Raw genomic sequence first — 55543 nt, 5'->3', positions numbered from 1 at the left:
GATCACGATATGCGCGACGTTCTGCCGCGCCGCCGCATCGAGCAGGGCGGCGAACACATCCGCGTTCGTCGTCGTCTCGACGGTGCCGCCAAGCTGGATCGCGAGATCGAGCGCCGGTTGCACGGCCATGCCGGTCGCCGCCCGCTCGGCATGGAAGGCGAAGAACGGCGCGCGCAGCGCCTCGGCCAGCCGGGAGGCGTGCCGCACCACCTGCTCCGCCGCCTCGCCGGCCTCGACCACCGCCATCACCCGCTCCGCCGCAGGCCAGGGACCTGCGATCGCCTGCGCGCGCATATAGGCGGCGATGTCGCGATCGACATGCTGCGCCACCCGCCGCAGCGCCATCTCGCGCAGCGCGGCGAGATTCCCCGGCCGGAAGAAGCCGCCCAGCGCCCGCCGCGCGACATCCGGCCGGTAGACCAGCCCCTGCTTCAGCCGCGTCCGCAATTCCTCCGGCGGCAGGTCGATCAGCTCGATGTCGTCGGCAAGGCCGAGCACCGTGTCGGGCAGCGTTTCCGCCACCCGGATACCGGTAATCCGCGCCACCTGGTCGTTCAGGCTTTCGAGATGCTGGACGTTCAGCGTGGTCCAGACATTGATCCCCGCCTCCAGCAGCGCCGCGACGTCCTGCCAGCGCTTGGCATGGCGCAGGCCCGGCGCGTTGGCATGCGCAAGCTCGTCGACCAGCAGCAGCGCCGGCCGCCGCTTCAGCGCGGCATCGAGATCGAATTCCTCCAGCAGCCGGCCGCGATAGGGCACGATCCGCCGCGGCAGCACCGGCAGGTCGGCGAGCTGTTCCGCCGTTTCGGCGCGCCCGTGCGTCTCGACCAGGCCGACGACGACATCCGTTCCCGTCTCGAAGCGCCGCCGCGCCGCGGCCAGCATTTCCCACGTCTTGCCGACCCCTGGGGCCGCGCCGAGGAAAATCTTGAGCTGCCCGCGCCCGTCACTGTTCGCGCGGGCGAGCAGCGCGTCCGGGTCGGGCCGGTTCTCTGGCGATGCGGATCCCATGCGGGATGATCACGCCATCTCCGGCAGGCGCGCAAGCCCCGGCGCCGGTCCCCGCCGCCTGACGCCTTCCGGCGCCCCGCCAGGGTGAGGTTCAACCTGAGTATCGATACTCACAAAAATGCTCAAACGTCCTGTTTCCACGCGCCGCGGGTAAATATACGCAGCTCGGTTAAAGCGGATGGCGCGATTCTCTCCAAGCCGCAACAATGATGTTCCAGAGCCTGGATAATAGCCGCCGGACACGTGATTTGCTGATCACCATTTTTCCGCGATTGTGCCGAGGGCGGAATCGGAACAACACACCGGCCTCGACCACGCGGGTGACCTGGTTGCGCCCGGAGCCGTTCGAGCTGAAATACTCGACCCATCCGCCCGGCGAGCAGGGCTTTTGCCGAATGTGTAATCGGTGAAGAGCCCCGCGCCGGACGAGGCGGCGATCAGCCGGTTGAGGTTGCGCCGGCGGGACGCTGCTGCGGAATGGTGGCGAATCATGATGCCTCCTTCAGGCTCTTGCTTCGCGGCTGCCTTGCAAGCTTTACCAAGGAACAAAATTCAGCCCTTGATCGACAACCAGAACGATACGATTTGGTCTCGATTTATCACTCCCATGGATTGGGAAGCTCGGCGCCGTATAATTTGAAAGAAAAAAATGATAACAGTATTAAAGAAACAAGACTTATTATGATTGTCAGGATGGACACCGTCGAACAAATAAATATTTCAACAAAAATCGGCTTATATTTTGTCAAAAATAAAATTGAATATTCGATAAACATAATGGAAATAAATGGCTGAGCGATCCTGAAAAGATAATCAGAAAAAAATTTTGTGTTGATATTCCTTTTCAACGAAAGCAATCTCATCAAAATCGACGATGAAACAACAATCCATGGCAAAATGCTTGACTCAAGTAAATTTTTTTCTCCTACGCCAATTTTCCCATTCATCAAATAAAATATGACTATCGAAAATACCATCAACCACATGATGGCCCAGACCGTGAAAAGCCGCATCGTTATACGTGGCACAACTTCCAGCGAATGAACGTGCGGCATCTGATGTCTTTTCTTGCCCACGGCGGCTTTCCGTTTATCCGGCATCGCAGCATGAAATCCGTCATTTCTGGCTGTTTCTGGCCAAAGCGAGGTTCAGCCGCAGCACGTCGACATGCGCGGTGCCGATCACGCCGAACGCCGGCCGCACCGCGAGGCGGCGCGCCAGGCGCTCGACCGTCGCCGCCGGCATTCCCCGCGCCCGCGCCACCGCGGGCGCCTGCCGCAGCGCGTTCGCCAGCGAAATGTCCGGATCGAGCCCCGACCCCGACGAGGTCGCCGCATCATCCGGCACCGGCCCCGGACCATAGGCCTTGCGATAGGCGGCGATCCGCGCGGTCACATGGGCGACGAGCGCCTTGCTGGTCGGCCCGAGATTGGACGCGCCGGATTCCGAGGCGTCATAGGGCGTGGGTATGGTCTGGCCTTTCGCATTCGTCCCCGTCAGCGCCGAGGGACGGGAATGGAACCATTGCGCCCCCCGGAAATCCTGCCCGATCAGCGCCGAGCCTACCGCCTGTCCATGAACCCGGATCAGGCTGCCATTCGCCTCGAAGGGAAAGACGAGCTGCGCCAGCCCGGTCACGGCCAGCGGTGCTGCCAGTCCGAGCAGCAGGGTGAAGAGGACGACAAGGGAAAACGCGGGGCGGAGTTCGCGCAACATGACGGTCTCGCTCGATCAGCTGAAGATGTGGAAACTGTTCAGGATCAGGTCGATCACCTTGATCCCGACGAACGGCGTGACGATGCCGCCAAGCCCGTAGATCAGCAGGTTGCGCCGCAGCAGCGCCGCCGCCCCCATCGGCCGGAAGGCAACGCCGCGCAACGCCAGCGGCACCAGTACGACGATGACCAGCGCATTGAAGATCACCGCCGAGAGAATGGCGCTTTCCGGCGAGGCCAGGGCCATGATGTTGAGGGCGCCGAGCTGCGGGTAGCTCGCTGCGAAGATCGCCGGCAGGATCGCGAAGTATTTCGCGATATCGTTGGCGATCGAGAACGTCGTCAGCGCGCCACGGGTGATCAGCAGTTGCTTGCCGATCTGCACGATCTCGATCAGCTTGGTCGGATCGCTGTCGAGATCGACCATGTTGCCCGCCTCGCGCGCCGCCTGCGTGCCGGTCTGCATCGCGACACCGACATCAGCCTGCGCCAGCGCCGGCGCGTCGTTGGTGCCGTCGCCGCACATCGCGACCAGCCGTCCCTCGGCCTGCGCCTTGCGGATATAGCCGAGCTTGTCCTCCGGCGTCGCCTGCGCGATCACGTCGTCCACACCGGCCTCGGCGGCGATCACGCTCGCTGTCACCCTGTTATCTCCGGTGACCATGACGGTGCGGATGCCGATCCGCCGCAGCGCCTCGAACCGCTCCCGGATCCCCGGCTTGACGATGTCCTTCAGCTCGATGACGCCGAGCAGCGCGCCCTCCGCCATCAGGCCGAGCGGCGTGCCGCCGGCGCGCGCGATGCGGTCCACCGCCGCGCCGAAGGCGTCCGGCGCGGCGCCGCCCACGAGGTCGAGGATCGAGTCCACGGCCCCCTTGCGCCAGTGCCGCTCGCCTGCATCGATGCCCGAAAGCCTTGTGTTCGCGCTGAACTTCACGATTTCCGCCCCGTCCGGCAGCACCGGATCGACGCCGAATTCCTCCCGCGCCAGCCGCACGATCGACCGCCCCTCCGGCGTCTCGTCGCCGAGCGAGGCGCAGGCGGCGGCCTCGGCCATGCGCCGCACATCCACACCCGGCACCGGATGGAACGCAGAGGCCATGCGGTTGCCGAAGGTGATGGTCCCGGTCTTGTCGAGCAGCAGCGTGTCGACATCGCCGGCCGCCTCGACGGCGCGGCCCGAGGTCGCGATCACGTTGAAGCGCACCAGCCGGTCCATCCCGGCGATGCCGATCGCCGAGAGCAGACCGCCGATCGTGGTCGGGATCAGGCAGACGAACAGCGCCGCGAGTTCGGCGATGCCGAGCCGCGTGTGCGAATAGGCTGCGAAGCCGGGCAGCGTGACGACCACGATCACGAACACGATGGTCAGGCCGGCGAGCAGGATGTCGAGCGCGATCTCGTTGGGCGTCTTCCGCCGCGCCGCCCCCTCGACCAGGGTGATCATCCGGTCGAGAAAGCTCGAGCCCGGCTCGGACGTGACGCGGACGACCAGCCAGTCCGACACGAGCTCGGTGCCGCCCGTCACCGCCGAGCGGTCGCCGCCCGCCTCGCGGATGACGGGAGCGGACTCGCCGGTCACCGCACTTTCGTTGACGCTCGCGATACCCTCGACGATTTCCCCATCGGCGGGAACCAGGTCCCCGGCCTCGACGAGCACGAGATCCTCCCGCCGCAACTGCGGCGCCGGCACCAGGGTGAACGCGGCGCGATCCGCCGGATCATCCAGCCGCTTCGCCATCGTGTCGCTGCGCGCCCGCCGCAGGCTCTCGGCCCGCACCCGTCCGCGCCCTTCCGCGACGGCCTCGGCGAAGGTCGCGAACAGCACCGTGATCCACAGCCAGATCGCGATGACGATCGAGAAAGCCCAGGCTTGGCCTGAAACCATTTCACGAATGCCGACGAACGTCGTCAGCAGGGCGATGATCTCGGTCACGAAGATCACCGGATTGCGGATCAGCGTCCGCGGGTTCATCTTGGCGAAGGCATCGCGTATCGCGCGGATCAGGATATCGCGATCGAACAGCCCGATCGTCTCGGCTTTGCGGGACATGTCAGCGCTCCTCAGAAGGTCTTGCCGGCGAGCAGCAGGTAATGTTCGACGATCGGGCCGAGCAGGTCGGCCGGCATGAACTGCAACCCGACCAGGATGACGATGACGCCGATCAGCAGGCCGATGAACAGAGGCCCATCGGTCGGAAACGTGCCCTCCGAATGCGGCAGCCTCGGCTTGGCGCCGAGCGATCCGGCGATCGCGAGCACCGGGATCATCACCGCGAACCGGCCGAACAGCATGGCGAGGCCCAGCCCGTAATCGAGCAGCATCGTGTTGGCCGAAAGGCCCGCAAAGGCGCTGCCGTTATTTTCGGTGGCCGAAGTCCAGCCATAGAGCATTTCGGAGAGACCGTGCGGCCCCGCATTGGCAAGCGATGCCAGCCCCGATTTGGTCAGCAGCGAGAAACCCGCTCCGGCCAGGATGAACAGGGTCTGCACCAGAATTGCCAGCATCGCGAGCTTCATCTCCCGCGCCTCGATCTTCTTGCCGAGATATTCCGGCGTCCGGCCGACCATCAGCCCCGCGACGAACACCGCGAGCAGCGCGAAGAGAACGATGCCGTAAAGCCCCGAGCCGACGCCGCCGGGAGCGATCTCGCCCAGTTGCATCATGAACAGGGCCGTCAGTCCGCCGAGCGGGAGATAGCTGTCGGTGAACGAATTGACCGCGCCGGTCGAGGTCCCGGTCGCCGCGATGTTGAACGTGGTCGACTGCGCCACGCCGAAGCGCACCTCCTTGCCCACCATGTTGCCGGGATGCGCCGCGAGGCCGGCATGGACGAGGATCGGATTGTTCGCCGCCTCCGCCGCATAGGCGCCCACCATGCCGCACGCGAGGATCACCGCCATCACGGCGAACAGCGCCCGCCCGTCGCGCCGCCGCCCCGCCACATGGCCGAAGGCGATCGGCAGCGCGAAGCCGATGACCAGGATGAGCCAGATTTCCAGAAGGTTCGTCCAGGCCGTCGGATTTTCGAACGGATGCGCCGAGTTGGCGTTGAAGAACCCGCCGCCGTTGGTGCCCAGTTCCTTGATCGCCTCCTGCAACGCCACCGGCCCGCGGGCGATGGTCTGCATCCCGCCCGCGAGGGCATGCACATGGGCATAGGGAGCAAGCGTCATCGGCACGCCGGAGCCGATCAGGAACAGTGCGGCGACTACGGCGATCGGCAGCAGGAGATACAGGGTGATCCGGACGAGATCGACGTAGAAATTGCCGAGCGTGCGAATGCCGCCGCCCGCGAAGGCGCGCATGAGCGCCGCCGCCGCGGCAAGCCCGGCTGCCGCGGAGAGAAAATTATGCACCGCGAGGCCGAACATCTGCGCGCCATAGGAAATCTGGCTCTCGGGCGCGTAGGCCTGCCAGTTGGTATTGGTGGTGAAGGAGACTGCCGTGTTGAAGGCTAGCTTCGGACTCATGCCCCTGATGTGTTCGGGGTTGAAGGGCAGGAAATACTGGAGCCGGAGAATCGCGTAGAGCAGCAGGAAGTGGATCAGGCTGAGCAACAGCAGGCCCACCGCATAGGCGCCCCAGGCCATCTGGCGCTGGGGATCGATGCCGCAAAGGCGATAGATCGGCGCTTCGATCGCCGCGAGGAATCGCAGCTCGCCGCGATAAAGTCGGGCGAGATAGGCGCCCAGCGGAAAGGCCGCGCCGAAGACGAGGGCGAGCGCGAGGGCGATGAACCCTATTCCGTGCAAGGTCATGGGGGTTTCCGTTCGGAGACGCTATTGTTCGGGGGGATGCCGGTGAAGAACCTGGCGTGCCACCTGCCACATCCACAGGATGACGAGGACGATGGCGAGGGCACTGCCGATGCAGATCAGGGCATCGGCGATCAGGCCGGAGATGTTTGCCGCCACATGCATGGCGTTCAGAAATCCTCGGGCCGCAGGAGGGCCCAGACGAGATAGACGAGGATCAGCAGGGCGGCGATGCCGGAGAGAATGAGGTCGATCATCGATCCGGCTTTCGTCAGATCTTCTCGCAGGCGTTCACGTAGAGCAGGAAGAGGCCGAAGATCGCGAAGGCAAGAACGAGCGTAAGAAGGTCCGCCATGATGGGTCATCCCGAATGCGCCTGACGATCAGGCGACTGACTGTGTTCGGGATAATGGCTGGCAGGATCGTAAAGATTCCAGACCGAATTCCGGCTGGAATGTATAGAAAATGTATAGATCCGGGCCGCGCGGGTGGTTTTGGCCGCCCGCGCGGCGAAGGGTCAGCGGGCGAGGCCCTGTTCGATCAGGGCGATGGTGGGGGCGATGCCGTAAAGCGCGATGAAGCCGCCGAAGCGGGGGCCCTCGGTCTGGCCGAGCAGGACCTGGTAGAGGCAGCCGAACCACTCCCGCAGGCTGGCGAAGGGGTGGCGCTTGCCGACATCGTAGAGCAGGTTCTGCAGGGCCTCGGCATCGGCGTTGTCGGGGATGGATTTCAGACCGTCGGCGAGGTCGAGCAGGGCCGTGCGTTCCAGCTCGGTGGGGCTGCGATACTGTTTCGCGGGCTTGATGAAGTCCTGATAGTACCGCACCGCGAAATCGACCAGGCGGGCGAGGAAGGGGGCCGATTCCGGGGACGCTTCCGGCCGGTAGGCGCGGATGAAGCCCCAGAGCAGGTCGGGGGTTTCGGCGTTGACCACCGAGGCGAGGTTGAGAAGCATGGCGAAGGGGATCGGGCTGCTGGAGGCCGTGGGGATCTCGCCGCCATGGATGAACCAGGCGGGATTGTCCTCCGCCCTGCCCTTGCCCTCGCGGAGATTGTCCTGGTTGGCGAGGTATTCGTCGGTGGCACGGGGAATCACGTCGAAATACAGGCGCTTGGCGCGCTGGGGCGAGGCGAACATGAACTGGCCGAGGCTTTCGGCCGGGGCGTAGGTCAGCCATTCCTCGACCGAGAGGCCGTTGCCCTTCGACTTGCTGATCTTCTGGCCGTGCTCGTCGAGGAAGAGTTCGTAGGTGAAGCTCTCGGGGGGCTCGCCGCCCAGGGCGCGGACGATGGCGCTGGAGAGGCGGACGGAATCGATCAGGTCCTTGCCGGACATTTCGTAGTCCACGCCGAGGGCGAACCAGCGCATCGCCCAGTCGGCCTTCCATTGCAGCTTGGCGCCGCCATCGAGGATCGAGGTTTCGTGGAGGATGCCGGTTTCGGGATCGCGCCAGGTGACGCTCGCCGCATCGACATCGACCTCGTCGATGGCGACCTGCATGACCTGGCCGGTGCGCGGGTGCAGCGGGAGGATGGGCGAGTAGGTGGCCCGGCGCTCGGGGCCGAGGGTGGGGCGGATGATGTCGCGGATGACATCGTGCTTGGCCGCCACGGCGCGGAGGGCGTCGTTGAAGCGGCCGGAGGTGTAGTATTCGGTGGAGGAGGCGAATTCGTATTCGAAGCCGAAGGAGTCGAGGAAGGCTTGCAGGCGGGCGTTGTTGTGGGCGCCGAAGCTCGGGTGGGTGCCGAAGGGGTCGGGCACGCGGGTGAGCGGCTGGCCGATGAACTCGCGGAGCATGTCCTGCCGCGGGACGTTGCCGGGGACTTTGCGCAGGGCGTCCATGTCATCGGAGAAGGCGAGCAGCTTCGAGGGCAGGCCGGTGAGCCTGGTGAAGGCGAGCCTGATCCAGGAGGTGCGGGCGACCTCCATGAAGGTGCCGATATGCGGCAGGCCGGAGGGGCCGTAGCCGGTTTCGAACAGGGCCGTGGATTTCCCCGATTTGTGCAGGCGATGGACGACGCGTTCGGCTTCGCGGAAGGGCCAGCTCGTGGGGGTATCGGCTTCGGACTTTGTCATGAATTGCGTTTAGGGTCGGCGGGCGACCGGGTCAAACGCATGGGTCGGGGGCCGGGCGCGCGGGCGCGCCGGCTTGTCAGGACCGGGGAAAGAAGCGGGTTCGGAGCGGGGGATCGGGCGGGCGGAGCCAGACGGCGCCGCGCGGCGCGCCGGGGCGTTCGGGCGGCGGCGGATGGGGCGTCGGGCCGGGTGCCGGGCCGGGTGCCGGATCGGGCGGCGGGTCGGGCGTTGCGGCCATTTGTGCGGCGCGGGGTGGGCGCGGTTTCGGCGGCAGCGCGAGGGCGGGCGGCGGGGCGATGCCGATGGTGTGGCAGAGCGGGCGGAGGATGCGGCCGGCGGCGGGGGTGGCGGCGATGAAGGCCTGCATGTCCGGCGCATCGAGCAGGGCGCGGAGTTGCGGGGCGAGGGATGCGGTGGCGGGAAAGGCGCGGCGGAGCCAGCCATGGGCGCGCGGGAGACCGTGCGGCTGGCCGGAGCGGCCGGGACGGCCGGGACGGCCGGGACGGCGGCGCACCGGGGCTCGCGGCCTGGTGGCAAGGGCTTCGAGGCGGGCGCAGAGGCGGCGCAGGCGGGTCCAGGCGAGGATGGTGAGGCTGCCGCGCCGGTGGCGCACGCCCTCCGCCGCGACGCAGGCGCAGAGCGCGGCGATGAAGCCGGCGAAGCGGAGCAGGAAGCCGGACGATGCGGGGGCGGCGGCCGTCATTCCCACTAACAAGCATGACCGGCCGGGGGTGGGCAAGGAGGTTGCGCCGGCGGATCAGCCGCCTGCCGGATTTCGGGACGGCTCCCGGCTTTTTCGACACCGTCTCCGGACAAAGTGTCGGAAAACTTTACACATTGCGACGACCGAAACTTTATCCCATTGAAATCATTTATTTTATTTTGTCGGCATGATTTTTGCTCTCGAAACGAACGTTGGCATTGGCGCCGCCAGGCCGCTTCACGAACGAGACCGGGACATTTTGGTCCCACAGGCAAAGGAATAAACGGATGCAACACAAACGGAACGGGTCGGGGATGCTCAGGGCCGCCCTGCTCGGGGCTGTGGCCTGCGGCGCGATCAGCCTCGCGGGCGTGGCCACGGCCCATGCGACGCCGGTCAGCGGGACGTACAACATCACCGTGTGGCAGGGATACAATCCCAACCCCGGTTCGAGCACCGATCCGTCGCAGCTCGCCAATACGAGCAACACGATTTTCAACAATAGCAACGACAAGATCGCGAACCTCACCTATACGGCTACGGCATTCACACATTTTTCTTGCTGTTTGAGTTGGGCTCTGATTCTCGATGATCTCTGCAGTGATGGGGAACGAGATGGCGGTTCGAGGCGGAGCTTTGGGACATTTTGGTGATGCGCGGCGCGCGGCGATCGGCAACACACTGGTTGAGCGGGTAGTGGAAACTGGCTCTCTGGTCATACGCAAACTCGGGGGCACGCGGGCGCGGGAGATTGCGATCCATCGGTTCCTTTCGGCCCCCTCGGTGACGTGTGGCGAGATGGTTGAGACGCTGGCGCATTGCACGGCAGTGGCCTGCAAGGGGCGTCGGATTGTGGCGGTGCAGGACACGACAGAGATCAATTTTGCCGGCCGCGAGGAGCGTCGTCGGGGCCTTGGTCCGGCCGGAGATGGCGTATCGGCGGGGTTTTTCCTGCACCCGGTGATTGCGATCGACAGCGAGACGGAGGCGGTGCTCGGCCTGATCGACGCGAAAATATGGACCCGTTCTGATGGGTTCGATCCGACACCTGCGCGTGAGCGGGCGTTGGAGGACAAGGAGAGTGTGCGATGGTTGGAGGGCGCTTCACACGCCGCTGACCGCCTGACCGATGCCGCCTCGGTCGTGGTTGTGGCCGACCGCGAGGGTGACATCTATGCGGGCTTTGCCAGGCGTCCGGCGTCGATCGAGATGATCGTCCGTGCCGCTCAGGATCGTGTTCTGGATGACGGTAGACGCCTATTTGCCGCCCCCGAGGCGTGGCCTGAACTGGTCCGCAGTGAGGTGCGCGTCGCGCCATCGCGCACCGGCATTGCCGCACGGGTTGCGACCGTGGCGCTGCGTGCTGGAACGGTGACGATCTGCCGTCCGCGCCACGGCGGCGACGTGGGCGGACCAGCGCATCTGACCCTGACCATGGTGGAGGCGCGCGAGGTCGACTGGAATGGCGAAGGCACCCCGCTCTTGTGGCGCCTGCTCACCACGATCGAGACCATCGACGCTGACGGTGCCGCCGAAATCGTACGCCTCTACCGGCTGAGATGGAGGATTGAAGAGGTTTTCCGGTCTTTGAAAAGTGACGGTCTCAGGCTTGAAGAAACCCAGATGCAAGATGCCGGACGGCTGTTCAAGCTGGCCTTGATCGGCCTCGCGGCAGCGACCCGCACCGTACAACTCGTCGATGCCCGCGACGGCAGCGACCGGCCGGCAACCGACGTCATCGATCCCGGATTACTCCCGGCCGCCGATGCCATTGCCCCCACTCTCGAAGGCAAGACACCGCGGCAAAAAAACCCCCATCCACCGCGATCCCTCGCATGGCTCGCCTGGATCATCGCCCGCCTCGGCGGGTGGAATTGCTACTACAAGCCGCCAGGACCAAAGACCATGCGCGCAGGGTGGGCAACCTTCGCTTCCATGGCCACAGGCTTCATCATCGCAGCTCAATCAAATCCGTGAATCCCGTAGCACCTATACGGGCCCTCTCAACCTGTATCAGGGGTCAGGCGCCAATAACGGGTATGGCAATATTCAGAGCTTCCTGCAGTACGGCGGCACCCTGTCCTCCGTCACATACTTCAACGGCGCAACGACTCTCAATACCAAGATGAGCTCGAGCGGGTTTAATCTGACGACCGTGTTTGAAATCCAGGGATATCTCTCCCAGCCGATCTATGCCGGTTCGATCAACAGCGACGACGGGTCGAGCCTTTACACCGACAACCTGACGCATCTGGTTGCCGGCCAGGCGAACCCGCAGACCGCCACCAACCCCTACAGCTACAGCCTGCCGACCGGTGCCTTCCAGATTCTTTATGTGGAGGCCAATGGCGCACCGGCGCAGCTGACCATGGACGCGACGAAGGTTCCGGAGCCCGGCTCGCTCGCGCTGCTGGGGACTGGTCTTCTCGGCCTCGGGCTGATCAGCACGCGTCGGCGCCGCAAGGCCTGACGATCGCGCCACCGAGCGCCTGAGCGCGGCCGGATCGGAGATTACCGATCCGGCCGTTTGCGTTTGGCGTTGCGGCGGGTTTCCGCGCCACCATTTGGTAGGCGGGACGATTACGGTGGGGGCCATGACGCTGGAGGCGGGCATTGTTCCGATTTCCGCGACGGAGCGGATCGGGCCGGGGCTGACGGAGGCGGCGTTCCGGGCGTCGCCGCGCGGGGCGGGTGCGCGGGAGTTTGTTCGCAACGATCCGCACCGGTCGTATCTGCTGAAGCCTGTCTCGTTCGAGGGGCGGGATTGGATTGCGGTCGTGTATTTCACCGATGGGCGTCTGATGCGGGCGTCGCTGTCGCGGATCACGGATCGAACCTGGCTCACGGTCGATCCTGAGTATGAGCAGCAATGGACCGCAGCGCTCAAGGCGGAGATGGAGACAAGGCTGCAACGGCCGCTTCCGGCTACATTTCCGTGGGGAGAGATCGACGTCGAATACGATCAGCGGTCAATTTCAGGGTATCTTATTTTCAGTTATTTTGGGCGGTAAGGCGGTGCGCGTAGAAAGATGAGGCCCGATCAAGAGTGCCAGATGGTCGTGCATAGCGGTGCCAATTCGGAATTCCTTCGACATGCGGTCCGGGGACAGAGGCTGATCAGACAGTTAAAGGATTGAGGCGCGATGACGCGGGCAGCAAGAAGGGTCTTGGCAGACTGTGAGATCGCTCTTGAGATGTTGGAGACCGAGCAGAATCTCGACCGCTGGCGCGTTCATTGGGCGGGCGCGGTCGCACTTGCACGCGCTGTCGGCCACGTGCTTCACAAAGTTGACGGCGCAGACGTTCACCTTAAGCAGAAAATTGAGATCGCTTATAAAAGATGGATTTCTGACGATCCTCAGCACGCCATCTTCAGAGAATTTATTGATGAAGAACGAAATAATATCCTGAAAGAATACCACTTCAACTTGAACACCCTCGACGAAGTCGATATCGTTACAATGCAGTCAGTTCGAGATGCTAACGCAGACGAACCATCTGAGGTTCCTCATGTATTTCCGATAAGTGATAACATCTACCGCCCAATCCTTGATGGCTACAGCGAAGGCGATGATGCACGTGACGTCTACCGCGAGGCTCTTGACTGGTGGAACGCCGAACTCACTGCAATCGAGCAGACAGTTTCGGATAGAGACCCTAGATCTACTGCTGGATCATAATTATGAACGACCCATTTTCTCAAAATTCATATATCTTTCTTAGTTATTTATGAGATCTCATACAATTTTATTTGCCGACCTGAGATGAAACTCCACATCATATTCAAAAAGATATAGATTCGGAACAACAGATGCCGCATAACGTAGCTTCTCGCTGATTGCCTTCGCAACTATTACCCCAAAAACATCACGGTCCTTTCCAATCGTTTGCCTTATCCATCCCATATAACGCGCAACTTGGCCTACTGCATGATCATGGCTATTAGCGCGCTTCAACTCGAATACGAAAAACGAGCCTTTTTCATCAACTGCCAGTATATCAATTGGTCCAACGGCTGTCGGATACTCAATACCTTCACGACCAGTCAGATCGACGTAAAGTCGCAAGTGAACCCCGTTAACTGCGACTTGTGCAAGATTTGCTGCTAGAAAGTCACGTAGTTGGTACTCAAGCGAAAATGCCGCAGAGCCGACATTATCTTGGAAATCTTCATCTGACCCGAGTACTTCGTCGACAATGTCTAATGTTTCCGCCCCCGGTTTAACGAGCCGTATCTCAGTGGGGGTCTGCTGCATGGTCCACCCCATCCGACGCAATCCGGATCGAAGTTGGTGTGATGTGCTCATTGTTGGGTCAAGTCCCGATGGCGTTTCTTCGGGGTTCCGTCGCAACCACTCCTTCAGAGGAAAAAGCTCGACTCCTCCGTCTTCACGCGGAATTACGACAATGTGACGCTGAACCGGCATCTTCCTGTCCCTACACGCACCTGATGTGGCGGACGCGAGCCAGTGCACCACGATCACAAATAATCACCGCCTGCTCGATAGAAAGTCAAGAAATACGGAATATCCCGCACGCACGAGGCTTTGTGCGGATAGCTGAAATGAACCAACCTCCCTGCGACGAATGCAAAGCTAAACTCGCAGGAGGGCACACACCCTGCTCAGTCCGTTCTGAGATCGCCAAGACAGACGACTGCCGCAATAATCTTGCAAGTATCCCCGCCGAAGCGGGGGGATCAAAATCATGAGGCGGATTGGTGGGTGGTGGCGAAGGTGATTTCGGGCCAGCGTTCGGCGGTGAAGCGGAGCGAGAAGGTGTCGCGGGCGAGGAAGACGGGGGAGTCGTCGCGGTCGTGGCCGAGGGTGGACTGGTTGGCTTCGATGAAGTCTTTCAGGCGTTTGGGGTCGGGAGAAGAGATCCAGCGGGCGGTGACGTAGGGGGCGGGTTCGAAGCGGATGGGGATCTTGTATTCGGCGTCGATGCGGGCTTGCAGGACGTCGAGCTGGAGGGCGCCGACGACGCCGACGATCCAGTCAGCCCCCAGCATCGGGCGGAAGACCTGGGCGACGCCTTCCTCGGCGAGGTCTTCGAGGGCGCGGCGGAGCTGTTTGGCTTTCATCGGGTCGGTCAGGACGACGCGGCGGAGGATTTCGGGGGCGAAGCTCGGGATGCCGGTGAAGCGGAGGGTTTCGCCTTCGGTCAGCGTGTCGCCCACGCGCAGCGAGCCGTGGTTGGGGATGCCGATGATGTCGCCGGGGAAGGCTTCCTCGGCGAGGGAGCGGTCCTGGGCGAAGAAGAAGATGGGGGCCTGGATGGCCATCGGCTTGCCGGTGCGGACGTGGAGCAGTTTCATGCCGCGCTGGAACCGGCCCGAGCAGATGCGGGTGAAGGCGATGCGGTCGCGGTGGTTGGGGTCCATGTTGGCCTGGACCTTGAAGACGAAGCCGGTGACGGATTTTTGCTCCGCGCGGACGGGGTGGGGTTCGGCGCGCTGGGTGGTGGGCGGCGGGGCGTGTTCGGCGAGGAGGGAGAGGAGTTCGAGGACGCCGTAATCCTTCAGCGCGGTGCCGAAGACGACGGGGGTGAGGTGACCGGCGAGGAAGGCTTCGCGGTCGAAGGCGGGGTAGGCGCCGGCGAGTTCGACGGCATCGCGCAGGTCGGCCATCTGGTCGTCGGGGATGGTGACGGGTTCGGCGGGTTCGCCATCCGGGGCGACGCGGCCGATGGGGCGGTTGGCGCGGATGTCCCAGCAGCCGCGGAAGAGGCCGCCCATGCCGACGGGCCAGACGAGGGGGCAGACGTCGAGGGCGAGGGTGTTCGCGATTTCGTCGAGGAGGGAAAACGGGTCCTGGCCTTCGCGGTCGATCTTGTTGACGAAGGTGATGATCGGGATGTCGCGCAGGCGGCAGACCTCGAAGAGCTTGAGGGTCTGGGCCTCGATGCCGCGGGCGGCGTCGATGACCATGACCGCGGCGTCGACCGCGGTGAGGGTGCGGTAGGTGTCTTCGGAGAAGTCCTGGTGGCCTGGCGTGTCGAGCAGGTTGAAGACGACGTCGTGCCAGGTGAAGGTCATGACCGAGGAGGTGACGGAGATGCCGCGCTGGCGTTCGATGGCCATCCAGTCCGAGCGGGTGTTGCGGCGCTCGCGGCGGGCCTTGACCATGCCGGCCTCGCGGATGGCGCCGCCGAAGAGGAGGAGCTTCTCGGTGAGGGTGGTCTTGCCGGCGTCGGGGTGGGAGATGATCGCGAAGGTGCGGCGGGGGAAGGCGCCGGTGCTGGCGGGGGAAGCGTCCTGCGCGAGCGTTGTCAATTCGTCACTCATGCCCAGCCTATAGCAACGGCGGGGCTTGATGGGTAGGCAAGGCGGATGAGCGGGACGCGCAAGGCGGTGCTGATCGGGGCGGAGGTGTATCGGGCGGCGATCGCGGCGCCGCCGCATCCGCTGGCGACGATGAGGGCGCCGGTGGCGGAGGATCTGATCCGGGCGATGGGGTGGCTGGCGGCGGGGCAGTATCGGACGGCGCCGGTGGCGGGGCGCGCGGCGCTGGAGCGGTTTCACGATCCGGCCTATCTCGACGCGCTGGAGGCGGCGGAGCGGACGCAGGAGGTGCCGGCGGAGGCGCGGGCGCGGTTCGGCATCGGGGCGGAGGGGAATCCGATGCATCGCGCGGTGTATCGGCGGCCGGCGACCTCGGCGGGGGGCGCGATGCTGGCGGCACGGCTGACGGCGGAGGGCGGGGTCGCGCATGTGCCGGCGGCGGGGAACCATCATGCCTGGCCGGCGCGGGCGAGCGGGTTCTGCTATATCAATGATGCGGTGCTGGCGCTGATGGAGTGGCTCGACCTCGGGCTGGAGCGGCTGGTCTATCTCGATCTCGACGCGCATCACGGCGATGGGGTGGAGGCGGCGTTCGCGCGCGATGGGCGGGTGACGACGATCAGCGTGCATGAGGCGGGGCGGTGGCCGCGGACGGGGGGGACGAGCGACGCGGCGGCGGGGGTGTTCAATTTTGCCGTGCCGGAGGGGTTTTGCGACGCGGAGCTGGCGTTCCTGATGGAGGCGCGGATCGTGCCGGCGATCGCGGCGGCGCGGCCGGAGGGGATCGTGTTCCTGCCGGGGGCGGATGCGCTGGCGGATGATCCGATGAGCCGGCTGGCGCTGTCGAACCGGGGGTTGTGGGCGGCGCTGGAGGCGATCCGCGGGCTAGCGCCGCGGCTGATCGTGCTCGGGGGTGGCGGGTATAACCCGTATGCGCTCGGGCGGGCCTGGGCGGGGTTGTGGGGCGTGCTGAACGGGCACGCGGTGCCGGAGGCGCTGCCGCCGGCGGCCTTGGACGTGCTGGCGGGAATCAGCTATTTCCGCGGGCAGTCGCGGCCGAGGCCGGCGCACTGGCTCACCCGCCTCGACGATCCGCCGCAGGCGGGCCTGGTGCGGGACGAGGTGCGCCGCCTCGCCGCGTGACGCAACAAGGAGCAGGACGATGAGACGCTGGATGGGAATTTGCCTTGCGGCCGGGATTGCTGGCGGATCGGCCGTCGGGGTGGCCGCGGCGGCGATCACCGGGCCGCAGGCGAAGCTGCCGACCGAGACGATCACCATCGTCAACCAGCACGGCAAGCGGTTCACCTTCACGGTGGAGAAGGCGATCACGCCGAAGCAGCAGGAAATCGGGCTGATGTTCCGCAAGAGCGTGGCGGCGGACGAGGGGATGATCTTTCCGTGGAACCCGCCGCAGGTGTCCGAGATGTGGATGAAGAACACGCTGGTGCCGCTGGACATGGTGTTCGTCGGGCCGCACGGGACGATCCGGCATATCGCCAACGAGACGGTGCCGCAGAGCCTGCGGATCATTTCCAGCCATGTGAAGGTGGCGGCGACGATCGAATTGCAGGGCGGGATCACCGCGAAGGACGACATCGATGTCGGCGACAAGGTGATCGGGCCGCAATTCGGCGACGACAAGTGAGGCGCTTGCCTCGCACCTTGGAGGCGCTGTAGTAGCAAGCGTCCGTGCGGGGCGTGGCGCAGCCTGGTAGCGCGCTTGTTTTGGGTACAAGAGGCCCCCGGTTCGAATCCGGGCGCCCCGAGACGGACCGACCGAGAGGAATGCCGCATGAATCGCGCCCGCATCTATCTGCCGCCGAAATCCGCCATGCAGTCCGGCTGGGCGAAGACGAGGGAATGGGTGCTGGAGTTCGAGCCGGCGATGGCGAAGCGGATCGACCCGCTGATGGGCTGGACCGGCAGCGGCGACATGATGGCGAGCCAGGTGCGGCTGAGCTTCGCGACCCGCGAGGAGGCCATCGCCTATGCGGAGAAGCATGGAATCGCCTTCGATCTCGAGATCCCGACCGAGCGGCACCGGCGGCCCAAGGCCTATGCCGACAATTTCCGCGCGGACCGGCGGGCGAACTGGACGCACTGAGGCGGCCCGGTCTGGCATTCGGCGGCGAATTGGGCGATGTTCGCCGCCGCACGGCCCTGTAGCTCAACTGGATAGAGCACCCGCCTTCTAAGCGGGTGGTTGCGTGTTCGAGTCACGCCAGGGTCGCCAGTTCTATCAGCGGGTTACGTGAGGTTTCATCCCCCTGCCCTGCTCCGTCATCGTGCCTTGCGGGGCACAGTTCGCGGGCCGCGAGGCACCCGAATTCGCGCGGATATGCGATTGTTTGCGCCGCCCGTATCCGGGTGCGCGGCGCCGGGAACGGCGCGGCCGCTGCGGCGTTGCGAAAAAAAAGCCCCGGATCTCTCCGGGGCTTACCGTCAGAAATGATCTCCCTGAACGCGGATCTCTGAAACCAAGGCCGTTGAAAGAAAGGGGTCCTGAAATTCGATCGTCTAATTACATATCGATTAATGATTTTTCATGACACATCGGTTAATTAATTACAACCAGTCTCATTAAAATGTGATCATTGTTTATATTTTGATACAGACGGTTACGCATCGCGCCGGCCGATCGCCGGCGCGCAAGGCCGTGACGGCGGCAGCACCCTGTGGCGACGGAGTGCGGGAGCGAACGCGGTTCCGTTCGCGACGGCAGGCAGGGAAGCGCGCCGGCCCGATGCGCACGCACGCGAAGGGCGGCCGTGCAAGGGGCATTCGCGACAAGGGCGACAAAAGACATAAAAATAAGGAAAGTATTAATTACGAGATAAGAGATAGTTATAGAGACAGCCGTTAATTTTTTGTTGATCATTTGTGACTAGTTTTCCGACAAAAATCATAAAAACCATAAACAAAAATGAGGTCGGAGATGACGATAGTCTATCGCGTAAAATGGGTCCTGTTTGGATTTGCCGTTGGCCTGGTGGTGTCCGGATTTATTCTGGCGTTTGCGAAATATACATACGTCAACCGGATTTCCTTTCTTTCCAATTACCGTTTCAATAACAAGAAGAGCCTGATGTATTTCAATCAGGCCATTCATTATGCCGAATTCAACACGGGGCAATTCATACATACGGCCGAAAGTCAGGACAGCCATAATGGCCATCTTTATATTGCAGTAAATTCAAACAATATAAATCATTACAGCATATTGATTTCCAAAATCTCGGCACGGGTATGCCGCTTCATTGTCGACATGTCATACAGTTCAAATATCATAAAAGACGTATATATAAACAGGAAGGAAATCGACCGGTTTCAGTTCCAGCCGATCAGCGGCCGGTTCCTGCTGGTGAACGGCAAGGCGGTCTCCATCGAGCAGAATGCCTATGCGCGACGGGTGTGCGAAAGGGCGGATGGCCGCGTGCAGATCCGCCTGGAGATCATGGATCATGCCCGGGAAGACTGATGCCGCCGGCCGGGCGTGGCGCGGCACGCCGATGACGCGCATCGGGACGACACGACGGACCTTGCCGATGGCCGGGCACGGCAGGATCGGGGCCGGGCCGGCATGAACGTCCGCACCGAGGGAGGCGATCAGGCGATGGCGTCGCCGCGGCACCGTCTCCGCGCCCTGATCGAATGGATCAGCGCGAAAAGCGTCGTGCTCTACGATCGTCCGCTGATGGCGCTGACGGTCGTCCTGCTCGGCGCGATCGCCCTTGTCGATCTCGCCCTGCTGATCAGGGCGGTCTCCGGCGCGTCCGCATCGCATGCCGGGCTCTATCCCGTTGATAAATAAGTTATCCTTTTCCGGTCGGACGATGGTCCGGCGATCACGGAGCGGGCCGGCATGCGGCGCGCCGCGAGGCGCCCGGGCGGGGCGAGGAACGCCCTTGCGGGCGGCGGCGCCATAATATAGACATCATGCATTCCTGATTTGTTCGAATGTTGCTCGCCCATGACGATTTCCTGTGCCGCTCCGGCGCGCCGGCCATGGCTGCTGCTGGCCCTGCTGGCAGCGGGCGTGATCGGCCATGCGCGGCCGGCCGCGGCGGCCGCCTGGTCGGGCTCGGCGGTGCTGGCCGAGGCGGCGGCGATGCCCGCGCGGCCGGACGGGCTGCGCTTCACCCGCGATTCGGCGGATGCGGCCAGCGGCAATGACGGCTTCACCCTGACCTCGCCGTTCGGGGCCCGGCAGCAGGTCAGCTACGGCATCGATGACCGCGCCTACGGCGCCTATGAAGAGACGACGCTGACCGACACCGTCATCGGCGATGGCGGGGAGCGCCTCAGCGTGTCTGGCGGGCTGGCGCGGCGGCGCCAGGGGGACGGGACGGATGCCGGCTACGCCATGACGACCGGCGTTTCCTATCGCTGGCGCGGCGCCACCTGGGGCGGAACGCTGCGGGCGCGGCTGCAACGGTCGGATATCGGGTTCGGGTATGGGCCGGTGTGGCTCGCGCCGGGCGGTGGGCGGCAGCGCGACGTTCTGCTGCGCTGCGCCGGGCGGCGGCACGATGGCGGCGGGACGACGAGCCTCGCCGGCACGGTGATGCTGGGGCGCGGCAGCGCCGGGTTCGACCCCGCCGCGCCGGGGCTCGCCCGCTCCGATTTCGCCTATGGCCGGCTGACGCTGACGCGCAGCACCGCGCTGCCGGCGGGCGCCGTGCTGACCACGGCGTTCTGCGACCAGTTCGGCAGCGGCCTGCTGTTCAATGCCGATCGCGTCAGCCTGGGCGATCTTGCCAGCGCCGATCCGGCCCTCGCGCCGATTTCGCCGGCGAGCCGCGGCGTGCTGGCCGGGCAGCAGGCGGTGTTTCCGCTCGGGGCGGCGGGCGGCCTGCGGATGCTGCGCGGCGGCGTGTTCTGGAATGTCGCGCGCACCGCGCAGCCGGCCGGCGCCGGGATGCCCGGCAGCCGCGCGATGATGACGGCGGCGGGGGTCGAGATGCGCTCGCGGCTGTTCCGCCGGGTGTCGATCGATGCCGATCTCGGCTGGGAACGGCTGAACGCGGGCAACGGGCCGCGCAACCGCCCGTTCGGACGGTTCGCGGTCTCGCTGGTGTTCTGAGCCAGCCCCCTGCCCTGCCCGGCCCGGCCGCCTCGGGTCAGCCGCCTCGGGTCAGCCGCGCGCGGGAGAGGCGAGTGGCGCGCGCATCCGCTTCAGCCAGGCCGGATGCGCGGCGATCCATGCCGCGGCGACCGGCCCGACGGCCTCGCGCTTGACCTGGATGTCGTACATCATGCGGCTTTCCGCCCGGACCGGCAGGCGGAAGCGGTGCAGCAGGCCGCCGATGGCGGGGCATTGCGCGGCGTAGCCGGCGCGCGTCAGGATCAGGCTTCGCGCCGCCCCCTGGTCGTGGCCGAAGGCGGCGCCGCCGCCGCCGAGGTAGCGGATGCGGTATTCGACGTTCATCGCGTCGGGCTGCCAGCCGAGGAACAGGATCGGCTCGTGGTGGCGGATCTTCGCCGCCAGCGCCCGCAGCATGCCGCCGGCGCCAGCCTGCACGAGGTGGAAGCCGCCGAGGCCGTCGGTGTTGCGGCGGATCATCGACAGCAGCTGACGATCGCCGACATTGTCGGGCTCGATGCCGTAGATCGTGTGGTCGAGTTGGCCGGCGAACTTGTGAATGTCCGCGAAGTCCTTCAGGCCGGCGCGGTAGAGATAGGCCGGCACCGCGAGCGTGTGGCGGGCGCCGGAAAGGTCGGTCCCGGCCACGGCGATGCGCTTGCGGGCGACATCGGAATCCCGGATCGCGGTGACCGATGACATCCAGTTATCGGGCCGCCAGTCCTGCAGGTAGACGTCGAGCCGGCCGTCGGCGAGGCGATGGTAGATCGTCTTGAGGCGGGCGGGCTCGATCCTCACCTGGTAGCCGAAGGGTGCCACGACGGCGCCGAAGACGGCGTTCTGCACCTGGTTGTCGAGCCATCCGCCATGGCCGAGGCGGATCGTGCGGCAGGCGGCTGGCGGCTGCGCCCGCGCCGGGGCCGGGGCGATCGCGATGGCGGCGGCGCAAAGGGCGGACAGTCGCAGGGTTCGTGCAAGCATGGTTTCCTCATCATCAAGCGGGGCGCGGCCCGCCGGTTGCTGCTATCGGCCCGCAGGCGGCCTGCCAAGCGGGCGGGGCGCGCGATCACGCAACCGTGCCCGGCGGCGGCGCGAAGGCGGGGGTTGATTCATCTCCGGCAGTTATCAAACCTATTCCCCGATCGCTCTAGGACGATGAATCCGACAGGCCTACATCCTGCACATCGCGGATGAGACGGCCCCGTCGTGAGGCCGGGACATCCGGAAAGTTCAGGAGACTGACAATGAAAAAGACCATCATCGCTTCCGTGGCGGCCGCCGCTCTGCTGGGTGTCTCCGGCATCGCCCATGCCGGCATGGGCATCCCCGACATGCCGGCCCAGCCGATCACCGCGCAGACCCCTCCCGGCGTGATCGGGCAGGCCTACCCGTCCTTCACCGGGCCGTCGCAGCCGGTGGTGAACGTGCCGTTCGCGCACAAGGTGGTCGGCAACAGCGGCAACGAATGATCGGGCGCGGCGCCCGTCACATTTCCGCGCATCACGCGACGTTGCCTTGAGCGGCGTCGCCGTGCTGCGACATCTGGGACATGAGGACGGAAGCCGCGATCTGCCTGATCGTCCTGGGGTTCGGAGCGGGTGCTCGCGCCATGGCGGCGGGGCGCCCGCATTTCGTCTCCGAGATCGGACACTGGATGGTGCTCAGGGACGGCCGGGGACGGCATGAAGTGTGCTACGCGGCGACATATCCGGTCTGGGGCCCCATGAAGGGACGGAGCGGGCGGCGCCTCGTGCTGATCGTGGCGGAGCATCGCGGCCATGCGGCGGAGACCGCCATCGACGGGCTCGCGGCGGCGCCGGCCGACCCGGCGGTGCGAATCGGCCCGCGGCGGGTCCGCTTCCGCACGCGCGGCGCCATCGCCTTCGCGCCGGCGGCAAGGCCGGTCATCCACGATCTGAAGGCGTACAAGCGGGTGTATCTGGGCGTCGATACCGGGCGGCACGGCGTGGCCACAACGGCCTTCAGCCTCGACGGATTCACCAAGGCCCATGCGCTGAGCAGGAAGATCTGCGCGATCGCGTGGACGGGACGGCCGCTGCGCGGCGATGCGGACAGCACTGAGACGGGACAGCACCATGCCTCGACCAACTGAGAGCCGGCAGGATTCGCCGCGGACGCAGCCGCGAAAGGAAGGCGGCGAGCTGCCGGTATGGGTATTCGGGCTGGTCCCCCTCGTGGTGGCCGCGCTGATGCTGCTGCTCGCGCTGCGGGTGTAGAGCACGTTCCGATCCCGATGGATCGGATGTCGTGCTCTATCTTGTTGATAACCAGAGCATCTTTATCCGATCAGATGACTCCATCTGATCGGATGATGCTCTAGAGAGGTTTCGGGAGGCGAAGGCGCCGGAACATACGGGGCGGCTCGGCTTGTCTCGTCCCCCGGCGCGCAATAGCATGGCCGATGCCGGTCATTGCCGCGCCGCACCGAGCCGATGCGGCGCAGAGGGTGGCCGGACGATCGCCGCAACTTGATCCCGGCCAACCAGCAGGAGCCACGATGACCCGCCTCGATGCCAAGCTCGCCCGGATCCGCGCGGGGAATTACCGGCCCAGCGACTTCATCATCGCCGATGCGAAGGACGGCGACATGGGACCGAGCATCACCGCGGCGGGGCCGAAGCGCGAGCGCGACGGCAGCTGGACCCGCCACCGCACCAGGGCCGAGTTCCTCGACCAGGTCAGGGCGATCGTCGCGCAGGACATCGTCGATATCATGCTCGTCTCGGCCTCCAACCTCGAAGTGCTGGCGGCGCGGGGCACGTTCGCCGGCAGCGCGGTGAAACCCGCCATCCGCGCGAACGACACGACCGACATCTGGCGGATGCGCGGCGCCACCTATCACCTTGCGGCGTCGCGTCCGTTCCGCACCGCCGACCTCGCCCAGGCCGCGCGCCTCACCGATCTCGGCCTGTATTCGATGACGTTCTGCAACGATATCGAGACCGACCTCGCCGCGCTGGACGCGTTCGCCGCGTTCCGCGCCGATGCGCGGGCGGCCGGCTTCACCTATTTCCTCGAAGTGTTCAACCCGAACATCGCCTGCGGCATCGACCCGGAACAGATCCCCTTCTACGTCAATGACTGCATTCATCGCTGCCTCGCCGGCGTGATGCAGGCGGACCGGCCGCAATTCCTCAAGATCCCCTATAACGGCCCGAAAGCGCTCGAGGAGCTGGCGTCGTACGATCCGTCGCTGATCGTCGGCGTGCTCGGCGGCAGCGCCGGCACCACGCGCGACACGTTCGAACTGCTGCACCAGGCGGAACGGTACGGCGCGCGCGTCGCGCTGTTCGGCCGCAAGATCAACCTCGCCGAGGATCCGCTCGCCATCGTGTCGCTGATGCGCGAGGTCGCCAGCGGCGCGGTCTCGCCGGAGGAGGCGGTGAAGGCCTATCACGGCACGTTGCAGGCACAGGGGATCGCGCCGACGCGCCCGCTCGCCGACGACCTGCTGATCACGGAAGCCCCCCTCAGGCAGCACTGACGCGCCCATGAGCGACATGGCGCGACGTGGCTTCGTCACCGGCGGGACCTGGTGCGTCGACCGCAACCGTGTGGTCGAGTTCTGGCCGGGCGAGGACGGCCTCGTCGAAATCCTGGAGGAACAGGCGCGCGGCGGCGGCTCGGCGTGCAACCTCGCCCTTGGCATCCGGCGGCTCGACGCCGGCATGCCCGTGGAGACCATCGGCGTGGTGGGCGATGACGAAAACGGCCGCCTGCTGCATGCCGCGGCCGCGGCGCACGGCATCGACGCAACCGGGCTCACCGTCGTCGCGGGCGCGCCGACGCAGTTCACCGACGCCTACACCTCGCGCCGGAGCGGACGGCGGACGCACATCTTCCGGGCCGGCGCCGCCGATGCGCTCACCCCCGATCATTTCGACTTCGCCGCCACCCGCGGCCGCATCCTGCATCTCGGCCTGCCCGGCATCCACGCGCGGATGGACGGCGCCTGGGGCGACGCCGCGAACGGCTGGGTCGCGACCCTGCGCAAGGCGCGGCGGGCCGGGCTGCTGACGAATCTCGAACTGTGCAGCGTTCCGGCCGAACGCCTCGCCGCGCTGGTGCGGCCCTGCCTGCCGGAACTCGATCTGCTGGTGGTCAACGACGTCGAGATCGGCGCGATCGCCGGCATGGCGACATGCGACCATGGAGAGACCGACATCGCAGCCTGCCTGCGCGCCGCGCGCGCGGTTCTGGCCAGCGGCGCGATGCGGCTCGTGGCCGTGCATTTCCCGCGCGGCGCCATCGCGGTCGCGCGCGACGGAACGGTTGCCGCGAAGGCGTCGGTCCGCGTGCCGGAGGCGGAGATCGCCGGCGCCAATGGTGCCGGCGACGCGTTCGCCTCAGGTTTTCTCTACGGTTTTCACGAGGGCTGGGAGACCGCGCGCGCCCTCGCCCTCGCCCACGCCGCGGCGGCCGTCTCGCTGCGCAGCATCGGCACGACCGATGCGATCGAGGCCTGGCAGGACTGCCTCGACATCGCCTGCCGGTGGGGATGGCGGGAGGAACTGACCGGTCTCGGCTGATGCTCTAGTCGAGGTGTACCGGGTTCAGCACGCGGCGCAGGAAGCTCTGCGTCCGCGCCTCGCGCGGCGCGCCGATCACCGAGTCCGGCGGCCCCTGCTCGATGATCGTGCCGGCATCCATGAACACGACCCGATCGGCCACCTCGCGGGCGAAGGCCATTTCGTGGGTCACGACGATCATCGTCATGCCGGCCTCGGCCAGTTGCCGCATCGCGGTCAGCACCTCGCCCACCAGTTCGGGATCGAGTGCGGAGGTCGGTTCGTCGAACAGCATCAGCGCCGGCTCCATCGACAGCGCCCGGGCGATCGCCACCCGCTGCTGCTGCCCGCCGGACAACTGGGCGGGATAGGCGCCGAGCTTGTCGGCGAGGCCGACGCGCTCGAGATTGGCGCGGGCCGTCGCCTCCGCCGCCGCCCGCGTCAGGCGCAGCACCGTCATCGGCGCGACGATGCAGTTCTCCAGCGCCGTATGGTGCGGAAAGAGGTTGAACTGCTGGAACACCATGCCGATGTGCCGGCGCGCCGCATCGATGTCGCAATCCGGGTCGAGCAGGTTCTCGCCATTGACCTCGAGCCGGCCCTGCTGCGGCCGTTCGAGCAGGTTGATGCAGCGCAGCAGCGTCGACTTGCCCGACCCCGACGGGCCGATGATGCACACCACCTCGCCCCGCGCGACGCTGAAATCGATTCCCCTCAGCACATGGTTCTGGCCGAATCGCTTGTGCAGCCCTTCGATCTTCACAACCGTCCGGCCTGGATCGACGCCGCTCATGCTCCCGTCACCCGCGATACCTCCATCCGCCGCACCAGCATCGACAGCGGCAGCGTGATCAGCAGGTAGCCGAGCCCGGCCACCACGAGCGGCGTGATGTTGACGTTGGTATTGGCCGTGGACCGCCCGAATTCCGTCAGATCGAACTGCCCGGCCGACAGCCCGACCACGAACACCAGCGACGAATCCTTGATGAGCATGATCAGCTCGTTCGTCAGCGGCGGCACCATGAGCCGCAGCGCCTGCATCAGCACGATCTTGCGCATCGCCTGCGCCGAGGACATGCCGAGCGAGCGCGCCGCCTCGACCTGGCCTTTGGGCACGGCCTGGATGCCGGCGCGCATCGTCTCCGCCATGTAGGCGCTGCCGACGACGCCGAGCGCGACCCAGACCGTGCCGTAGGGCGACCACGGGATCGTCAGTCCGGAAAAGGCCAGCGGCAGCAGCGAAAACGCGATGAACACGACAAGCGAGGGCAGGCCGCGGAAGAATTCGATATAGACCGTCGCCAGCCAGCGATAGGGCGCGACCGGGGACAGCCGCATCAGCGCCAGCACGAGGCCGAGCACGAGGCCGAGCACGAACGCGCCGGCCGTATAGAGCGCGGTGTTCAGCAGCGCGTTGGCGAGGCCATGGAGAATCGTGAATTCGATCAGCCGCGGCTCGAAGAAGGTGCGTCCGATCTCGCGCCACTTGGCGAACTCGGCCGCCAGCGCGAGAACGATGGCCAGAATGGCGTATTGCGCCATCCTGGACCGCCTCGCCCGCAGCCGCGGGCTTGCGCGCCGGCGCGCCGCCGGCCGGTCGGCGTCGCCGCTCATCCGCCTTACTGTTTGACGTCCTGCGGGATCTGGCCGAACCACGTCTTGAAGATCTTGTTGTATTCGCCGTCGCTCTTGGCCTTGGCGAGGACGGTGTTCAGCACGCCGGCCAGCCGGGTCGCGTTGGCGCTGTTCTTCTTGAACGCGAATCCGTAGTGCTCGCCGGTATCGAACTCGGCCACCACATGAGTGTCGGGGTGCGTCCTGGCGTATTCGTACATCGGGCCGTTATCGTTGATCGCCGCCGCGACGGCGCCGACGCTGACGGCCGAGGCCTCGGCGATCAGGTCGGGAAAGATGACCGTGGTGTAGCCGAATTTGGCGGCCCGCTTGTCGGCGTAGATCTGCCCGGTGGTGTTGACCTGCACGCCGAACCGCTTGCCCTTGAGGCTGGCCAGGCCATGCACGCCGGAGCCCTTCTTGGCCAGGAGGACCTGCGTCGCGTCGAAATACGGATCGGAGAACAGCACGGCCTTGGCGCGTTCCGGCGTGATCGTCTCCGCGCCCATCGCGACATCGCAGCGATTGGCGGCGAACACCGCGCCGGAGGTCACCTGGTTCCAGTCGATGCTGATGATCCGGGTCTTCACGCCCAGCCGCTTCGCCAGCAGATCCAGCATGTCGACATCGAAGCCGACGACCTTGCCGTCCTTGTTGATATACTCGAAGGGCTTGTAGGACAGATGGGTGCAGATCGTCAGGTGACCCGGATTGACGAGCTTGATGCCGTTCGGGACGGCGCCGGACGCCGCCGCCGGCAGCGCCAGCAGGACCGCGGCGCCGGCGGCCGCCAGCCTCGCCCCACGCCGTCTTGCCGACAGTTTGCTGATTGCCGCACGCAACATGTCCGTCTCCCGTTCTTCCTGTGATCGTGTCTTGCTGTTTCGGGTTCGCACCCGTTGATGGCCCTTATGGCGGTTCCCGCTTCGGCGGTCCATGCATGACCGCAGCATGGCAGGATAGACCGCTGCCGGCCCGGCCGGAAGGGAGGGCCGAGGCCCGGATTGGTGGCGGCCGGCGCCTTGTCACCCTTCGGTGTCGGTCTCCGCGAGCCGCAGGCGGGCGATCTCGGCCTCGATGACGGCGGGCGCCGGATCGGCGATCCAGCGCGCCGGCCGCGCCACCGCCTCGGCAAGGCGCGCGTGATACGCGGCGCGGCCGATCTCGAACGCCCCGAACCGGGCCAGGTGCGCGGTCAGGAACTGCGTGTCCAGCAATGAAAACCCGCCCAGCCGCAGCCGCGCCACGAGGTGCACCAGCGCGAGCTTCGAGGCATCCCGCACGAGCGAGACCATGCTCTCGCCGAAAAAGGCGCCGCCGATCGCCAAGCCATACAACCCGCCGACGAGTTCCCCGCCCTGCCAGACCTCGACGCTGTGCGCATGGCCGCGCCGGTGCAGGTCGACGAAGAGGCGCTCGATCTCCTCGTTGATCCAGGTCTCCGGCCGCACCGGACGGCGCGCGGCGCAGGCGGCGATCAGCGCGGGAAAATCCCGGTCGGAGACGATGTCGAGGCTCGTGTTCCGCAGCGTGCGCGCGAGCCGGCGCGGCAGGTGGAACGCCTCCAGCGGCAGCACGCCCCGCCGCTCGGGATCGAGGAAATGCAGGTCCGCCGCATTCCGCCGCTCGGCCATCGGAAACAGGCCGAACCGATAGGCGCGCAGCAGGATGTCCGCCGTCAGTTCGAAACGTGGCGAGTCCATGGCCGATGATGGTCCGAAACGCGGGGGCGGACAACCGGCCCGGCGGCGGCGCTCAGGCGGCGTGCATCGCGTCCGCGCCGGCCGGGGCCGCTTCGCCCGGCTGGCGGATCCGGAATTCGCCCACGAGGCCGGACAGCCGCGACGCCTTATCGGAGAGGTTGCGGCAGCCGGCGGTCGCCTGCTCGGCCATCGCCGCGTTCTGCTGCGTCACATGGTCCATCTCGCTGATGGCGGCGTTCACCTCGGCGAGCCCGGTCGCCTGTTCCCGCGCCGAGGCGGTGATGTCGCCCATCAGGCGGCTCAGGGTGCCGATTTCCCCGCCGATCCGCTGCAGCGCCTTGCCGGTCTCGTCGACGAGGTTCACCCCGGCCTTGACCTCGCCGGACGCCGCGAGGATGAGCGACTTGATCTCCCGCGCCGCGTCGGCCGAGCGCTGCGCCAGGGCGCGGACCTCGGTGGCGACGACGGCGAAGCCCCGCCCGGCATCGCCGGCGCGCGCCGCCTCGACCCCGGCATTGAGCGCCAGGAGATTGGTCTGGAAGGCGATCTCGTCGATGATGCCGATGATGTTGGTGATCTTGTTCGAGGAGGTCTCGATCCGGTTCATCGCCGCCACGGTGTCCTCGAGGACCGTGGCCGAATGCCGCGCCGTCGCCTCCGCCTGGCTGACCGCCGCCCCCGCCTCGGCCGCGCCCTGCGCCGTGGTGCGGACCGTCGCGGTGATCTGCTCGACGGCGGCGGCCGTCTGTTCGAGGCTCGCCGCCTGCCGTTCCGTCCGCTGCGACAGGTCGCCCGAGGCGCGGGCGATCTCGTCGGTCGCCGCCAGGACGTGCTGCGCGTCCTGGTCGATGCGCGACAGGGTTCGCTGCAGCTTCTCGATGGAGTTGTTGAAATCGACCCGCAGCGTTTCATACTCCGCCGGCAGGGCCCTGGTGATCCGGAACGTCAGGATTCCCGCCGAGAGGTTCCGCAGCCCGTCGGCGATCGCGGTGACGACGGCGGCCTGCGCGCCCATCACCCGCTCGCGCTCGGCGGCGAGGTCCAGTTCCGCCTGCTTCGCCGAGGTCATGTCCTTGAGCGTCTCGACCACGAACACCGTGTTCCCCTCCGCATCGCGGATCGGCCCGGCATCGATTCCGAGATAGCGCCTGCGGCCGGTCAACGGCATGTCGCACCAGTTCTCGGCGCTCATCCGGCCGTCCTGCCCGCCGCTGTTCTGCGCGTAGAGCTGGCCGGCCTGCCCGCCATTGCCCGACAGCACGAGATCCGCCATGCACGGGCGCGGCGCCGGGTAAAATCCCTTCCAGTGCTCCTTCGTGCCGATCACCTCGGCGGCGGCAAGACCGGTCAGTTCGGCGCAGGCGGGATTCCAGAACACCACGGCGCCGTCGCGCCCGAGCACGAACAATGGAACGCTGATCTGTTGCAGCGCGGCAAGCAACATGCCCGCATCCTTCGAGAGCGGCAGAGCGTCTTTGGATTTCCTGATGCTGAACACGGTCGGCGGCACCCCATGGCAAGCTGGTTCGCCGCCCGGGCTAGAGCACTATCATTAATGAAACCTTACCTCGCGATGCGCGCGATGCACCTTTGGCGCGGGCGCAGCGGCAGCGGATAGGCCGGCCAGGATGCCACCCACCGGCTCAGCAGCGACGCCGAAGCCACCACCGCGAGGGTGAAGGGCAGCACCACCGCGGCGGCGAACCACGGCCCCGGATGCAGCAGCGCGGGATAGAGCGCGAGCGCCACGCCGGGCGGATGATAGGCCCGCAGCCGGGGCAGCACCGCCAGCGCCGCCACCGCGGCGAGCGCCGCGGTCTGCGGCCCGGGGCCCAGTCCGGCCGCCGCGGCGGTGCCGATCAGCGTGCCGAGGGTCGAGCCGGCGATCACCGCGAAAGGCTGCGCCACCGCGGCATCCGGCAGGCACAGCACGATCGTCATGGTGGCGGCGAAGGGCGGGATCAGCAACAGGCCGAGATGGCGGCCGCCGAGCCAGGCCAGCGCCGAGAGCAGCCCGCCGATCCAGACGATGCCGGGCAGCGGCGGGCGGTGCGGCGCGCCCCATTGCCGCGTGATGGCACCGAGCGAGGCGAACCCGCCGCGCCGCGCGAACGTCACGCGCCCGCGCTACCCGCGCCCGTCGCCGCCGGCGCCGGCCGGAGGATGCCGACCTTGAGCAGCACGCCCAGCGTCGCTCCCTTGATCGGCCTCAGCAGCAGGAGGATCAGCGCCAGGGTCAGCGGCAGGAAGATTTCGAGCAGCGTCGAGGACGGCATCCTGCCGCCGCGGTCGAGGATGACCGCGGCCGCGACGACGACATGCAGCACGACGACGAGCGTCAGGTAGGGCGGCGCGTCGTCGCACGGCACCCGGCCGAGCGGCGCGCCGCACGCCTCGCAATGCGGCCGCACATGCAGGTATCCGTCGAATGCCGGGCGCTCGCCGCAGGAGGGGCAGCGCATCGCCAGGCCGCGCCCGAGCACGGTGGTCCACGGCACATCGAGTCGCGCGCGGGGCCGCCGCGCCATGCTGGGGGCGCTCGCCGCCGGTTCCGTCAGCTGGGTCATGTCTGTCTCCGCCGCATGGATCTCGCTATGGCAATCGTCCATGCAATATCGATGGATTGGCATATATATGCTTTCCTGCCGGGAACCAACGCGGAGATGCCGGCAGCAGCACGGCGATTCCCGCATGACCCGAGGAAGGCCCGCCAGCGCGGCATGGCAGAAGATGCGGGACGCCGCGATTGCCTCAGGCCACGGGCGGGGGTAAGGAAGCGGGGATACATATATATGGAACGAGAGCCGGACCATGACGGACCGTGACATGCCCCCCGCCTGGCTGCCGGATATCCGCAAGCCGGACGGGCCGATCTATCTCGCGATCGCCGCGGCGCTGGAGGCCGATATCCGGTCCGGCGCGCTGAGGCCGGGCGACCGCCTGCCGACCCAGCGCCGCCTCGCCGCCGCGATCGGGATCGATTTCACGACCGTCACCCGCGCCTATGCCGAGGCCGCGCGCCGCGGGCTGATCGAGGGCCGGGTGGGGCTCGGCACCTATGTCAGGATTATCCCGCCGCCGCGCGCGGCCGCCACCGCCGGCGGCCTGATCGACATGAGCATGAACCTGCCGCCGTGCTTCGACGACCCCGCGCTGGCGGCGCGCCTCTGGCGGGATGTCACGGCGCTCGGGGCGGAGGCCGGGCTCGACCTGCTGCTGCGCTATCAGGATATCGGCGGCGCCATGGCCGACCGCGCCGCCGGCGCGCACTGGCTGCGTGACCGGATGGGCCCGTTGCCGCCCGAGCGCGTGCTGCTCTGCCCCGGCGCGCAGGGCGCGTTGCTCGCGATCGCCGGCCTGCTCGCCGCGCCTGGCGATGCCGTCTGCGTCGAGGATCTCACCTATCCGGGCTTCCGCGCGCTGGCCGCCCATCGCGGCCTTCGCCTGGTGCCGGTCGCCATGGATGCGGACGGGCTGCTGCCCGACGCCTTCGAGGCCGCCTGCCGCGCGCACCGGCCGAAGCTGCTCTACTGCACGCCGACCCTGCACAACCCCACGACCGCCACGATGCCCCCGGACCGCCGCGCCGCGATCGCCGCCATCGCGACGGCGCAGGGCATCGCGATCGTCGAGGACGACGCCTATGGCATGCTGCCGCGCAGCGCGCCGCCGCCGCTCGCCACCTTCGCGCCCTCCATTTCCTATTACATCGCGGGGGTGGCGAAATCGCTGTCCCCGGCGCTGCGCCTCGCCTATGTCGTCCCGCCCGACGCCGCGGCCGCGCACCGGCTTGCCGCCGCGATCCGGGCGACCACGTCGATGGCCTCGCCGCTGACGGCGGCGATCGCGACGCGCTGGATCGGGGACGGCACGGCGGAGGCGGTGCGCGAGGCGATTCGCCGGGAAACCGCTTCGCGCCGGCAGATCCTGCGCGCGCTGTTGCCGGAGGCGGGCCTGCGCACCGCCGAGGACGCGTTTCACGCCTGGCTGCCCCTCGACCCGCCCTGGACCCGCAGCGCCTTCATCGACCGTCTGCGCTCGGCCGGGATCGGCGCCGTCGGCAGCGACGCCTTCGCCGCCGGCACCGCGCCGGAGGCGGTGCGCCTCGGCCTCGGCGCGCCGGCCACGCGCGAGGCGCTGCGCACCAGCCTGGAGGCCGTCGCCGCGGCACTCGCCGCGCCGCCGCCGCTGGCCGACATCATCGTCTGATCGGCGCGGCGGATCAGCCCCGCCCGTCCGCCGCGATCCCGTCCCGCAGATGGTCGATCAGCGCGCGCGCCGCGGCGCGGGTGTTCCGGCCCATCGGGAAATAGGCGTGCACGGGAACGTCGGCCATCGTCCAGTCCGTCAGCAGGCGCACGAGGGAGCCGTCCTCCAGCGCCCGCCGGCACTCCCATTCGCCGGTCGAGGTGATGCCGAGCCCGGCGATGGCGGCGACGATCGCCCCCTCGTTATCGTTGGTGGTGAACTGCGGCTGCACCCGTGCCGCGATGCTCTCGCCGTCGCGCTCGAAGGTCCAGGCCAGGGGGTTGGCGGCGGCGGCGCCGCGGATGATCCGGTGGCCCGCCAGATCCTCGGGCCGCGCCGGCGCGCCGTTCGCGGCCAGGTAGGCCGGCGAGGCCACGATCACCCGGGAGACCAGCGCGATCTGCCGGGCGGTGGCGCTCGCCGAATCCGGCAGCGCGCCGATCCGGATCGCGACATCCACCGCCTCGCGCACCAGGTCCTGCCGCCGGTCGTCGAGTTCGAGGTGGATCTGCAGCCGCGAATGCCGGGCCGCGAAATCGGCGAGGCGCGGAATCGCGACATGGATGCCGAAACTCGTCGGCATGCTGAGCCGCAGCATGCCGTGGAACTCGCCGCCCTCGCGCACGCTCTGGCCGGCCTCGTCGAGCGCGGCGAGAATGGCCTCGATGCGGAGGAGGAACGCCTTGCCGGCCTCGGTCGGCACCACCGCCCGCGTCGTCCTCGACAGCAGCCTGGCGCCGAGTTCCTGTTCGAGTTCGGCGATCATGCGCGAGACCTGCGGCTGCGACATGCCGCTCTCCCTGCCCGCCGCCGAAAAACTGCCGAGGCGCGCGACCCGCGTGTAGAGCTTCAGCGCGGCGATGTCCTTCATGACCGCGAAACCCTACCGCGCCGGCGCGAAACTGTCATGTCACGATTGCGCCGCCGGCCGCAGCCGGAGCCGCAGCCGTTCGATCGCCCGGACGAACACCGCCTGATCGCCGGTCGCCCGCGCCAGCACGAGGGCGCCCTGGATGCCGAGCACGGCCTCCTCGGCGCGGGAATGGGCCTCGGTCGGCGCCCAGCCCCGCCGCACCAGCGCGCCGCGCAACGCCGCGATCCACCGGATGAAATATCCGGAGACGGCGTCGGCGAACCTGTCCCGCGTGCCGTCGAGGGCGAAGGCGCCGACCAGGCAGATCCGCGCGCCGGAGCGGAAATAGGCGGTCACGGCATCCCACATCCCCTCGATGGCCGCCCCGGGCGCAACCTCGGGCGCCTCGTCGCGCAGCGGCGCGAAGACGTGGCGCTCGAACCAGGCGTCCACATCGTCGAGCACCGCCTGCGCCATCTCCTCCTTGCCGCCGGGAAAGAAGTGGTAGAGGCTGCCCTTGCCAAGGCCCGTCCGCCCGGTGATCCGGCTCAGCGAGGCGCCCTCGTAGCCGAACTCGCGGAACACCTCGCCCAGCAGCGGCACGACGTCGGCGCGCTGGTTGATCGTCCGCATGGCCGCGCCGCCGGCTCAGAGCCCGAGATCGGACAGGCCCGGATGATCATCCGGGCGGCGCCCGAGCGGCCAGTGGAACTTGCGCTCGGCCGGGGCGATCGGCAGGTCGTTGATGCAGGCGAAGCGCCGCCGCATCAGCCCGGCGGCGTCGAATTCCCAGTTCTCGTTGCCGTAGGAGCGGAACCAGTTGCCGCTGTCGTCGTGCCATTCATAGGCATAGCGGACGGCGATGCGGTCCTCGCCGAAGGCCCATAATTCCTTGATCAGGCGATAGTCGAGCTCCTTCGCCCATTTGCGGGTCAGGAAGGCGACGATCTCCGCCCGGCCGCTGACGAATTCGGCGCGGTTCCGCCAGCGGCTGTCGGGCGTGTAGGCCAGCGCGACCTTTTCCGGGTCACGGCCGTTCCAGCCGTCCTCCGCGAGGCGAACCTTCCGGATCGCGCTGTCCCGCGTGAAGGGTGGGGCGATGATGCTCATCCGCGTCTCTCCTGTACCGATTGGTATTCTCGATACCTATCGGTACAGACGGGATCGCGCAACCCCCCGGCCGTGCCGGGCGGTCAGAACAGGGATCGCCGGCCGCTCGCCTCCGCCACGAAGGCGGTGCGGCCGAGAACGCGCAACCGCCCGGCCTCCGCCAGGATCGCCGCGAAATCCGCGCTGGAGAGATGCGCATCGAGCGCGGCCCGGTCAGCCCATCCCTCCGAGAGATGAAAGAGTCCGGGCACCGAGACGTCCTCGGCGATGGTGAAATACAGGCAGCCCGGCTTGACCACGGTGAGGGCGACGCAGCGCCGCGCGATCTCCGCGAAGGCCGGCGCATCCTCCGCGGCCAGCCGATAGCTGCCCACGAGGGCGAGGAAGCGTCCGGACTCTTCGCTCATGCGGCGCGCCGCTCAGCCGGCCGGCTGCGGCGGAAAGGCGACATAGATGTCGACCCGCCGGTTGGCGGCGCGCCCGGCGGCCGTCGCGTTGCTGGCGACCGGATCCTGCGGCCCCATGCCGCGCGTGGCGATGCGCTGCCCGCTGATCCCGCGCGAGACGAGATAGGTCTTCACGCTCGCGGCGCGATTGTCCGAGAGCGGGTAGTTGATCGCGTTCGAGCCGGTGCTGTCGGTATAGCCGATGATCTGCACCGTCTCGGTCGGGTTCTGCTGCAGGCCCTGGCCGAGCTGGTCGAGGATCGGGTAGAGGCGCGGGTTCAGCGTCGCGCTGCCGGTGGCGAAGCCGGCATCGGCCGGCACGTTCAGCTTCAGCCGGTTGTCGGCGGTCTGGCTGACCTGCACGCCGGTTCCCTGCGCGGTGCGCTGCAGCGCCTGCTTCTGCGCCTCGAGATGCTGGTTCCAGAGATAGCCGCCGAGCGCGCCGGCCGCAGCGCCGCCCAGCGCGCCGATGACGGTGCCGCGGGCCTGGCCGCCGCTCGCCAGCGCGCCGATCAGCGCGCCGCCCGCGGCCCCGAGTCCGGCCCCCGTCGCGGCACTCGTGGCCCCCGGATTGTTCGCGGCGTATTGCTGGCTGCAGCCGGCGAGCATGGCGACGCACATCGCCGCGGCGGCGGCTCGGTTGACGGATCGGATCATTGGTTTCGGCGCTCCGGAATGTCTGTTCTTGAATGTTAGCGAGGCCGCCCGGCAAGCGGGGAAATTCGCCCCGCGCCGGACTTCCCTTGTCTTTCTGCCTCCGGATTCTTCCGCAAGCAAGACGTCAGCTTCCGGTGAAATTCGGCTTGCGCTTTTCGTGGAAGGCCTCGACACCCTCCCGGAAATCATCGGACTGGCGCAGCCGGCTGTAGCAATGCCCCTCGAGTTCGATCGCGGTCGTCAGCAGGGCGTCCTCCGTCTCGTTCAGCAGCCGTTTCGCGGTTCGCTGCGCCAGCGGGGCGAAGGCGCGAAGCTCGTCCACCAGCGCGTCGACGGCGGCCTCGAGGCCGTCATCGGGCACGCATTCGGTGGCGATGCCCCAGTCCAGCGCCTGGCGGGCGGAGATGCGCCGCGACCGCATGACGATGTCCTTCGTCCGGGTGATCCCCACGATCTTCTGCAGGCGCGCCGAGCCGCCGGAACCGGGGATCTGGCCGAGCTTCTGCTCGGGAAGCGCGTATTGGCAGGTCTCGGAGACGATGCGGAAATCGCAGGCCAGCGAGATCTCGAAGCCGACGCCGAAGGTGTAGCCGCGGTTCGCGGCGATCACCGGCTTCGAGCAGCGCGCCGGCGCGGCGATGTTCCATGCCAGTTTCGAGACATGCTCGGGCGATGCCTCGAGAAAGCCGCGGATATAGCCGCCCGAGGAAAAATGCTCGCCATCCGCCCGCAGCACGATGACCCTCACCCGCCCGTCCTCGTCGAGGGCTTCGAAGGCGTGGCGCAACTGGTCGCGCTGCGGCATCGAGATCGTGTTCATCGGCGGCCGGGCGAGGACGATGTCCGCGCGCGCGCGGTCGGCGTCGATCTCGACGCGGAAACCGTCGAGGCGGGCGAGGCGGGGATCAGGCTGGTCGGTCATGGATTCGGTTCCCTGGAGGTGGATGGCCCGGAGAGGCACGATGGATCGAGGGCGTAGTCGCCGGCGACCAGCTTGCGCCGCAGCAGCTTGCCGACGGGCGATTTCGGCAGCTCCGTCACGAAGACATAGCGCCGGGGGCGCTTGAACCGCGCGAGGCCCGAGGCGATGCAATGCGCATCGAGCGTTTCCGCGGCCACCGGGGCACGGCATTTCACGAAGGCCGCGACGATCCGGCCCCAGCGCTCGTCCGCCAGCCCGGCGACCGCGACCTCGGACACCGCGGGATGCAGCGACAGGCAGCTCTCGATCTCGACGGGCGACACGTTCTCCCCGCCGGTGATGATCATGTCATCGACCCGGCCGGTGACGAAGAGGTCGCCCTCCGCGTCGAGATATCCGGTGTCGCCGGTGAAATACCAGCCGCCGCGGAAGGCGCGCGCGTCGGCGTCCGGCCGCCGCCAGTAGCCCTCGAACGCCTCGTCGCTCGCGGCATCGGCGATGATCTCGCCCTCCTGCCCCTGGGCGACCTGCGCGTCCGGATCGCCGGGGCCGATCCGCACGACGCGCAGACGCTGGTTGATCCCGGCCCGCCCCGCCGAACCGGGCTTGCGCACGGCATCCTGGTCGATCGCGAAGGTGTAGACCTCCGACGAGCCGTAATGGTTGACGAACAGGTCCGGACGGAATGCGCCGTCGAGCGCCCGCAGCAGCCCGTCGGTCATCGAGGCGCCGGCGAAGCCGAGCTTGCGGACCGAGGACACGTCGTGCGCGGCAAAGGCCGGATGGTTCAGCAGGTCGTGATACAGCGTCGGCACCAGGTAGAGATTGGTGATCCGCTCCCGCTCGATCAGGCCGAGCGCGCGCGCCGGATCGAACCGCGGCAGGCAGACGAAGCAGCCGCCGATGAGCGACATGGCGAGCAGCGAGCGCACGCCCATGGTGTGATAGAGCGGCATCACGCCCAGGGTGCGTTCGCCGGCGCGGTAGAGGTTCTGCGCGACATGGGCAATCGCCGCGGCGCGCTCGGTGCGGTGGCGGCGCGGAACGCCCTTGGGCTGCCCGGTCGTGCCGGAGGTGTAGAGCATCAGCGACAGCGCGTCCGCGGAGACGTCCGGCAGCGCGCCATCGCCGGCGAGATCGCGGAAGCCGATCCCGGCCGATGCGGCGTTATCCACGCCGATCCGGAGCAGGCCGGCGGCGTCCACCGCGTCACCGGCCGCGTGCGACACCGGCTCGGTCACCAGCGCCCGCGCGCCGGCATTCTCCACCACGAAGCCGAGTTCGTCGCCGGTCATCCGCCAGTTGACCGGGGTGATCACCAGCCCGGCGAACTGGCAGGCCCAATGCAGCGTCGCCGCCTCCCAGCGGTTCTGCAGCGCCGTGACGATCCGCTCCCCCGGCCGCAAGCCCAGCGCCGCGAGGCCGCGCGCCACCGCCTCGATCCTGGAGAGCCAGTCCCGATAGGAGAGGCGGACGCCCTCATCGACGATGGCGATCGCCGAGGGGTCGCGGGCCGCACTCGCGCGGAAGCTCGTGGCGAGATCAAACATCGCCGCCCTCCCCCGCCGCGCCGCGCAGGGATGCGGCGGCATCGAGCGCCGCCGCGACGATCGGCGCATAGCCGGTGCAGCGGCAGAGATGGCCGCCGACGACCTCCCGCACGGCCTCCGGCGTCGGGTCGGGCGCGGCGCGCAGGAAGGCATCGAGCGACATCAGGATGCCGGCGGTGCAAAACCCGCATTGCAGCGCATGATGGCGGCGGAACGCCTCCTGCAGCACGCCGAGCCGTCCCGCCCGCGGCGCCAGGCCTTCCACCGTCCGCACCGCGCAGCCCTCGACCTGCAGCGCAAGGGTCAGGCAGGCCCGCGCCGGCGCGCCGTCGATCTGCACCGTGCAGGCGCCGCAGACGCCGTGCTCGCAGCCGACATGCGTTCCGGTCGCCCCCAATCCGTGCCGCAGCAGGTCGGCGAGCGAGGTGCGCGGCGACGCGGCGGCGACCACCTCGCGCCCGTTCAGGGTGAAGCGGATCTCGTGACGTTCGTCGGCGGTCAGGATCGTCATGCCAGGGCCTCCCCGATGACCTGTCGGCCGAGATGGCGGACCAGGTCGCGCCGGTAGCGCGCGTCGGCGTGGAAATCCGCCCTCGCATCGAGCGACCACGCGATGTCGTTCAGGGCGTCGTCGAGCGCCGTGCCGCCGATGCGGGGCAGCAGGCGCAGCACCGGCCGGTCGGCGACGCCGCCGATCGCGAGGCGCACACCGTCCGCCGTCGCCACCGCCGCCGCCGCGACGATGGCGAAATCGCCATGCCGGCGGCCGATTTCGGCAAAGCCGCAGCGCCGCCCGGACAAGGCATCCGGCAGGCTGACCGCCTCGATCAGCTCGTCGTCACGCCGTGCGGTCTGCATCGTGCCGAGGAAGAAGTCGGCGGCGCCGATCACGCGCGCGCCCGCCGCGCTGCGAAGATGCACCGCGCCGTCGAGGGCCAGCAGGCAAAGCGGAATTTCGGCGCTCGGATCGGCATGGGCGACCGAGCCGCAAACGGTGCCGCGCGCGCGCGTCTGGTAATGGCCGACCCAGGGAAGCGCGAGACCGAGCAGCGGCGCCTCGCCGGCAAGCCCGGGCCGCGCCAGCAGCGCCGCCTGCCGCACCCCGGCGCCGATCCGAAGCTGCCCGCCCGCGCGGCGCACCTCGGCCAGCGCGCCGATCCGCATGATGTCGACCAGAACATGCGGCCGGGCCAGCCGCATGTTCAGCATCGCGACCAGCGACTGTCCTCCGGCCAGCACCCGCGCATCGGCCCCGTGGGTCCGCAGCGCGTCCAGCGCCTCATCCAGCGTCCCCGCGCGGCAATAGGCGAACGGCGCGGGCTTCATCGGCCAACTCCCAGCATGCGCAGCAGCCGTTTCCAGAAGCCCGGCCGCGTGGGCGCCCCGCCGGCGCGGCGCGCCAGCGCCTCGAAGAAGGCGCCGATGACGACCCGGCTCGCCCCCGCCAGCAGCCGGTCCCCCGCCGCGGCGACCCGGCCGCCGATCCGCACCTCGTACTCGTAGTCGATCCGCGTGCCGCCCGCGCCCTCGGGCAGGAGCCGCACCCGGCCGCTGCCGGCACCGCCCCCCAGCGCCCCCTCGATCGTGCCGGACAGCGTCGCTTCCCGCGGCTCATCGAGACCGGAAAGCCGGATCGACGCGCTGTAACGCCCCCTCACCGGCCCGACGCCCAGCGTCACCTCGGCGGCGAACCCGTCGGCGCCGACGCGCCGCACGCCATGCGCGCCGGGGATGAGGGCGGCAAGTTCGTCCGGATCGAGCAGAATGGCCCAGATCGTGGCGGGCGGCGCGCCGACGGACGTATCCCCGCTTCCGCGCAAAAGCCGCGCGCCCGCCCGCGGCTCCTCGCCGGCGACAGGGCCTGCGGGACGGTTCGCGGGGGGCGGCTCCGCCTCGCCGAGCAGGGCGCGCAGCCGCGACGGGGTCAGTGGCAGATGGAGTTCGGCAACGCCCAGCGCGTCGGCCACCGCATTGGCGATGCAGACCGGCGTGGACATGCAGTTCCCCTCGCCGACCCCCTTGGCGCCGAGCGGCGTGAAGGGGGATGGCGTTTCCTCGTGCAGGATCTCGATCGGCGGCACCTCGGTCGCGTAGGGCAGCATGTAGTCGGCGAAGGTGCCCGAGATGAACGCGCCGTCGTCGCCATAGGCCAGCTCCTCCAGCAGCGCCGCGCCGAGCCCCTGCGCGAACCCGCCGCGGATCTGCCCGTCGACCATCGCGGGATGCAGGATCGTGCCGCAATCATGCATGGTCACGTAGCGGTCGATCCGCACCCGGCCCGTCGCCCGCTCGATCTCGACGCCACAGAAATCGAAGATGAAGCCGTGGCAGAGCGAGGAATTCACCTCGTCCGCATCATTGGGCGCGGCGAGTTCGGGCGGTGTCCAGAATGCGGTCTCGCGCAGCGTCTGGCCGAGTTCGGGATCGATCGTCCCGGGCGCCCAGTGGCCGGCGGCGGCGATGCGGCCGAAGGAGACGCCGTTGCCGGGATTGCCCGCGGCGAAGATCCGGCCTGCGGCGAAGCGGACCTCGCCGACCTGCACGTTGAGCTGCCCGGCGGCGACCGCCGCAAGCCGGGCCCGCAGCCGCCGCGCCGCGAGCGCCGCCGTGCCCGCGACCGCCGGCGCGAAGCGGCTGGAATAATTGCCGGAGGCGATCGACCAGGCATCCCTGGCGGTATCGAGGTCGGTCACCACCATGATGTCCGCCGGATCGAGGCCGAACTCGTCGGCCACGACCTGGGCGAGCACGGTCCGGTGCCCCTGCCCCTGCGGCACCGAGGCGACATGGACCGAAACGCCGCCGAGCGGGTCGAGCGCCACCGTCGCGCTGGCCTGCGCGCCGTTCTTGGGCCCGGCGCGGCGCCGTTCCTCCGGCGTCAGCACCGTCGTGACATAGCCCATGTTGGAGACGCTGGGCTCGACCACCACGGCGAGCCCGATGCCGTACAGCCTCCCGGCCGCCCTCGCCGCCGCGCGCCGTTCGAGCAGCGAGGCGTATCCTCCGGCGTCCAGCGCGCGGTCGAACGCGCCGCGGTAATCGCCGGAATCGTACAGCGCGCCGGTTGCCGTGCGATAGGGAAAGGCGCCGGCCGGAATCAGGTTTCGCCGCGTCACCTCGACCGGATCGAGCCCGAGCTCCACCGCGATCCGCTGCATCAGCCGCTCCAGCGGATAGTAGACCTGCGGACCGCCGAAGCCGCGCACGAGGCCGGTCGGCGTCTTGTTGGTCGCCACCACCCGGTTGCGGATCCGCACGTTGCGGATGTCGTAGGCCCCGGTCATGTTGCCGTGCATGCGATAGAGGGTCGCGGGTTCCGGGGCGCGCAGATAGGCGCCGCAGTCTTCCAGCTGGTCCCAGTCCAGCGCGAGGATCCGCCCCTCGGCGTCGACGGCGGCGTCGAGGCGCGTCACCCGGTTGGTCGCCGACACCGACGCGGCGAGATGCTCCATCCGGTCTTCGATCCATTTCACCTGGCGCCCGGTCAGCCGGGCGCAGGCGGCCATCAGCACGACATAGGGCGCCACCCCCTGCTTGACGCCGAAACTGCCGCCGGAGTCCGGCGGCATCCGCAACCGCAAGCGGTTGCCCGGCACGTTGAGCGCGCGCGCCAGCACGGCGTGGATGCTGAACGGCCCCTGGAAATTGGCCTGCACGTCGTAGGAATCGCCGTGCGCGTCATAGGTCGCGATCACGCCATAGGTTTCCATCGGCGCGCCGGTGTTGCGCGGATAGCGCGCGACGACGGTGATCCGGCGCGCCGCCGCCGCGAACGCCGCATCCGGATCGCCATAGGAAAAATGCCGCTCGTTCAGCAGGTTTCCCCCGACCGCCTCGTGCAGCACCGGCGCACCGGGCGCGAGCGCCGCCTCGGGATCGACGACGGGGTCGAGCAGGCGGTAGCGCACCCTGACGGCGTCCAGCGCGTCCTCGGCGATGTAGCGATCGGCGGCGATGGCGACGGCGACCGGCTCGCCCACGTAGCGCACGCGGTCGGTTGCCATCACCCGCGCCTCCGCCGGCACGCGCACGCTCGCGACCAGCGTGCCGGTGACCGGCACGAGATCCGCGCCGGTGATCACGGCAAGGACGCCGGGAATCGCCAGCGCCTCCCGGACATCGATCTCCTCGATCGCGGCGTGAGGGTGGGGCGAGCGCAGGATGGCGGCATGCGCCGTTGCGGGGCCGACCGGCAGATCGTCGATGAAACGTCCCCGCCCCGTCAGCAGGGGGGCATCCTCGATCCGCGGGAGCGAACGACCGAGCGACTTCCGCGCATGCGTGTCCATGCCTGTTTCCTCCTGGCGCCGCGATCGCGGCACTCATCTCGGCCGGAGACTAGCGCCGCGAGACCGCGGCTGGCGACCGCATCGCGTCACGCGACTTTGCAAATCATCTCAAAATCGGCCGTCAGGCGGAGCGGAGCACGGCGCGGAACTCTCGCGGCGCGACGCTGACATGGTCGCGGAAAAAGCGGCTGAATTGCGCGGGCGCGCCGAAGCCGAGGCGCTCGCCGATCCCGGCGAGGCTCTCATCCGCCTTCATCACGGCGGCGACCGCGCGCTCGACCCGCAGCATGTTGAGGAAGACCAGCGGCGTCACGCCGGTCGAGCGCTCGAACAGCCGGAAGAAATGCGCGCGCGACAGGCCGGCCTCCCGGGCCATCCGCTCCATGCCCGGCACGCCGCCAGGATCCGCCCTCATCGCGTCGATCGAGCGGCGCACCCGATGGTCGATCGAGGCGCGGCCGGCCGCCTCGATCAGCATCGCCCGCCGGTCCCGCAAGGACCCGAAGCGCGCGACGACGCGAATCATCAACTCGGAGAGCAGGGCCTCGCGCGCCGCCGCCTGCATCGTCGGGTCGACCATCGCGTCGGCGAGATCGTGGGCCAGCCGGCGGATGCCGGCATCGATGCGGCCCGCCGAGGCGGGGAAAAATCCCGGCGCTCCCGGCGCGATCCGGTCCGCCTGCACCAGCCGGAGCCAGGACGGGTCGATATACAGCGCCAGAATCAGCGCATTGCGCCGCGATGGATCGTGCACATAGGCATGCGGCTCCCAGGCGTTCACCAGCACGGCAAGGTCATCGGTCAGCGGCGCCAGGCTCGAACCGACCGCGAACCTCGTGTCGTCGCCGCCCAGCTTGAGCAGGACGTGGCAATGCGGATGGGCATGGCGCACCAGGCTGCGGTCCATGTCGAGCAAGGCGACCCGGCCAAAGTCGCCATGGGCGATCCGCAGCGCACGCGACACGTTCAGCCCTCCTCGAAACGGGCGCCGCGACCGCAACCGATCATGGGCCATGATGAAAGTTTCACGCGCGCCAGTTTCTCGATCGCCCCTCGCCTGTCAACGGCGCGACGCGATGACGCCAGCGGTCCGCGATGTCCGCAGCGGATGCGGCCCCCGATCTGCCAGGGTGCGATCCGCCGGGGTGTCGATGAGGTGCAGACGCCATTTCGGAGAGCCGCGAACGCAGATGGGGAAAACCGGTCGATGATGGGCCGTCCAGGACCAGGCGTCTTTCCGTCGGGACGGCGAAGGCGGCCCCGCCGCGTCATGATATGAGACGATGTTTGCCGCAGCGCGGCATGGATGATAAGCGGAACGCTGTCTTGAGGAGGGGCCCGGATGGAAGAGCTTCTGGCAGGGTATCGGCGGTTCCGCGCGGCGCGCTGGCCGGCGCAGCGGGAAACCCTGGAGGCCCTGGCGCGCGACGGGCAGAAGCCGCACACGCTGGCGATCGCCTGCTGCGATTCCCGCGTCGCGCCGGAGATGATCTTCGACTGCGCCCCCGGCGACGTGTTCACGGTGCGCAATATCGCCAATCTGGTGCCGCCCTACGCGCCGGACACCGCCAATCACGGCACCTCGGCGGCGCTGGAATTCGCGGTGCGGGTGCTGCGGGTGCGGCGCATCGCGGTGATCGGCCATTCCTCCTGCGGCGGCATCGCGGCGCTGCTGCACGAACCCCCGCCCGAGGCGCGCGACTTCGTGGCGAACTGGGTGCGGATCGCCGAACCCGCCCGCAAGCGCGCCGTGCGCTTCGCCGATGACCCGGTGGAAGCCGCCCGCCGCGCCGAAATCGAAAGCGTGCGGGTCTCGCTCGAGAATCTCATGACCTTCCCCTGGATCGCCTCCGCGCACAACGCGGGCGAACTCGGCGTCTATGGCTTCTATTTCGACGTTCCGAGCGGCACGCTGCGCGAGGTGACGGCGGAGGGCGAGCGGCTGATCACCGAGGGCGCGGGCTGAGCCCGAGCGCGCGCAGGCACGCCCCAGCACAGAAAGGCATGGCGATGGAAACGGCAGATCGGAAGGCCGACCGCAAATCGATCGGATCGTGGGAACGCGCGAAGCGCAACGGCGAGCGCCGCGCGCTGATCACCGCCTATGATTATCCGTTCGCGAAACTCGCCGAGGCCGCCGGGATCGACGGCATCCTGATCGGCGATTCGCTGGGAATGACCGTCCAGGGCGAGCGCGACACGCTGCGGGTGACGCTGGAGCAGATGGTCTATCACACCGGCATGGTCGCGCGCGGCGCGCCCGCCTGCCTGATCATGGCCGACCTGCCCTTCGGCAGTTTCGAGGCCGGCCCTGCCCAGGCCTTCGCGAGCGCCGCCCAGTTGCTCAAGGCGGGGGCGGACATCGTCAAGCTCGAGGGCGGGGCGGCGATGGTCGAGACCGTCGGCTTCCTTTCCGCCCGCGCCGTGCCCGTCTGCGCGCATATCGGCCTGACGCCGCAGCATGTCCGCCAGCTCGGCGGCTTCCGCAAGCAGGGCAAGACCGAGGACGCGGCGGCGCGAATGATCGAGGACGCCGCCGCCCTCGCCGAGGCCGGCGCGCGGATGGTGCTGATGGAAGCGATCCCGGCCGGACTCGGGGCCGAGATCACCAGGCGGGTGCGCGTGCCCACCATCGGCATCGGCGCCGGCAACGGGACCGACGCGCAGATCCTGGTGATGCACGACGTGCTGGGGCTGACCGGCGGCTATGTTCCGGGCTTCGCCAAGGTGTATGCCGACGGGGCGCGGATGGTGCGCGAGGCGATCGGCGCCTATGCCGAAGAGGTCCGCACCGGCATCTTCCCGCCCGCCGAATAGGCCTCGAACAGCCGGCCGGGATCCTCCGATCCGGCGGGCAGGAGCGGAACCGGGCGATTGGCGGCCGGTTCAGCGGCCCTGCTGCGGGATCTCGATATAGGTCTTGCCGGAACCCGCCGCGCCGCCGCCGGACCCGAACAGGCCGCAGCCGGCCAGGCTGCCGGCCAGCGCCAGCGCGAGGGCCAGGCCGATGATGCGCTTCGTCGTGTTCATGCCGCCTCTCCTTGTGCCAAAACGAAACGGGGCCCATACCCGATGCGGATATAGGCCCCGAGACTTCAAACCGGAAGCAGGGTCAGCGCGAGTAGAACTCGACGACCAGGTTGGGTTCCATCTGCACCGGATAGGGAACGTCGGCCAGCTTCGGCGCGCGGGCGAAGGTGCCCTTCATCGCGCGGTGGTCGACCTCGATATATTCCGGCACGTCGCGCTCGGCGCTCTGCACCGAGTCGAGCACCATGGCGAGCTGCTTCGACTTCTCGCGCACCTCGACGACATCGCCGTCACGCACCTGGTACGACGAGATGTTGACGCGGCGGCCGTTGACGAGAACGTGGCCGTGGCTGACGAACTGGCGCGCGGCGAACGGGGTGATCGCGAACTTCATGCGATAGACCACCGCATCGAGCCGGCGCTCGAGCAGCTCGATCAGGTTCTCGGAGGTGTCGCCCCGGCGGCGCACCGCCTCCTCGTAATACTTGTAGAACTGCTTCTCGCTGATATTGCCGTAATAGCCGCGAAGCTTCTGCTTCGCCATCAGCTGCACGCCGAAGTCGGACGGCTTCTTGCGGCGCTGGCCATGCTGGCCGGGGCCGTATTCGCGCTTGTTGATCGGGGATTTCGGCCGGCCCCAGAGATTCACGCCAAGGCGGCGGTTGATCTTGTACTTGCTTTCGGTACGCTTGGTCATGCGTGCCGCACTCCTTCTTGTTGACGCGGACGTGCCGCTGATGTTGCACCGGTAGGTTCCGCCGCGCATGCGCGACGGAACGGGCGCGCACCCCGAAGGTGCGTCCACGTTCCCGGCCATGCCGGTCCGCATAGAGAGGCGGCCACCGAATGTCAAATCCGCGGCGGCTCAGAGCGCGAGCGCCGCCGGGTCCCGCACCCAGCGCGGCACGCTGCCGACAAGATCGAGGCTGATCCGCCGTGCCGGGCGGTCGAGCAGCAGTTCCGCGGTCCCGCCGCTCCACATCCCGCGATCGCCCTCGTCCGGGCGGTACCAGCCCGCACCGTGCCAGACCGGCAGGCGCACGCCGTCGGCTTCCAGCGCGGCGGCGCAGATGCCGAGCCGCCGCCGGTCCTCCGACGCGGGATCGGTATAGGCGGGCCGCGAGACGCGCGCGCGCAGCACCAGCCTCGCTGCCGGCGCCGGCAGCGTGAAGTCGAGCCGCCCCGCACCCCGGCGCGGCTGCACCGGCGGCGCGTCATCCTCCACCAGCGCCTCGACCACGGCGCCGTGGACGATCTGGTAGTCGAGTTCGAGGGCGCGGCGATGCAGCCGCGCGCGCACCCGGCGCAGCGCCGGGCCGGTGGTGACGACCGGCCGGCACGAGTCCGCCGGCGCGCCCGGCAGGCCGAGGGCGGCGGCGAAGCGGTCGCGGTTGCCATCGTCGCGATAGGTCTCGCAGGGCAGGTTCTCCGCCCGGATCACCGCGTGCCGGGCCAGTTCGACATGATAATAGGTCACGGCGAAGCGTGAGGAGTCGTGCAGGATGGTCGCCTCATTGACCAGCAGCGTCGCCGGCACCAGCACGCCATCGGCATACACCGCATGCAGCGGCGAGAGGGTGAGAGGATGCGACGGCATGCAGGGCCCGAACGCGCCGGGCGTGATGACGACCGGATGCAGCAGCGCGGCGGCGGGATCGCGCGACAGGTCGATGCTGCGCCAGCCGATCCAGACGACCGGCTCCGCCGTGCCGTCCTCGGTGACCAGCCGGTCGCCGGGCCGCAGGGTCTCGACCGGGCGGTAGCCCTCCGCCGTCAGCAGCCTGGTGCCACGGGCGAAGCAGGGCATGGCGCCGCCGACGGTGACATAACTGCCGCCGTACCCATCCGCGGCGATGGCGATCGCCGCCTGCCCCGCGGCCTCGGCGAGGCCGAACCCGCCGCGCCCGCTCACCGCGAGCGTGCCGCCGGCGTAGCTGACCAGAGAGGGGGCGACGCCGATCAGGTCGATCGCGTCGCCGGATGCCATGTTCACCACCGGATCGGCCATGGCGGCGACGTCGTTGATCGTCAGGATGCCGTCGGCGCCGGCGAAGGAGACGGTGCCGCCCGTGGCCGGGCCGGCGAGGTCGAGCGCCGCGCCGGGATCGATGGTCGCGCCGCCGGCGAGCGCGCCGCCGAGCACCAGCGTGCCGCCCGACGCGGCGAGCGCGCCGGCGGCGTCGATCGGGATGAGGCCGGGCGCGCCGAACGTGCCGATCAGCCCGTAGCCCGAGAGTTCGGCGCCGGAACCGATCGTCAGCGAGGCCGCCCGCAATGCGCCCTGGGCCAGGGCCAGCGTCGCCCCCGCGGCGAGCGAGGCGCTGCCGGCGAGCGAGAGCGTGCCGCCATCCAGCGCCGCACGCCCCGACTCCGCCAGGCTGCCGGCCGCCAGCGTGCCATCGAGCAGCAGCGCCCCGCCGCCGCCCAGCCGGAATCCGCCAGCGCCGAACGACGCCGCCGCCAGTCCGCCGATGCTCAACGTGCCGCCCGCGAGGTCGATTCCGCCGGTGCCGGCCAGGCGGCTCGCATCCGCGAGCGCGAGATCGCCCGCGGTGATCGTCGCCGGGCCGAGCGACAGGCTCGCCGCGTTGCCGAGCGAGACGATGCCGCCGGCGAGCGTGAGGCTGCCCAGCGCGAGCGAGGCGGTGCCGGCTTCGCGCAGCAGGGCGCCGGTGCCCAGCGCCGAAGCGCCGAAGGATGCCGTGCCACCCAGCTCGAACGTGCCGGGGGCAGCGGTGCCGAGGGCAAGCCCGGCGGCGGCGAGGCTGCCGGTCACCTCAAGGACGTCATTGCCCGATACTGCCGCGCCGCCGACATCGATCGTTCCCGCCGCATCGAGAGTGCCGGCGATGCCCAGGGTGCCAGTCCCCTGCGCGTCGCCGACCAGCGCGCCGCCGCCGAGCGTCGCCGCCGCATTGGCGTCGAACAGGGCGAAGCCGCCGGCGCCGATATCGAGCGCGGCGCCGCTCGCGGGCAGATCGAACGTGCCGGCGAAATCATAGGCTCCGGCAACCGACACGGTGCCGGCGACCCCCGGCCCCTCGACCAGCAGCGGCGCGCCGGCATGGGGGCCGAGCAGCGCGACATCGCCATTGGCCGGCGGCGCGCCGCCCTGCCACGACGACCCGGCATTGAACAGGCCGCCATTGGCGCCGGTGAAGTCGAGCGTGCCGGCGGGGGCGATCGCGATGCCGATCGCGGCACTCAGCCCGGCGAGCCCGGTGCCGCCGGTGAAGTTCAGCACATCGCCCGTGCCGCCCGCCGGCGCGGTATAGTCGAGCGCCGCGAGTTCCGCGTTCAGGTCGAGCGCATTGGCGGCCGAGAGCACCAGCGACCCCACGGCCGCGCCGCCACCGGTGGCGATCTGCCCATGGCTCGCGCTGACGGTCAGTTGCAGCCCGGCGGAGCCGTCGCTCGGCACCAGCAGGCCGAGGCCGATGATCGGCGTGGCGATGCCGTTCACCGCCTCGATCGAGGCGCCGGCGGCCGGCACGTCGTTCAGGGTGAGCGCGGCGCTGCTCGCCCGCAGGCCGATCACCTGATCGCCGGCCGAATCCGTCTCCACCACCGGCGACACGCCGGCGGCCAGGCTGGCATGGATGGTGACGATCTCGCTCTGCGCGGTATTGCCGATGACGACGCCGGCCACCTCGAACGAAGTCGGGGACACATTGAAGACCGACAGGTTGGTGAGGGTGGGAAAGGCGATGCGGTCGCCGGGGCGGAAGCCGGCGAGCGTGGCGGCGAAATCCGTCGGGTCGTCGAGCACGAGGACGCCGCCCTGCTCGCCCAGGGTGCTGGCATACCCGGTGCCGTCCTGCCCCGCGCTGGCGCCCGGCGCGAAGCTGATCGTGGCATCGGCGCCGACGGTGACCGGCGTGGCGTTGAACACGCCGTAGAGCGGCTGCACGGCGCCGAGCTCCAGCACCGCCCCCGGCGCGATGGCGAGATCGATCGAACCGCCGATGCTGCCGGCGGCGATGCTGAGCGGCGCCGGGCCGAGGGCGAGAATCGTGCCCGGGCCGACGATGGTTTCCGCCTCGCTGAAATTGCCGGCCATCAGCAGGCCCGCGCCCTCGAGCGTGCCGCCGGCGGCAAGCGAGATGGCATTGTACCCGGTGTTCGGCGCCGCGCCGTCGGCCTCGAGCGTGCCGGCGAAATCGACCACGCCGCCGCCAGGAATGCCGATCGGCCCGCTTAGCGTGCCGCCACCCGGCAGCAGCGCCGCGCCCGCGGCATCGAGCCCGTCGATCGACAGCGCGCCGAACGCCGCCAGCGCCGCGCCGGAGGACAGCGTGACGCCGGCGGCCTCCAGCGCGCCCGCCGCGCCGACGACGAGGGTGGAGGAGTCGAGCGAAAGCCCGCCGGCGATTGACAACGCGCCGCCGATCGCGGCCGTCGCACCGCTGGCGAGCGTCGCCACCGCAACGCCGAACGCCCCCGCGAGCGCGACCGACGCGCCGGCCGCCACGTCGAGCACCGCGCCGAGACCGTATCCGCCGAGCACCGCGCCGTTGCCGATCGTGATGTCGGTCCCCGGTCCCGGCACCTGTGCGCCGGACCAGTCCGCCGCGGTCTGCCAGTCGCCGTTGCCGCCGTTCCAGCTTTCGCCGCCCGTCGCCGCCGAACCGGTGACGGAGAAGCTCAGGCTGCCGGAGGTGACGGCATCGGGCAGCGGGCCGCCGGTCTGGCGGAGAACGTATTCGAGCGTGCCGGCCGCGGTGGCATCGAGCCGCACCGCGTCGAGCGCGGCGCGCAGGCCGGCGAGATCGCCGGACGCGGCGGTGAGCACCAGCGTGCCGGTGCCGTTCCCGGCAACGCCGACATCGTTATGGGCGGCGACATCGAGCAGCAGCGCCCCCGAACTCGCGATCAGGCTGACCGCGAGCGTCTCGGCGGCCAGCCCGAAGCCCGCCAGCAGCGCGGCCGGATCGTCGGCGATGGCGAGGCCGAGCGTCTGCGCAACGCCGGCGGTGAGCGGCAGACTCGCCGGCGGCGCGACGAAGGCGGGCGGCGAATCGGCAAGGGCCTGTACCGCGATGGTCGTCGCCAGCGTCGTCCCGCCGCTGGTGGCGCTGACGCCGAGCGTGCCGGTCCCGCTCGCCGAGGCGCCGATGGCGAGGCTCGCCAGCGCATCGTTCACCTGCGTTGCGGTGCCGCTGATGGTGATCGCGTTGCTGCCCAGCGCAACCGTCGCCCCGCCCGCGCTGCTGGCGGAAAATGCGTAGGCACCTGACAGGGTGACGCTCGCCGGGGCCCCCGCCGCCAGCCCGCCCAGCGTGAAGCCGCAAGGCGGCACGCCCGCAACCGAGGACAGCGCCAACCCGTCGATCAGCCCGATCGCATCCGGCCCGATAATCTGGAACGTGCCCGACATGCCGCCCTCCAAGGTAAGGGCGGCATGATATTATTCTACCTAAAGTAGTTCAACCGGGGAATTTCGCCTTAACCGCGAAGTTCCCGGCGCAGGATCTTGCCGGTCACGGTCTTGGGCAGGTCGTCGATGATCTCCACCGTGCGGGGATATTTGTAGGCGGCCATGCGCTCCTTGCAGAAGGCGATGATCTCCTCCTGTGTCGCGCTGGTGCCGGGCCGCAGGCTGATCACGGCCTTCACCGTCTCGCCGCGATAGGAGTCGGCGACACCCACCACCGCCGCCTCGCGCACGGCGGGATGGGTATAGAGCACGTCCTCCACCTCGCGCGGCCAGACCTTGTAGCCGGCGGCGTTGATCATGTCCTTCTTGCGGTCGACCAGGTAGAACCAGCCGTCCTTGTCCATGAAGCCGACATCGCCGGTATGGAACCGGCCGTTGCGGATCGCCTCGGCGGTCTTGTCCGGCTTGTTCCAGTAGCCCGGCACGATCATCGGCCCCTGGCTGACGATCTCGCCGACCTCGCCCACCGGCAGTTCCCGCCCCTCGTCGTCGCAGATCCAGGAGATGGTGTTGTAGGCCGGCACCCCGATCGACAGCGCGCCCGAGGCCGGATCGACCGGCGCCTCGCGCGAGAGCGGCACCACATGCGTGGGCGAGTTGGTCTCGGTCAGCCCGTATCCGTTATGGATGTAATGGCCGAACGTCTCGCGGAAGGCGGTGACCACGCTGGGCGGAATCGGCGCGCCGCCGGAGTAGATCCTGGTCATCGAGGCGAGCTTGGCGGGGGCCGCGTCCGGATGGTTCATCATCGCGATGAAGGCGGTGATGGCGCCGATGGTGAAGGCCGCCTTGTGTTCCTCGATCGCGTCGAGCATCACGCCCGGCTCGAAGCGATAGGCGAGGATCAGCGGGGAGGCGGTGATGAAGGCGGCGGCGATATGGCCGATCAGCCCGGTGATGTGGAACAAAGGCGCGATGCCGAGGATCGGCGCGCCCTCGCCCAGCCCGATCCAGTCGCGATAGGTCTGGGCGTTGAAGGTGACGTTGCCGTGGGTGTTCATCGCCCCCTTGGGCACGCCGGTCGTCCCCGAGGTGTAGACGAGGAAGGCGATGTCGTCCGGCTTGTAGGATGGCGCCGGCGGCAGCGCCCCGCCCGCCGCGATCGCCGCCTCGAAATCGACCGTGCCGGCGCAGGCCACGCGCCGCGTCGCGGCGAAGAGGCGCCTGTCGTTGCGGGTCTGGAAGGCGAGCGCCGAGGTGGTCAGCACGATCTGCGGCCGCAGGCCCGGCTCCAGCGCGCCCACCGTCTCCTCGAAGGTGGTGTCGTGGCAGACGACCGCCTTCGGCGTGCAGTCGGCGAACAGGATGCCGATCTCCCGCGCCCGGTTCATCGGGTTCACCGCCACCGCGATTCCCCCCGCCTTCCAGGCGCCGAGAATGGCGATGACGAATTGCGGCACGTTCTGCAGATAGACCGCCAGCCGGTCGCCCGCGCCGAAGCCGTGCGCCGCGAGATAGCCGGCCAGACCGTCGCTCAGCCGGTCGAGCTCGGCATAGCTGATCCGGCCGTCGAAATAGAGAATGGCCGGCGCCTGCGGCGCCCGCGCCACGGCGGCGCGGAACATCGCCAGCGCATCGGTGAACTCGGGCACGATCTCGGCGGGCTGGCCCGCGTCGTAGAGCGCGAGCCAGGGTTTCTCGTCGTAGATGCTCATCCAGGCGTCCTTACTTGATCACGACGGGGTTCACCGGCGCGCCGGTGCCGTTGACGACCTTGAGCGGTGCGGCGGTGTAGAGGAAGGTCCACTGCCCGTCCTTCGCGCAATCATCGGCGAGGTCGTCGAGGGCGGCGATCTCGGTGAAGGTGACGCCGAGATTGCGCATCAGCGCGTTGTGCAGCGGCAGCACCACGCCGGAGACCGGGTCTGCGGTGATCTCGTTGGCGATCGTGTCGGTGACGAGATTGGGAATCTCCATCTCGTGGAACCATTTCACCAGTTCCTTCGAGTAGGTCAGGCCCGGCTCCATGAAATCCTTGTAGAACTCGTCCTTCTCGCGCTTGTAGTAGGAGCCGATCCAGCCGGTGCGGATGATCAGGATGTCGTGCTTCTCGATCTTCGTGCCCTGCTTCTCGGCCGCCGCCATGAGGTCTTCGTGGGTGAAGGTCTCGGCGCGTTCCAGCCAGGGCTTGCCGCGATGGCGGGCCATGTCGATCAGGATGCCGCGGCCGACGATGCCGCGCTCGGCGATCGGCAGCACGCTGGCCTTGGTCATGCCGCCCGCGGTGGTGCGCGCGTCATAGCCGTTGTAGAGCGTGTCGTCGCACCAGACATGGCCGAGCGCGTCATACTGCGTCGAGCCCTGGAGATACATGAACAGCACGTCGTCGGCGTATTCGGCGTGGCCGGGGAAGACCGGCCCCTTGCCGCACATGTAATGGCCCTTGTCCATCACGTTGATCCGCACCGGGTCCTTGCGGCCGGGCCAGACCGGGTCGCCCTTGGGGTGGCACATCTGGATCTGCAGGGTGAAGGTCTTGCCCTGCTTCACCGACTGCACGCCGCGCAGCACCTCCTGGCTGGTGAGAAAGTTGAGGCCGCCGACCTCGTCGTCCGGCCCCCAGCGGCCCCAGTTCTTCGGATCGTCCTTCAGCAGTTCGGTGACGGGAATCTCGGCGCGCAGTGATCCGGCCATCTTCGTTTCCTCCATGATGGGGCGGATCGTTGCCGCCCGGGCGCATCCTGCAACGCGCATCCGGGCGGCACAAGAGGCAGCGAGACTGCCGGGCTCAGGCTGTTTCCGTCTGGAACACCGCGGCCGGATGTTCGTCCGCCGGGCCGAAGAACTCGAAGCGCAGCCGCTCTTCCGGCACGCCGAGCCCGGCGAGCCCGCCGATCACCGCGCGCATGAAGGGCTTCGGACCGCAGACATGGAACACCGTGTCCGCCGGCACGTGCGCGTGCAGGAAGGCGGCGGTGACGAGCCCTTCGCGATCGTAGTCGATGCCCGGCCGGTCCTCCTCGGCGGGCTCGGCGTAGAACGTCGCGGTCGAGACGCCGGGCGCCCGCGCCTCCAGCGCGCGGACATGCTCGCGCATGGCGTGGACGCGGCCGTTCAGCGCGCCATGCACCCAGAAGGTCGGCCGCTCCGGCGACGCCGCCACGATGGTCTCCAGCATGCTGACCATCGGCGTGAGGCCGACGCCGCCGCTGACCAGGGCGACCGGTGCCGTCGACGCGGGATCGAGGAAGAAGTCGCCCGCCGGCGCGGCCACGCGCAGGATGGTGCCGGGCACGGCGTGATCGTGCAGCCAGTTGGAGATCCGACCCATCTTCTCGCGCTTGACGCTGATGCGATAGGCACGGTCGTTCGGCGCGCAGGAAATCGAATAATTGCGCCGCTGCTTGCCGGTGCCCGGCAGGTCGAAGGCGAAGCCGAGATACTGGCCGGGGCAATGGCGCACCACCGTCCCGCCATCGGCCGGCACCAGCGTGAACGACCGAATGACGCTGCTTTCTTCCACGACCTCCTCGACCGCGAAATCCCGCCAGCCGTTCCAGCCGCCCGGCGCGGCGGCGAGATCGCGATAGATCGCGGCCTCGCGGCCGATCAGCAGCTCGGCGAGGAACCAGTAGGCCTCGCCCCAGGCGGCGAGGATCTCGTCGCTCGCGGCATCGCCCAGCACGTCGCCGATCGCGGCGAGCAGCGCGGTCGCCACATGCGGATAATGCTCGGGCAGGATGTTCAGCGCGACATGCTTCTGCGCGATCCGCTCGACCGCGCCGGCCATCGGCGCGAGATTGTCGATATGCCGCGCATAGGCCAGCACGGCGCCGGCCAGCGCCTTCGGCTGCGCGCCGGCCGCATCCTGATGCGACTGGTTGAACAGCTCGGCGATCGCCGGGTTGCGAAACATCAGCTCGTACATCCGGCGGGTAATGGCAAGGCCGTGCTGGTCGAGCGCGGGCACCGTGGCCTTGATCAGGGCGATCGTGCGGTCGGAAAGCGGAGCGGGCATGGGCAATCTCTTTCTGCAGCCGGAGGATGGTTACCGTATTAAAGGTGTATTTTCGGTGCAGGTTTTATGCGGAACCGAATTCGGTATTACCAATACCTGTTTTGAGAACCACCCATGCGCGACCCGGCCTCGACAGGCCGGCCCGCGCGTGAGCAACGCATTTTCGATTCAGGAAGCCATCCGGCCGCGCGGCCTTCAGGCGCGGCCTAATCGGCGTCGGCGGTCTCGAACTCGACGTCGCGATGCACGTGCACCGACATGAGAACGCCGAATGCCAACATCACCGCGGTCAGCGCCGAGCCGCCATAGGAGACCAGCGGCAGCGGCACGCCCCCCACCGGGATGAGGCCCATCACCATCGCGAGATTGACGAAACAGTAGAGGAACAGGTTCGTCGAGATGCCGAGCGCCACCAGCCGGCCGAACTGGTGCCCGCAGCGCAGGGCCGTATAGGTCGCCATCGCCACCATCGAGAGCAGGATGGACACCAGCACGAGCGACCCGGCGAAGCCGAATTCCTCGGCGATGATGGTGAAGACGAAATCGGTCTGTTTCTCGGGCAG

The 55543-nt window shown here is 68.3% G+C and carries 57 protein-coding genes and 2 tRNA genes (2 of these 59 only partly in view); 23 read left to right on the top strand and 36 right to left on the bottom strand.

The window, feature by feature from the left end; all coding sequences use genetic code 11:
• A protein-coding gene (locus tag ACRY_RS05990) for a sensor histidine kinase (protein ID WP_011941717.1) crosses the window boundary here: on the bottom strand, positions 1 to 1011 show its beginning. The gene continues 1593 nt to the left of window position 1, outside the view; 1011 of the gene's 2604 nt are visible here — the first part of the coding sequence; it begins with the start codon at positions 1009 to 1011; its stop codon lies off the left edge, out of view.
• A gap of 477 nt (positions 1012 to 1488) precedes the next feature.
• On the opposite strand from ACRY_RS05990, the gene ACRY_RS19885 reads away from it, so the two are divergent.
• On the top strand, positions 1489 to 1806 hold the full coding sequence (locus tag ACRY_RS19885; RefSeq protein WP_196796280.1) for a hypothetical protein: 318 nt from the start codon (positions 1489 to 1491) through the stop codon (positions 1804 to 1806).
• A gap of 321 nt (positions 1807 to 2127) precedes the next feature.
• Here ACRY_RS19885 and kdpC read toward each other — a convergent pair whose 3' ends face one another.
• From kdpC to ACRY_RS05965, 7 genes are all read right to left on the bottom strand, one after another.
• On the bottom strand, positions 2128 to 2727 hold the full coding sequence (kdpC, locus tag ACRY_RS05985) for a potassium-transporting ATPase subunit KdpC (RefSeq protein WP_011941714.1): 600 nt from the start codon (positions 2725 to 2727) through the stop codon (positions 2128 to 2130).
• A 15-nt stretch (positions 2728 to 2742) separates the two neighbouring features.
• Positions 2743 to 4779 carry a potassium-transporting ATPase subunit KdpB gene (gene kdpB / locus ACRY_RS05980; protein WP_011941713.1) on the bottom strand — a complete coding sequence of 679 codons (2037 nt, stop codon included), beginning with the start codon at positions 4777 to 4779 and terminating at the stop codon, positions 2743 to 2745.
• Positions 4780 to 4790: 11 nt separating this feature from the next.
• Positions 4791 to 6488, bottom strand: coding sequence for a potassium-transporting ATPase subunit KdpA (gene kdpA, locus ACRY_RS05975; RefSeq protein WP_011941712.1), 1698 nt, complete (start codon positions 6486 to 6488; stop codon positions 4791 to 4793).
• 21 nt (positions 6489 to 6509) lie between these two features.
• Positions 6510 to 6650, bottom strand: coding sequence for a hypothetical protein (locus ACRY_RS19645; protein WP_154653532.1), 141 nt, complete (start codon positions 6648 to 6650; stop codon positions 6510 to 6512).
• Positions 6651 to 6655: 5 nt separating this feature from the next.
• A complete protein-coding gene (locus ACRY_RS19880) occupies positions 6656 to 6850 on the bottom strand; it encodes a potassium-transporting ATPase subunit F (RefSeq protein ID WP_013639830.1) in 195 nt (64 codons plus the stop codon).
• Positions 6851 to 7002: 152 nt separating this feature from the next.
• Complete coding sequence (locus ACRY_RS05970) at positions 7003 to 8562, bottom strand: lysine--tRNA ligase (RefSeq protein ID WP_011941711.1); 1560 nt, start codon at positions 8560 to 8562, stop codon at positions 7003 to 7005.
• A gap of 76 nt (positions 8563 to 8638) precedes the next feature.
• Positions 8639 to 9265 carry a hypothetical protein gene (locus ACRY_RS05965; protein ID WP_050751091.1) on the bottom strand — a complete coding sequence of 209 codons (627 nt, stop codon included), beginning with the start codon at positions 9263 to 9265 and terminating at the stop codon, positions 8639 to 8641.
• Positions 9266 to 9579: 314 nt separating this feature from the next.
• On the opposite strand from ACRY_RS05965, the gene ACRY_RS19635 reads away from it, so the two are divergent.
• The 5 genes from ACRY_RS19635 to ACRY_RS19630 all read left to right on the top strand — a co-directional run bounded on the left by ACRY_RS19635 (position 9580) and on the right by ACRY_RS19630 (position 12945).
• Positions 9580 to 9918, top strand: a complete 339-nt coding sequence (locus ACRY_RS19635) for a hypothetical protein (protein WP_011941709.1) — start codon at positions 9580 to 9582, stop codon at positions 9916 to 9918.
• Positions 9854 to 11242 (top strand): IS4 family transposase, encoded by a 1389-nt coding sequence (locus ACRY_RS05955; RefSeq protein WP_155856349.1) that lies wholly within the window; start codon positions 9854 to 9856, stop codon positions 11240 to 11242. The genes ACRY_RS19635 and ACRY_RS05955 overlap by 65 nt, the downstream gene beginning before the upstream one ends.
• 148 nt (positions 11243 to 11390) lie before the next feature.
• A complete protein-coding gene (locus tag ACRY_RS05950) occupies positions 11391 to 11735 on the top strand; it encodes a PEP-CTERM sorting domain-containing protein (protein ID WP_231295356.1) in 345 nt (114 codons plus the stop codon).
• 124 nt (positions 11736 to 11859) lie between these two features.
• Positions 11860 to 12276 (top strand): hypothetical protein, encoded by a 417-nt coding sequence (locus tag ACRY_RS05945; RefSeq protein WP_011941706.1) that lies wholly within the window; start codon positions 11860 to 11862, stop codon positions 12274 to 12276.
• Between the two features lie 132 nt (positions 12277 to 12408).
• On the top strand, positions 12409 to 12945 hold the full coding sequence (locus ACRY_RS19630) for a hypothetical protein (protein ID WP_155856348.1): 537 nt from the start codon (positions 12409 to 12411) through the stop codon (positions 12943 to 12945).
• Between the two features lie 57 nt (positions 12946 to 13002).
• On the opposite strand, the gene ACRY_RS18965 is transcribed toward ACRY_RS19630, so the two are convergent.
• Positions 13003 to 13521: an endonuclease NucS domain-containing protein gene (locus ACRY_RS18965; RefSeq protein WP_196796279.1), complete on the bottom strand. Its 519-nt coding sequence runs from the start codon at positions 13519 to 13521 to the stop codon at positions 13003 to 13005.
• Between the two features lie 449 nt (positions 13522 to 13970).
• The gene (locus ACRY_RS05940) at positions 13971 to 15551 is read right to left on the bottom strand and encodes a peptide chain release factor 3 (RefSeq protein WP_011941702.1); all 1581 of its coding nucleotides are present in this window, start codon (positions 15549 to 15551) and stop codon (positions 13971 to 13973) included.
• Between the two features lie 45 nt (positions 15552 to 15596).
• On the opposite strand from ACRY_RS05940, the gene ACRY_RS05935 reads away from it, so the two are divergent.
• The 9 genes from ACRY_RS05935 (at position 15597) to ACRY_RS05900 (ending at position 20634) form a co-directional block, all read left to right on the top strand.
• Complete coding sequence (locus tag ACRY_RS05935; protein WP_043509088.1) at positions 15597 to 16691, top strand: acetoin utilization protein AcuC; 1095 nt, start codon at positions 15597 to 15599, stop codon at positions 16689 to 16691.
• 19 nt (positions 16692 to 16710) lie between these two features.
• Positions 16711 to 17196 carry a DUF192 domain-containing protein gene (locus ACRY_RS05930; RefSeq protein WP_011941700.1) on the top strand — a complete coding sequence of 162 codons (486 nt, stop codon included), beginning with the start codon at positions 16711 to 16713 and terminating at the stop codon, positions 17194 to 17196.
• Positions 17197 to 17243: 47 nt separating this feature from the next.
• Positions 17244 to 17317, top strand: a tRNA-Pro gene (locus tag ACRY_RS05925).
• A 26-nt stretch (positions 17318 to 17343) separates the two neighbouring features.
• A complete protein-coding gene (locus tag ACRY_RS05920) occupies positions 17344 to 17655 on the top strand; it encodes an ETC complex I subunit (RefSeq protein WP_007423125.1) in 312 nt (103 codons plus the stop codon).
• Between the two features lie 52 nt (positions 17656 to 17707).
• Positions 17708 to 17784, top strand: a tRNA-Arg gene (locus ACRY_RS05915).
• 702 nt (positions 17785 to 18486) lie between these two features.
• Positions 18487 to 19029, top strand: coding sequence for a hypothetical protein (locus tag ACRY_RS05910; protein ID WP_007423126.1), 543 nt, complete (start codon positions 18487 to 18489; stop codon positions 19027 to 19029).
• Positions 19013 to 19135 (top strand): hypothetical protein, encoded by a 123-nt coding sequence (locus ACRY_RS20370; protein ID WP_256379477.1) that lies wholly within the window; start codon positions 19013 to 19015, stop codon positions 19133 to 19135. Before ACRY_RS05910 ends, ACRY_RS20370 begins: the two co-directional genes overlap by 17 nt.
• Entirely contained in the window at positions 19132 to 19362 is a 231-nt protein-coding gene (locus tag ACRY_RS05905; RefSeq protein ID WP_231295355.1) for a hypothetical protein, read from the top strand. Before ACRY_RS20370 ends, ACRY_RS05905 begins: the two co-directional genes overlap by 4 nt.
• Positions 19363 to 19521: 159 nt before the next feature.
• Positions 19522 to 20634: a hypothetical protein gene (locus ACRY_RS05900; RefSeq protein ID WP_011941697.1), complete on the top strand. Its 1113-nt coding sequence runs from the start codon at positions 19522 to 19524 to the stop codon at positions 20632 to 20634.
• A 51-nt stretch (positions 20635 to 20685) separates the two neighbouring features.
• Here the strand turns inward: ACRY_RS05900 and ACRY_RS05895 are convergent, their stop codons facing one another.
• Positions 20686 to 21615 (bottom strand): glycine betaine ABC transporter substrate-binding protein, encoded by a 930-nt coding sequence (locus ACRY_RS05895; RefSeq protein WP_011941696.1) that lies wholly within the window; start codon positions 21613 to 21615, stop codon positions 20686 to 20688.
• A 263-nt stretch (positions 21616 to 21878) separates the two neighbouring features.
• On the opposite strand from ACRY_RS05895, the gene ACRY_RS05890 reads away from it, so the two are divergent.
• The 5 genes from ACRY_RS05890 (at position 21879) to ACRY_RS05875 (ending at position 25184) form a co-directional block, all read left to right on the top strand.
• Entirely contained in the window at positions 21879 to 22103 is a 225-nt protein-coding gene (locus tag ACRY_RS05890; RefSeq protein ID WP_039888173.1) for a hypothetical protein, read from the top strand.
• 80 nt (positions 22104 to 22183) lie between these two features.
• Positions 22184 to 22747, top strand: a complete 564-nt coding sequence (locus ACRY_RS05885) for a hypothetical protein (RefSeq protein WP_007423013.1) — start codon at positions 22184 to 22186, stop codon at positions 22745 to 22747.
• Positions 22731 to 22871, top strand: a complete 141-nt coding sequence (locus tag ACRY_RS19625) for a hypothetical protein (protein ID WP_155856347.1) — start codon at positions 22731 to 22733, stop codon at positions 22869 to 22871. Before ACRY_RS05885 ends, ACRY_RS19625 begins: the two co-directional genes overlap by 17 nt.
• Before the next feature lie 281 nt (positions 22872 to 23152).
• Complete coding sequence (locus tag ACRY_RS05880; protein WP_011941693.1) at positions 23153 to 24139, top strand: hypothetical protein; 987 nt, start codon at positions 23153 to 23155, stop codon at positions 24137 to 24139.
• A 7-nt stretch (positions 24140 to 24146) separates the two neighbouring features.
• Complete coding sequence (locus ACRY_RS05875; protein ID WP_011941692.1) at positions 24147 to 25184, top strand: carbohydrate kinase family protein; 1038 nt, start codon at positions 24147 to 24149, stop codon at positions 25182 to 25184.
• Positions 25185 to 25188: 4 nt separating this feature from the next.
• On the opposite strand, the gene ACRY_RS05870 is transcribed toward ACRY_RS05875, so the two are convergent.
• From ACRY_RS05870 to ACRY_RS05840, 7 genes are all read right to left on the bottom strand, one after another.
• Positions 25189 to 25956, bottom strand: a complete 768-nt coding sequence (locus ACRY_RS05870) for an amino acid ABC transporter ATP-binding protein (protein WP_007423016.1) — start codon at positions 25954 to 25956, stop codon at positions 25189 to 25191.
• A complete protein-coding gene (locus ACRY_RS05865; RefSeq protein WP_013639844.1) occupies positions 25953 to 26777 on the bottom strand; it encodes an amino acid ABC transporter permease in 825 nt (274 codons plus the stop codon). Before ACRY_RS05865 ends, ACRY_RS05870 begins: the two co-directional genes overlap by 4 nt.
• Before the next feature lie 5 nt (positions 26778 to 26782).
• Entirely contained in the window at positions 26783 to 27622 is an 840-nt protein-coding gene (locus tag ACRY_RS05860) for an ABC transporter substrate-binding protein (protein WP_007423018.1), read from the bottom strand.
• Between the two features lie 180 nt (positions 27623 to 27802).
• Complete coding sequence (gene aat, locus ACRY_RS05855) at positions 27803 to 28480, bottom strand: leucyl/phenylalanyl-tRNA--protein transferase (RefSeq protein WP_007423019.1); 678 nt, start codon at positions 28478 to 28480, stop codon at positions 27803 to 27805.
• Positions 28481 to 28532: 52 nt separating this feature from the next.
• Positions 28533 to 29924 (bottom strand): methyl-accepting chemotaxis protein, encoded by a 1392-nt coding sequence (locus ACRY_RS05850; RefSeq protein ID WP_231295354.1) that lies wholly within the window; start codon positions 29922 to 29924, stop codon positions 28533 to 28535.
• A 119-nt stretch (positions 29925 to 30043) separates the two neighbouring features.
• Positions 30044 to 30598, bottom strand: a complete 555-nt coding sequence (locus ACRY_RS05845) for an HPP family protein (RefSeq protein ID WP_011941690.1) — start codon at positions 30596 to 30598, stop codon at positions 30044 to 30046.
• Positions 30595 to 31047 (bottom strand): DUF983 domain-containing protein, encoded by a 453-nt coding sequence (locus ACRY_RS05840; protein ID WP_231295353.1) that lies wholly within the window; start codon positions 31045 to 31047, stop codon positions 30595 to 30597. The genes ACRY_RS05845 and ACRY_RS05840 overlap by 4 nt, the downstream gene beginning before the upstream one ends.
• 244 nt (positions 31048 to 31291) lie before the next feature.
• Between ACRY_RS05840 and ACRY_RS05835 the strand changes: the two genes are divergently transcribed.
• Entirely contained in the window at positions 31292 to 32689 is a 1398-nt protein-coding gene (locus ACRY_RS05835; protein ID WP_011941688.1) for a PLP-dependent aminotransferase family protein, read from the top strand.
• Positions 32690 to 32702: 13 nt separating this feature from the next.
• Here ACRY_RS05835 and ACRY_RS05830 read toward each other — a convergent pair whose 3' ends face one another.
• The 11 genes from ACRY_RS05830 to ACRY_RS05780 form a co-directional block, all read right to left on the bottom strand.
• On the bottom strand, positions 32703 to 33599 hold the full coding sequence (locus ACRY_RS05830; protein WP_011941687.1) for a LysR family transcriptional regulator: 897 nt from the start codon (positions 33597 to 33599) through the stop codon (positions 32703 to 32705).
• A 39-nt stretch (positions 33600 to 33638) separates the two neighbouring features.
• On the bottom strand, positions 33639 to 34214 hold the full coding sequence (locus tag ACRY_RS05825; RefSeq protein WP_011941686.1) for a TetR/AcrR family transcriptional regulator: 576 nt from the start codon (positions 34212 to 34214) through the stop codon (positions 33639 to 33641).
• 15 nt (positions 34215 to 34229) lie between these two features.
• The gene (locus tag ACRY_RS05820; RefSeq protein ID WP_007423309.1) at positions 34230 to 34691 is read right to left on the bottom strand and encodes a DUF1348 family protein; all 462 of its coding nucleotides are present in this window, start codon (positions 34689 to 34691) and stop codon (positions 34230 to 34232) included.
• Positions 34692 to 34774: 83 nt separating this feature from the next.
• Positions 34775 to 35098, bottom strand: coding sequence for a putative quinol monooxygenase (locus tag ACRY_RS05815; protein ID WP_011941685.1), 324 nt, complete (start codon positions 35096 to 35098; stop codon positions 34775 to 34777).
• A 12-nt stretch (positions 35099 to 35110) separates the two neighbouring features.
• Positions 35111 to 35794 (bottom strand): OmpA family protein, encoded by a 684-nt coding sequence (locus tag ACRY_RS20485; protein ID WP_011941684.1) that lies wholly within the window; start codon positions 35792 to 35794, stop codon positions 35111 to 35113.
• A 124-nt stretch (positions 35795 to 35918) separates the two neighbouring features.
• Entirely contained in the window at positions 35919 to 36716 is a 798-nt protein-coding gene (locus ACRY_RS05805) for an enoyl-CoA hydratase/isomerase family protein (protein WP_011941683.1), read from the bottom strand.
• Entirely contained in the window at positions 36713 to 38266 is a 1554-nt protein-coding gene (locus ACRY_RS05800) for an AMP-binding protein (protein ID WP_011941682.1), read from the bottom strand. Before ACRY_RS05800 ends, ACRY_RS05805 begins: the two co-directional genes overlap by 4 nt.
• Positions 38259 to 38777: a (2Fe-2S)-binding protein gene (locus tag ACRY_RS05795; protein ID WP_007422483.1), complete on the bottom strand. Its 519-nt coding sequence runs from the start codon at positions 38775 to 38777 to the stop codon at positions 38259 to 38261. The genes ACRY_RS05800 and ACRY_RS05795 overlap by 8 nt, the downstream gene beginning before the upstream one ends.
• Entirely contained in the window at positions 38774 to 39592 is an 819-nt protein-coding gene (locus tag ACRY_RS05790; RefSeq protein ID WP_011941681.1) for an FAD binding domain-containing protein, read from the bottom strand. Before ACRY_RS05790 ends, ACRY_RS05795 begins: the two co-directional genes overlap by 4 nt.
• The gene (locus ACRY_RS05785) at positions 39589 to 42555 is read right to left on the bottom strand and encodes a xanthine dehydrogenase family protein molybdopterin-binding subunit (RefSeq protein WP_011941680.1); all 2967 of its coding nucleotides are present in this window, start codon (positions 42553 to 42555) and stop codon (positions 39589 to 39591) included. The genes ACRY_RS05790 and ACRY_RS05785 overlap by 4 nt, the downstream gene beginning before the upstream one ends.
• A gap of 121 nt (positions 42556 to 42676) precedes the next feature.
• Positions 42677 to 43519: a helix-turn-helix transcriptional regulator gene (locus ACRY_RS05780; protein WP_043509084.1), complete on the bottom strand. Its 843-nt coding sequence runs from the start codon at positions 43517 to 43519 to the stop codon at positions 42677 to 42679.
• 378 nt (positions 43520 to 43897) lie between these two features.
• On the opposite strand from ACRY_RS05780, the gene ACRY_RS05775 reads away from it, so the two are divergent.
• Together ACRY_RS05775 and panB are read left to right on the top strand one after the other, a co-directional pair.
• Positions 43898 to 44521 (top strand): carbonic anhydrase, encoded by a 624-nt coding sequence (locus ACRY_RS05775; RefSeq protein WP_007423931.1) that lies wholly within the window; start codon positions 43898 to 43900, stop codon positions 44519 to 44521.
• A 38-nt stretch (positions 44522 to 44559) separates the two neighbouring features.
• On the top strand, positions 44560 to 45372 hold the full coding sequence (panB, locus tag ACRY_RS05770; protein ID WP_011941678.1) for a 3-methyl-2-oxobutanoate hydroxymethyltransferase: 813 nt from the start codon (positions 44560 to 44562) through the stop codon (positions 45370 to 45372).
• Between the two features lie 69 nt (positions 45373 to 45441).
• On the opposite strand, the gene ACRY_RS19620 is transcribed toward panB, so the two are convergent.
• From ACRY_RS19620 to rodA, 7 genes are all read right to left on the bottom strand, one after another.
• Positions 45442 to 45585 carry a hypothetical protein gene (locus ACRY_RS19620; protein ID WP_154653534.1) on the bottom strand — a complete coding sequence of 48 codons (144 nt, stop codon included), beginning with the start codon at positions 45583 to 45585 and terminating at the stop codon, positions 45442 to 45444.
• An 82-nt stretch (positions 45586 to 45667) separates the two neighbouring features.
• Entirely contained in the window at positions 45668 to 46282 is a 615-nt protein-coding gene (rpsD, locus tag ACRY_RS05765; RefSeq protein WP_007423933.1) for a 30S ribosomal protein S4, read from the bottom strand.
• A 168-nt stretch (positions 46283 to 46450) separates the two neighbouring features.
• Complete coding sequence (locus ACRY_RS05760; RefSeq protein WP_011941677.1) at positions 46451 to 50962, bottom strand: Hint domain-containing protein; 4512 nt, start codon at positions 50960 to 50962, stop codon at positions 46451 to 46453.
• 68 nt (positions 50963 to 51030) lie between these two features.
• Positions 51031 to 52677: a class I adenylate-forming enzyme family protein gene (locus tag ACRY_RS05755; RefSeq protein WP_011941676.1), complete on the bottom strand. Its 1647-nt coding sequence runs from the start codon at positions 52675 to 52677 to the stop codon at positions 51031 to 51033.
• Positions 52678 to 52687: 10 nt separating this feature from the next.
• Positions 52688 to 53656 carry a cyclase family protein gene (locus ACRY_RS05750; RefSeq protein WP_007422917.1) on the bottom strand — a complete coding sequence of 323 codons (969 nt, stop codon included), beginning with the start codon at positions 53654 to 53656 and terminating at the stop codon, positions 52688 to 52690.
• Between the two features lie 94 nt (positions 53657 to 53750).
• Complete coding sequence (hmpA, locus tag ACRY_RS05745; RefSeq protein ID WP_011941675.1) at positions 53751 to 54980, bottom strand: NO-inducible flavohemoprotein; 1230 nt, start codon at positions 54978 to 54980, stop codon at positions 53751 to 53753.
• 206 nt (positions 54981 to 55186) lie between these two features.
• Positions 55187 to 55543, bottom strand: partial view of a rod shape-determining protein RodA gene (gene rodA, locus ACRY_RS05740; protein ID WP_007422915.1) — the 3' end only. The gene runs 804 nt beyond the window's last position; the window shows 357 of its 1161 coding nt (coding positions 805-1161); its start codon lies off the right edge, out of view — the gene reads right to left on this strand; its stop codon occupies positions 55187 to 55189.

Origin of the sequence: Acidiphilium cryptum JF-5 (assembly GCF_000016725.1) — a bacterium.
In the GTDB taxonomy this organism is placed as follows: Bacteria; Pseudomonadota; Alphaproteobacteria; order Acetobacterales; family Acetobacteraceae; genus Acidiphilium; species Acidiphilium multivorum.
Note: the sequence above shows the minus strand (reverse complement) of the source record. Positions and strands in the feature narration are given on the sequence as shown.

Coding starts and splice junctions, on each gene's coding strand:
- ACRY_RS19885 (WP_196796280.1), top strand. CDS start 1,489: ATGGTGGCGAATCATGATGCCTCCTTCAGGCTCTTGCTTCGCGGCTGC.
- kdpC (WP_011941714.1), bottom strand. CDS start 2,727: ATGTTGCGCGAACTCCGCCCCGCGTTTTCCCTTGTCGTCCTCTTCACC.
- kdpB (WP_011941713.1), bottom strand. CDS start 4,779: ATGTCCCGCAAAGCCGAGACGATCGGGCTGTTCGATCGCGATATCCTG.
- kdpA (WP_011941712.1), bottom strand. CDS start 6,488: ATGACCTTGCACGGAATAGGGTTCATCGCCCTCGCGCTCGCCCTCGTC.
- ACRY_RS19645 (WP_154653532.1), bottom strand. CDS start 6,650: ATGCATGTGGCGGCAAACATCTCCGGCCTGATCGCCGATGCCCTGATC.
- ACRY_RS19880 (WP_013639830.1), bottom strand. CDS start 6,850: ATGACCCATCATGGCGGACCTTCTTACGCTCGTTCTTGCCTTCGCGAT.
- ACRY_RS05970 (WP_011941711.1), bottom strand. CDS start 8,562: ATGACAAAGTCCGAAGCCGATACCCCCACGAGCTGGCCCTTCCGCGAA.
- ACRY_RS05965 (WP_050751091.1), bottom strand. CDS start 9,265: ATGACGGCCGCCGCCCCCGCATCGTCCGGCTTCCTGCTCCGCTTCGCC.
- ACRY_RS19635 (WP_011941709.1), top strand. CDS start 9,580: ATGCTCAGGGCCGCCCTGCTCGGGGCTGTGGCCTGCGGCGCGATCAGC.
- ACRY_RS05955 (WP_155856349.1), top strand. CDS start 9,854: ATGATCTCTGCAGTGATGGGGAACGAGATGGCGGTTCGAGGCGGAGCT.
- ACRY_RS05950 (WP_231295356.1), top strand. CDS start 11,391: ATGAGCTCGAGCGGGTTTAATCTGACGACCGTGTTTGAAATCCAGGGA.
- ACRY_RS05945 (WP_011941706.1), top strand. CDS start 11,860: ATGACGCTGGAGGCGGGCATTGTTCCGATTTCCGCGACGGAGCGGATC.
- ACRY_RS19630 (WP_155856348.1), top strand. CDS start 12,409: ATGACGCGGGCAGCAAGAAGGGTCTTGGCAGACTGTGAGATCGCTCTT.
- ACRY_RS18965 (WP_196796279.1), bottom strand. CDS start 13,521: ATGCAGCAGACCCCCACTGAGATACGGCTCGTTAAACCGGGGGCGGAA.
- ACRY_RS05940 (WP_011941702.1), bottom strand. CDS start 15,551: ATGAGTGACGAATTGACAACGCTCGCGCAGGACGCTTCCCCCGCCAGC.
- ACRY_RS05935 (WP_043509088.1), top strand. CDS start 15,597: ATGAGCGGGACGCGCAAGGCGGTGCTGATCGGGGCGGAGGTGTATCGG.
- ACRY_RS05930 (WP_011941700.1), top strand. CDS start 16,711: ATGAGACGCTGGATGGGAATTTGCCTTGCGGCCGGGATTGCTGGCGGA.
- ACRY_RS05920 (WP_007423125.1), top strand. CDS start 17,344: ATGAATCGCGCCCGCATCTATCTGCCGCCGAAATCCGCCATGCAGTCC.
- ACRY_RS05910 (WP_007423126.1), top strand. CDS start 18,487: ATGACGATAGTCTATCGCGTAAAATGGGTCCTGTTTGGATTTGCCGTT.
- ACRY_RS20370 (WP_256379477.1), top strand. CDS start 19,013: ATGCCCGGGAAGACTGATGCCGCCGGCCGGGCGTGGCGCGGCACGCCG.
- ACRY_RS05905 (WP_231295355.1), top strand. CDS start 19,132: ATGAACGTCCGCACCGAGGGAGGCGATCAGGCGATGGCGTCGCCGCGG.
- ACRY_RS05900 (WP_011941697.1), top strand. CDS start 19,522: ATGACGATTTCCTGTGCCGCTCCGGCGCGCCGGCCATGGCTGCTGCTG.
- ACRY_RS05895 (WP_011941696.1), bottom strand. CDS start 21,615: ATGCTTGCACGAACCCTGCGACTGTCCGCCCTTTGCGCCGCCGCCATC.
- ACRY_RS05890 (WP_039888173.1), top strand. CDS start 21,879: ATGAAAAAGACCATCATCGCTTCCGTGGCGGCCGCCGCTCTGCTGGGT.
- ACRY_RS05885 (WP_007423013.1), top strand. CDS start 22,184: ATGAGGACGGAAGCCGCGATCTGCCTGATCGTCCTGGGGTTCGGAGCG.
- ACRY_RS19625 (WP_155856347.1), top strand. CDS start 22,731: ATGCCTCGACCAACTGAGAGCCGGCAGGATTCGCCGCGGACGCAGCCG.
- ACRY_RS05880 (WP_011941693.1), top strand. CDS start 23,153: ATGACCCGCCTCGATGCCAAGCTCGCCCGGATCCGCGCGGGGAATTAC.
- ACRY_RS05875 (WP_011941692.1), top strand. CDS start 24,147: ATGAGCGACATGGCGCGACGTGGCTTCGTCACCGGCGGGACCTGGTGC.
- ACRY_RS05870 (WP_007423016.1), bottom strand. CDS start 25,956: ATGAGCGGCGTCGATCCAGGCCGGACGGTTGTGAAGATCGAAGGGCTG.
- ACRY_RS05865 (WP_013639844.1), bottom strand. CDS start 26,777: ATGAGCGGCGACGCCGACCGGCCGGCGGCGCGCCGGCGCGCAAGCCCG.
- ACRY_RS05860 (WP_007423018.1), bottom strand. CDS start 27,622: ATGTTGCGTGCGGCAATCAGCAAACTGTCGGCAAGACGGCGTGGGGCG.
- aat (WP_007423019.1), bottom strand. CDS start 28,480: ATGGACTCGCCACGTTTCGAACTGACGGCGGACATCCTGCTGCGCGCC.
- ACRY_RS05850 (WP_231295354.1), bottom strand. CDS start 29,924: ATGTTGCTTGCCGCGCTGCAACAGATCAGCGTTCCATTGTTCGTGCTC.
- ACRY_RS05840 (WP_231295353.1), bottom strand. CDS start 31,047: ATGACCCAGCTGACGGAACCGGCGGCGAGCGCCCCCAGCATGGCGCGG.
- ACRY_RS05835 (WP_011941688.1), top strand. CDS start 31,292: ATGACGGACCGTGACATGCCCCCCGCCTGGCTGCCGGATATCCGCAAG.
- ACRY_RS05830 (WP_011941687.1), bottom strand. CDS start 33,599: ATGAAGGACATCGCCGCGCTGAAGCTCTACACGCGGGTCGCGCGCCTC.
- ACRY_RS05825 (WP_011941686.1), bottom strand. CDS start 34,214: ATGCGGACGATCAACCAGCGCGCCGACGTCGTGCCGCTGCTGGGCGAG.
- ACRY_RS05820 (WP_007423309.1), bottom strand. CDS start 34,691: ATGAGCATCATCGCCCCACCCTTCACGCGGGACAGCGCGATCCGGAAG.
- ACRY_RS05815 (WP_011941685.1), bottom strand. CDS start 35,098: ATGAGCGAAGAGTCCGGACGCTTCCTCGCCCTCGTGGGCAGCTATCGG.
- ACRY_RS20485 (WP_011941684.1), bottom strand. CDS start 35,794: ATGATCCGATCCGTCAACCGAGCCGCCGCCGCGGCGATGTGCGTCGCC.
- ACRY_RS05805 (WP_011941683.1), bottom strand. CDS start 36,716: ATGACCGACCAGCCTGATCCCCGCCTCGCCCGCCTCGACGGTTTCCGC.
- ACRY_RS05800 (WP_011941682.1), bottom strand. CDS start 38,266: ATGTTTGATCTCGCCACGAGCTTCCGCGCGAGTGCGGCCCGCGACCCC.
- ACRY_RS05795 (WP_007422483.1), bottom strand. CDS start 38,777: ATGACGATCCTGACCGCCGACGAACGTCACGAGATCCGCTTCACCCTG.
- ACRY_RS05790 (WP_011941681.1), bottom strand. CDS start 39,592: ATGAAGCCCGCGCCGTTCGCCTATTGCCGCGCGGGGACGCTGGATGAG.
- ACRY_RS05785 (WP_011941680.1), bottom strand. CDS start 42,555: ATGGACACGCATGCGCGGAAGTCGCTCGGTCGTTCGCTCCCGCGGATC.
- ACRY_RS05775 (WP_007423931.1), top strand. CDS start 43,898: ATGGAAGAGCTTCTGGCAGGGTATCGGCGGTTCCGCGCGGCGCGCTGG.
- panB (WP_011941678.1), top strand. CDS start 44,560: ATGGCGATGGAAACGGCAGATCGGAAGGCCGACCGCAAATCGATCGGA.
- ACRY_RS19620 (WP_154653534.1), bottom strand. CDS start 45,585: ATGAACACGACGAAGCGCATCATCGGCCTGGCCCTCGCGCTGGCGCTG.
- rpsD (WP_007423933.1), bottom strand. CDS start 46,282: ATGACCAAGCGTACCGAAAGCAAGTACAAGATCAACCGCCGCCTTGGC.
- ACRY_RS05760 (WP_011941677.1), bottom strand. CDS start 50,962: ATGTCGGGCACGTTCCAGATTATCGGGCCGGATGCGATCGGGCTGATC.
- ACRY_RS05755 (WP_011941676.1), bottom strand. CDS start 52,677: ATGAGCATCTACGACGAGAAACCCTGGCTCGCGCTCTACGACGCGGGC.
- ACRY_RS05750 (WP_007422917.1), bottom strand. CDS start 53,656: ATGGCCGGATCACTGCGCGCCGAGATTCCCGTCACCGAACTGCTGAAG.
- hmpA (WP_011941675.1), bottom strand. CDS start 54,980: ATGCCCGCTCCGCTTTCCGACCGCACGATCGCCCTGATCAAGGCCACG.